This window comes from Bacillus mycoides (assembly GCF_001757995.1).
Taxonomy (GTDB): Bacteria; Bacillota; Bacilli; order Bacillales; family Bacillaceae_G; genus Bacillus_A; species Bacillus_A mycoides_B.
In genome coordinates this window covers 1-53249 of sequence record NZ_LXLV01000024.1, presented here as the reverse complement: position 1 = coordinate 53249, position 53249 = coordinate 1, and the positions used below count along the sequence as shown (strand labels likewise).

General features: G+C 34.2%; 61 protein-coding genes and 2 pseudogenes. 17 read left to right on the top strand and 46 right to left on the bottom strand.

Annotated features, from left to right (window positions below; translation table 11 throughout):
* Positions 1-155: 155 nt before the first annotated feature.
* From BWGOE10_RS09745 to spoIIP, 5 genes are all read right to left on the bottom strand, one after another.
* Complete coding sequence (locus BWGOE10_RS09745) at positions 156-1631, bottom strand: amidase family protein (RefSeq protein WP_070142075.1); 1476 nt, start codon at positions 1629-1631, stop codon at positions 156-158.
* A gap of 187 nt (positions 1632-1818) precedes the next feature.
* On the bottom strand, positions 1819-2265 hold the full coding sequence (locus BWGOE10_RS09740; protein ID WP_070142073.1) for an NUDIX hydrolase: 447 nt from the start codon (positions 2263-2265) through the stop codon (positions 1819-1821).
* 23 nt (positions 2266-2288) lie between these two features.
* On the bottom strand, positions 2289-3029 hold the full coding sequence (locus BWGOE10_RS09735) for a D-alanyl-D-alanine carboxypeptidase family protein (protein ID WP_070142071.1): 741 nt from the start codon (positions 3027-3029) through the stop codon (positions 2289-2291).
* 11 nt (positions 3030-3040) lie between these two features.
* On the bottom strand, positions 3041-3538 hold the full coding sequence (locus BWGOE10_RS09730) for a GNAT family N-acetyltransferase (RefSeq protein WP_070142069.1): 498 nt from the start codon (positions 3536-3538) through the stop codon (positions 3041-3043).
* 257 nt (positions 3539-3795) lie between these two features.
* Positions 3796-4950, bottom strand: coding sequence for a stage II sporulation protein SpoIIP (gene spoIIP / locus BWGOE10_RS09725; protein ID WP_070142067.1), 1155 nt, complete (start codon positions 4948-4950; stop codon positions 3796-3798).
* A gap of 89 nt (positions 4951-5039) precedes the next feature.
* On the opposite strand from spoIIP, the gene BWGOE10_RS09720 reads away from it, so the two are divergent.
* Both BWGOE10_RS09720 and BWGOE10_RS33330 read left to right on the top strand, forming a co-directional pair.
* The gene (locus BWGOE10_RS09720; RefSeq protein WP_070142065.1) at positions 5040-5345 is read left to right on the top strand and encodes a hypothetical protein; all 306 of its coding nucleotides are present in this window, start codon (positions 5040-5042) and stop codon (positions 5343-5345) included.
* Positions 5346-5349: 4 nt separating this feature from the next.
* The gene (locus BWGOE10_RS33330) at positions 5350-5655 is read left to right on the top strand and encodes a permease (RefSeq protein ID WP_081338102.1); all 306 of its coding nucleotides are present in this window, start codon (positions 5350-5352) and stop codon (positions 5653-5655) included.
* Here the strand turns inward: BWGOE10_RS33330 and BWGOE10_RS09715 are convergent.
* The 4 genes from BWGOE10_RS09715 to cbpA form a co-directional block, all read right to left on the bottom strand.
* Entirely contained in the window at positions 5628-6194 is a 567-nt protein-coding gene (locus tag BWGOE10_RS09715; protein ID WP_070142063.1) for a DUF1572 domain-containing protein, read from the bottom strand. The two genes, BWGOE10_RS33330 and BWGOE10_RS09715, sit on opposite strands and share 28 nt — an antisense overlap.
* Complete coding sequence (gene csaA, locus BWGOE10_RS09710) at positions 6175-6504, bottom strand: chaperone CsaA (protein ID WP_070142061.1); 330 nt, start codon at positions 6502-6504, stop codon at positions 6175-6177. Before csaA ends, BWGOE10_RS09715 begins: the two co-directional genes overlap by 20 nt.
* Positions 6505-6571: 67 nt before the next feature.
* Positions 6572-7909, bottom strand: a complete 1338-nt coding sequence (gene brnQ4, locus BWGOE10_RS09705) for a branched-chain amino acid transport system II carrier protein BrnQ4 (RefSeq protein ID WP_098786340.1) — start codon at positions 7907-7909, stop codon at positions 6572-6574.
* A 443-nt stretch (positions 7910-8352) separates the two neighbouring features.
* Positions 8353-9000: a cyclic di-AMP binding protein CbpA gene (gene cbpA / locus BWGOE10_RS09700; protein ID WP_070142057.1), complete on the bottom strand. Its 648-nt coding sequence runs from the start codon at positions 8998-9000 to the stop codon at positions 8353-8355.
* 257 nt (positions 9001-9257) lie between these two features.
* Here cbpA and BWGOE10_RS09695 point away from each other — a divergent pair, with 257 nt between their 5' ends.
* The 3 genes from BWGOE10_RS09695 (at position 9258) to BWGOE10_RS09685 (ending at position 12146) form a co-directional block, all read left to right on the top strand.
* Positions 9258-10145 (top strand): hypothetical protein, encoded by an 888-nt coding sequence (locus tag BWGOE10_RS09695; protein ID WP_070142055.1) that lies wholly within the window; start codon positions 9258-9260, stop codon positions 10143-10145.
* Positions 10146-10354: 209 nt separating this feature from the next.
* A complete protein-coding gene (locus tag BWGOE10_RS09690) occupies positions 10355-11662 on the top strand; it encodes a hemolysin family protein (RefSeq protein WP_070142053.1) in 1308 nt (435 codons plus the stop codon).
* Between the two features lies 1 nt (position 11663).
* On the top strand, positions 11664-12146 hold the full coding sequence (locus tag BWGOE10_RS09685; RefSeq protein ID WP_070142051.1) for a DUF456 domain-containing protein: 483 nt from the start codon (positions 11664-11666) through the stop codon (positions 12144-12146).
* Positions 12147-12170: 24 nt separating this feature from the next.
* Here the strand turns inward: BWGOE10_RS09685 and BWGOE10_RS09680 are convergent, their stop codons facing one another.
* The 4 genes from BWGOE10_RS09680 to cls form a co-directional block, all read right to left on the bottom strand.
* Entirely contained in the window at positions 12171-12791 is a 621-nt protein-coding gene (locus tag BWGOE10_RS09680) for an NAD(P)-dependent oxidoreductase (protein ID WP_070142049.1), read from the bottom strand.
* A 256-nt stretch (positions 12792-13047) separates the two neighbouring features.
* Entirely contained in the window at positions 13048-13227 is a 180-nt protein-coding gene (locus BWGOE10_RS09675; RefSeq protein ID WP_001045959.1) for a hypothetical protein, read from the bottom strand.
* A 187-nt stretch (positions 13228-13414) separates the two neighbouring features.
* The gene (locus tag BWGOE10_RS09670; RefSeq protein ID WP_070142047.1) at positions 13415-13873 is read right to left on the bottom strand and encodes a spore coat protein; all 459 of its coding nucleotides are present in this window, start codon (positions 13871-13873) and stop codon (positions 13415-13417) included.
* A 34-nt stretch (positions 13874-13907) separates the two neighbouring features.
* The gene (gene cls / locus BWGOE10_RS09665) at positions 13908-15092 is read right to left on the bottom strand and encodes a cardiolipin synthase (protein WP_070142045.1); all 1185 of its coding nucleotides are present in this window, start codon (positions 15090-15092) and stop codon (positions 13908-13910) included.
* Positions 15093-15251: 159 nt separating this feature from the next.
* Here cls and BWGOE10_RS29735 point away from each other — a divergent pair, with 159 nt between their 5' ends.
* The gene (locus tag BWGOE10_RS29735) at positions 15252-15338 is read left to right on the top strand and encodes a YjcZ family sporulation protein (protein ID WP_000505094.1); all 87 of its coding nucleotides are present in this window, start codon (positions 15252-15254) and stop codon (positions 15336-15338) included.
* 133 nt (positions 15339-15471) lie between these two features.
* Here the strand turns inward: BWGOE10_RS29735 and BWGOE10_RS09660 are convergent, their stop codons facing one another.
* The 8 genes from BWGOE10_RS09660 to cotH form a co-directional block, all read right to left on the bottom strand.
* Positions 15472-15978, bottom strand: coding sequence for an acyl-CoA thioesterase (locus tag BWGOE10_RS09660; protein ID WP_070142043.1), 507 nt, complete (start codon positions 15976-15978; stop codon positions 15472-15474).
* A gap of 119 nt (positions 15979-16097) precedes the next feature.
* A complete protein-coding gene (locus tag BWGOE10_RS09655; RefSeq protein ID WP_070142040.1) occupies positions 16098-16967 on the bottom strand; it encodes a TIGR03943 family putative permease subunit in 870 nt (289 codons plus the stop codon).
* A gap of 3 nt (positions 16968-16970) precedes the next feature.
* Positions 16971-17867 (bottom strand): permease, encoded by an 897-nt coding sequence (locus BWGOE10_RS09650; protein ID WP_000418719.1) that lies wholly within the window; start codon positions 17865-17867, stop codon positions 16971-16973.
* A gap of 199 nt (positions 17868-18066) precedes the next feature.
* Entirely contained in the window at positions 18067-19008 is a 942-nt protein-coding gene (locus BWGOE10_RS09645) for a magnesium transporter CorA family protein (RefSeq protein WP_000932386.1), read from the bottom strand.
* 186 nt (positions 19009-19194) lie between these two features.
* Positions 19195-20574 (bottom strand): polysaccharide biosynthesis protein, encoded by a 1380-nt coding sequence (locus tag BWGOE10_RS09640; protein WP_070142038.1) that lies wholly within the window; start codon positions 20572-20574, stop codon positions 19195-19197.
* A 97-nt stretch (positions 20575-20671) separates the two neighbouring features.
* Positions 20672-21274 carry a DedA family protein gene (locus BWGOE10_RS09635; RefSeq protein WP_070142037.1) on the bottom strand — a complete coding sequence of 201 codons (603 nt, stop codon included), beginning with the start codon at positions 21272-21274 and terminating at the stop codon, positions 20672-20674.
* Between the two features lie 194 nt (positions 21275-21468).
* On the bottom strand, positions 21469-22086 hold the full coding sequence (locus BWGOE10_RS09630) for an NUDIX hydrolase N-terminal domain-containing protein (RefSeq protein WP_070142035.1): 618 nt from the start codon (positions 22084-22086) through the stop codon (positions 21469-21471).
* 101 nt (positions 22087-22187) lie between these two features.
* A complete protein-coding gene (gene cotH, locus BWGOE10_RS09625; RefSeq protein WP_070142033.1) occupies positions 22188-23264 on the bottom strand; it encodes a spore coat protein CotH in 1077 nt (358 codons plus the stop codon).
* Between the two features lie 181 nt (positions 23265-23445).
* On the opposite strand from cotH, the gene BWGOE10_RS09620 reads away from it, so the two are divergent.
* The gene (locus BWGOE10_RS09620) at positions 23446-23973 is read left to right on the top strand and encodes a CotG/ExsB N-terminal domain-containing protein (protein ID WP_081338101.1); all 528 of its coding nucleotides are present in this window, start codon (positions 23446-23448) and stop codon (positions 23971-23973) included.
* 45 nt (positions 23974-24018) lie between these two features.
* On the opposite strand, the gene BWGOE10_RS09615 is transcribed toward BWGOE10_RS09620, so the two are convergent.
* The 6 genes and pseudogenes from BWGOE10_RS09615 to BWGOE10_RS09590 form a co-directional block, all read right to left on the bottom strand.
* Positions 24019-24630 carry a phosphoserine phosphatase 1 gene (locus BWGOE10_RS09615; RefSeq protein WP_070142029.1) on the bottom strand — a complete coding sequence of 204 codons (612 nt, stop codon included), beginning with the start codon at positions 24628-24630 and terminating at the stop codon, positions 24019-24021.
* 14 nt (positions 24631-24644) lie between these two features.
* Positions 24645-25190: a short-chain dehydrogenase gene (locus tag BWGOE10_RS09610; RefSeq protein ID WP_070142027.1), complete on the bottom strand. Its 546-nt coding sequence runs from the start codon at positions 25188-25190 to the stop codon at positions 24645-24647.
* Positions 25191-25202: 12 nt separating this feature from the next.
* Entirely contained in the window at positions 25203-25619 is a 417-nt protein-coding gene (fosB, locus tag BWGOE10_RS09605; RefSeq protein WP_070142025.1) for a FosBx1 family fosfomycin resistance bacillithiol transferase, read from the bottom strand.
* A 61-nt stretch (positions 25620-25680) separates the two neighbouring features.
* Positions 25681-27339 carry a peptide ABC transporter substrate-binding protein gene (locus BWGOE10_RS09600; protein WP_070142023.1) on the bottom strand — a complete coding sequence of 553 codons (1659 nt, stop codon included), beginning with the start codon at positions 27337-27339 and terminating at the stop codon, positions 25681-25683.
* A gap of 71 nt (positions 27340-27410) precedes the next feature.
* A pseudogene (locus BWGOE10_RS09595) lies at positions 27411-28410 on the bottom strand (DUF2628 domain-containing protein).
* A 25-nt stretch (positions 28411-28435) separates the two neighbouring features.
* Positions 28436-28888, bottom strand: coding sequence for a methylated-DNA--[protein]-cysteine S-methyltransferase (locus BWGOE10_RS09590; RefSeq protein ID WP_070142018.1), 453 nt, complete (start codon positions 28886-28888; stop codon positions 28436-28438).
* 133 nt (positions 28889-29021) lie between these two features.
* Here BWGOE10_RS09590 and namA point away from each other — a divergent pair, with 133 nt between their 5' ends.
* Positions 29022-30059, top strand: a complete 1038-nt coding sequence (namA, locus tag BWGOE10_RS09585) for an NADPH dehydrogenase NamA (RefSeq protein WP_070142016.1) — start codon at positions 29022-29024, stop codon at positions 30057-30059.
* Positions 30060-30088: 29 nt separating this feature from the next.
* Here namA and BWGOE10_RS09580 read toward each other — a convergent pair whose 3' ends face one another.
* A complete protein-coding gene (locus BWGOE10_RS09580; protein ID WP_070142014.1) occupies positions 30089-30748 on the bottom strand; it encodes an oxidoreductase in 660 nt (219 codons plus the stop codon).
* Between the two features lie 116 nt (positions 30749-30864).
* Complete coding sequence (locus tag BWGOE10_RS09575) at positions 30865-31089, bottom strand: hypothetical protein (protein WP_070142012.1); 225 nt, start codon at positions 31087-31089, stop codon at positions 30865-30867.
* 197 nt (positions 31090-31286) lie between these two features.
* Here BWGOE10_RS09575 and BWGOE10_RS09570 point away from each other — a divergent pair, with 197 nt between their 5' ends.
* Together BWGOE10_RS09570 and BWGOE10_RS09565 are read left to right on the top strand one after the other, a co-directional pair.
* A complete protein-coding gene (locus BWGOE10_RS09570) occupies positions 31287-32237 on the top strand; it encodes a metal ABC transporter substrate-binding protein (protein WP_070142010.1) in 951 nt (316 codons plus the stop codon).
* A gap of 133 nt (positions 32238-32370) precedes the next feature.
* Positions 32371-32841, top strand: coding sequence for a GNAT family N-acetyltransferase (locus BWGOE10_RS09565; RefSeq protein WP_070142008.1), 471 nt, complete (start codon positions 32371-32373; stop codon positions 32839-32841).
* 14 nt (positions 32842-32855) lie between these two features.
* On the opposite strand, the gene BWGOE10_RS09560 is transcribed toward BWGOE10_RS09565, so the two are convergent.
* The 3 genes from BWGOE10_RS09560 to BWGOE10_RS09550 all read right to left on the bottom strand — a co-directional run bounded on the left by BWGOE10_RS09560 (position 32856) and on the right by BWGOE10_RS09550 (position 35203).
* Positions 32856-33602 carry a VOC family protein gene (locus tag BWGOE10_RS09560; protein ID WP_070142007.1) on the bottom strand — a complete coding sequence of 249 codons (747 nt, stop codon included), beginning with the start codon at positions 33600-33602 and terminating at the stop codon, positions 32856-32858.
* An 18-nt stretch (positions 33603-33620) separates the two neighbouring features.
* A complete protein-coding gene (locus tag BWGOE10_RS09555) occupies positions 33621-34145 on the bottom strand; it encodes a PadR family transcriptional regulator (protein ID WP_070142005.1) in 525 nt (174 codons plus the stop codon).
* A gap of 107 nt (positions 34146-34252) precedes the next feature.
* On the bottom strand, positions 34253-35203 hold the full coding sequence (locus BWGOE10_RS09550; RefSeq protein ID WP_070142003.1) for a CobW family GTP-binding protein: 951 nt from the start codon (positions 35201-35203) through the stop codon (positions 34253-34255).
* Positions 35204-35368: 165 nt separating this feature from the next.
* On the opposite strand from BWGOE10_RS09550, the gene BWGOE10_RS09545 reads away from it, so the two are divergent.
* The gene (locus BWGOE10_RS09545) at positions 35369-36271 is read left to right on the top strand and encodes an aldo/keto reductase (RefSeq protein ID WP_070142001.1); all 903 of its coding nucleotides are present in this window, start codon (positions 35369-35371) and stop codon (positions 36269-36271) included.
* A gap of 24 nt (positions 36272-36295) precedes the next feature.
* On the opposite strand, the gene BWGOE10_RS09540 is transcribed toward BWGOE10_RS09545, so the two are convergent.
* A complete protein-coding gene (locus tag BWGOE10_RS09540) occupies positions 36296-36880 on the bottom strand; it encodes a GNAT family N-acetyltransferase (protein WP_070141999.1) in 585 nt (194 codons plus the stop codon).
* Positions 36881-36964: 84 nt separating this feature from the next.
* Positions 36965-38428, bottom strand: coding sequence for a flavin monoamine oxidase family protein (locus tag BWGOE10_RS09535; protein WP_070141997.1), 1464 nt, complete (start codon positions 38426-38428; stop codon positions 36965-36967).
* 177 nt (positions 38429-38605) lie between these two features.
* Here BWGOE10_RS09535 and BWGOE10_RS09530 point away from each other — a divergent pair, with 177 nt between their 5' ends.
* Together BWGOE10_RS09530 and BWGOE10_RS09525 are read left to right on the top strand one after the other, a co-directional pair.
* Entirely contained in the window at positions 38606-38797 is a 192-nt protein-coding gene (locus tag BWGOE10_RS09530; RefSeq protein ID WP_070141995.1) for a DUF3896 family protein, read from the top strand.
* A gap of 104 nt (positions 38798-38901) precedes the next feature.
* Positions 38902-39903 carry an LLM class flavin-dependent oxidoreductase gene (locus tag BWGOE10_RS09525; RefSeq protein ID WP_070141993.1) on the top strand — a complete coding sequence of 334 codons (1002 nt, stop codon included), beginning with the start codon at positions 38902-38904 and terminating at the stop codon, positions 39901-39903.
* Positions 39904-39955: 52 nt separating this feature from the next.
* Here the strand turns inward: BWGOE10_RS09525 and BWGOE10_RS09520 are convergent, their stop codons facing one another.
* From BWGOE10_RS09520 to BWGOE10_RS09510, 3 genes are all read right to left on the bottom strand, one after another.
* Positions 39956-40897 carry an alpha/beta hydrolase gene (locus tag BWGOE10_RS09520; RefSeq protein ID WP_070141992.1) on the bottom strand — a complete coding sequence of 314 codons (942 nt, stop codon included), beginning with the start codon at positions 40895-40897 and terminating at the stop codon, positions 39956-39958.
* Positions 40898-41152: 255 nt separating this feature from the next.
* Complete coding sequence (locus tag BWGOE10_RS09515; RefSeq protein WP_070141990.1) at positions 41153-41617, bottom strand: DUF3939 domain-containing protein; 465 nt, start codon at positions 41615-41617, stop codon at positions 41153-41155.
* A gap of 108 nt (positions 41618-41725) precedes the next feature.
* A complete protein-coding gene (locus BWGOE10_RS09510) occupies positions 41726-42169 on the bottom strand; it encodes a Dps family protein (protein ID WP_002118526.1) in 444 nt (147 codons plus the stop codon).
* 235 nt (positions 42170-42404) lie between these two features.
* On the opposite strand from BWGOE10_RS09510, the gene BWGOE10_RS09505 reads away from it, so the two are divergent.
* On the top strand, positions 42405-43445 hold the full coding sequence (locus BWGOE10_RS09505; protein WP_070141988.1) for a hypothetical protein: 1041 nt from the start codon (positions 42405-42407) through the stop codon (positions 43443-43445).
* 34 nt (positions 43446-43479) lie between these two features.
* Here BWGOE10_RS09505 and BWGOE10_RS09500 read toward each other — a convergent pair whose 3' ends face one another.
* The 5 genes from BWGOE10_RS09500 to BWGOE10_RS09480 form a co-directional block, all read right to left on the bottom strand.
* Positions 43480-43848, bottom strand: coding sequence for a DUF3979 family protein (locus tag BWGOE10_RS09500; protein ID WP_070141987.1), 369 nt, complete (start codon positions 43846-43848; stop codon positions 43480-43482).
* Between the two features lie 260 nt (positions 43849-44108).
* On the bottom strand, positions 44109-44414 hold the full coding sequence (locus BWGOE10_RS09495; RefSeq protein ID WP_070141985.1) for a hypothetical protein: 306 nt from the start codon (positions 44412-44414) through the stop codon (positions 44109-44111).
* Positions 44415-44579: 165 nt separating this feature from the next.
* Positions 44580-46562: a methyl-accepting chemotaxis protein gene (locus tag BWGOE10_RS09490; RefSeq protein WP_070141983.1), complete on the bottom strand. Its 1983-nt coding sequence runs from the start codon at positions 46560-46562 to the stop codon at positions 44580-44582.
* 211 nt (positions 46563-46773) lie between these two features.
* Entirely contained in the window at positions 46774-47823 is a 1050-nt protein-coding gene (gene rsgA, locus BWGOE10_RS09485; protein ID WP_070141981.1) for a ribosome small subunit-dependent GTPase A, read from the bottom strand.
* 182 nt (positions 47824-48005) lie between these two features.
* Positions 48006-48533 (bottom strand): DinB family protein, encoded by a 528-nt coding sequence (locus BWGOE10_RS09480; protein WP_070141979.1) that lies wholly within the window; start codon positions 48531-48533, stop codon positions 48006-48008.
* A gap of 196 nt (positions 48534-48729) precedes the next feature.
* Between BWGOE10_RS09480 and BWGOE10_RS09475 the strand changes: the two genes are divergently transcribed.
* Positions 48730-49077, top strand: a complete 348-nt coding sequence (locus BWGOE10_RS09475) for a DUF4257 domain-containing protein (RefSeq protein ID WP_070141977.1) — start codon at positions 48730-48732, stop codon at positions 49075-49077.
* An 84-nt stretch (positions 49078-49161) separates the two neighbouring features.
* Positions 49162-49386: a hypothetical protein gene (locus BWGOE10_RS09470; RefSeq protein WP_070141975.1), complete on the top strand. Its 225-nt coding sequence runs from the start codon at positions 49162-49164 to the stop codon at positions 49384-49386.
* A gap of 38 nt (positions 49387-49424) precedes the next feature.
* Here BWGOE10_RS09470 and BWGOE10_RS09465 read toward each other — a convergent pair.
* Both BWGOE10_RS09465 and BWGOE10_RS09460 read right to left on the bottom strand, forming a co-directional pair.
* A pseudogene (locus BWGOE10_RS09465) lies at positions 49425-50599 on the bottom strand (MFS transporter).
* Between the two features lie 47 nt (positions 50600-50646).
* Entirely contained in the window at positions 50647-51582 is a 936-nt protein-coding gene (locus tag BWGOE10_RS09460; RefSeq protein ID WP_070141973.1) for an aldo/keto reductase, read from the bottom strand.
* A gap of 107 nt (positions 51583-51689) precedes the next feature.
* Here BWGOE10_RS09460 and BWGOE10_RS09455 point away from each other — a divergent pair, with 107 nt between their 5' ends.
* Positions 51690-51998, top strand: a complete 309-nt coding sequence (locus BWGOE10_RS09455) for an ArsR/SmtB family transcription factor (protein ID WP_070141971.1) — start codon at positions 51690-51692, stop codon at positions 51996-51998.
* Between the two features lie 39 nt (positions 51999-52037).
* On the opposite strand, the gene BWGOE10_RS09450 is transcribed toward BWGOE10_RS09455, so the two are convergent.
* Together BWGOE10_RS09450 and BWGOE10_RS33960 are read right to left on the bottom strand one after the other, a co-directional pair.
* Entirely contained in the window at positions 52038-52988 is a 951-nt protein-coding gene (locus tag BWGOE10_RS09450) for a serine protease (protein ID WP_070141969.1), read from the bottom strand.
* A gap of 172 nt (positions 52989-53160) precedes the next feature.
* On the bottom strand, positions 53161-53244 hold the full coding sequence (locus BWGOE10_RS33960) for a hypothetical protein (protein WP_354267861.1): 84 nt from the start codon (positions 53242-53244) through the stop codon (positions 53161-53163).
* Positions 53245-53249 lie beyond the last annotated feature (5 nt).

The window sequence follows — 53249 nt, the reverse complement described above, 5'->3', positions numbered from 1 at the left end:
ATCTCATCTGAATAAGTTTGAAATTTATCCCCTTTTTTAACCATAATAAAATCCCCTCCAAGTAAAAGTGTAACATCCATGTGTATTCATGGTCTTTTTACACTGTCTACCTTAAGGGGATAATATCAGTTCACCTGTCCTTTTGTATTCTCTATTCATGATAAGTTTGGTATCTTTCTATGTTTTGTCGCCTGTTCAAAAGCGTATGCTAGTTTAATTAATGTCCCTTCACTAAAAGCAGTACTCGAAAGAGTAATCCCAAAAGGCCTCCCGCTTTTCATATATCCAGCCGGTATTGCTATAGAAGGATAACCAGCTTTTGCACATATAGTAGACCCTATATAGGAAGGGAACAGTATCGCGTCAAGATTATATTTTTCCAATGCAAAATCAATACCCTGTTCTTGTGAAAAATATATATCTTCTAATCTGGCATTTAAATATTCAGGATTTCTTAACGTATTAGGAAAATCTTTTCTTCTTTCTAATTTATTTTGTCCATATTTTAATGCCTTTTCTGCTATATTTTCATTAAACTCCATTAACTCCAACATAGAATGTATTGGAATAGTAGAAGGTAATTTAGAAAGATAGTTATCTAAGCTATGCTTCAGTTCATAAAGTGGAACTCCCCAACTCCATTCCCTATGAAAAGACGGAATATCAATATCTTCTACTGCTATCGCTCCCTCATTACGTAATACTTGAATCGTTTCCTTAAACAATTTTTCATCGTACTCACCATTTTCGTAATAATCTTTTGGTGCATTGCTAAATACACCTATCTTCGCTCCATTTAAACCATTAGCATCAAGGTAAGATGTATAATCCTGATATGCCATATCTTCACTTTTATGAGTAGCTACATCTTTCTCATCCACTCCCGTTAAGCTCCCTAATAGAATAGCAGCATCTGTTACCGTTCTAGCAAACGGACCGGCTGTATCTTGAGAATATGTGAACGGAATAATGCCTCTACGGCTAATTAAACCAACAGTCGGTTTAATACCTACTACAGAGTTTTGAACAGCCGGACTCAAAATAGAAGCATCCGTTTCTGTTCCAACAGATAATACTGAAAAATTAGCAGCAACTGCTATGGCAGACCCTGTACTCGATCCACCAACAAACATATCATCCTTTCCTGTACCGTAAGGATTAATCGTTTGACCGCCTCTAGCGCTATATCCAGCCCACATTTCAAAAGACATTCCGTTTGCTAATTCTGTCATGTTTGCTTTCCCTATTATAATCGCACCTGCTTCTCGGAGCTTTTTAACAAGAAATGCATCTTCACTACTTATATTTTGTTCTAGAGCAATCGTACCTGCACTTGTATGCATTGAGTCATTCGTTTCAATATTGTCCTTTAGCAACACAGGTATACCATGCAATGGTCCCCTTACACCTTTTGTCTTTCTTTCATAATCTAACGCTTCTGCAATAAAAATAGCATCTGGATTTATTTCTAAAATAGAATTGATTTTCGGGCCATCTTGGTCATACTTTGCGATTCTATGAAGATAATACATGACTAATTCTTTTGAAGTTAACTTCCCCTCCTCCATTGCAGTTTGTATATCATGAATTGTTAATTCTTTTTGCAATAATGTATTAAACTGGATTTCCATTTTCATTCTCCTTTTATAAGCCCTTTTATATATGACGTATATCTATTACTTTTTCATTTTCTCCGCTCCTCGCATTAACAACTACTATCCCTATACAGGAATTCAACTCACCTATTTAAAAACCTTTAATTTCCAGAGAAATAAAAAGAGTCTGAAACGAATTCAATATCGCCTCAGACCCTTTTTATTATTTTACATATACCTCTTCTAGCAAATGTAAAAACTCTCCTTGTTTACCTGCTAATTCAGGGCATTTGTTAATATCAACCCACTCATAACAAAATACTAAACCTTTGTCTTCCTCACCAGCACTTACTATATGTTCCCACGTATCTTTCACATCTGTTAATAATGAAATGTGGAAAAAATGACGTTTTTGATATTCCTTTTTTTCTTTCATATAAATAATGTAACCAGAAAGGAAGCGCTCGATACAAAAATGGCGTAGCCCTGATTCTTCTTGTACTTCGCGTAAAATTGCTGCCTCTAACGTCTCTCCTTCATCTACTGTCCCACCTGGCACTTGGATACCAGCCTCTCGTATATCACGATGTTTAAAAACGAGTAGTTGCATAACCCCTTCTTTTTCTCTCGTAATATATGCATGTACCTTTTTCTTATATAACATCGTCATCTTAGCCCTCTCCCCTCAATTCATTACTGCGTTACTTCTTCAATCGTCAGTTGGTTTTCATATAAATATGTAGCTTGCGGATTCCCAACATACCGTACATGCCACGGTTCATAACGATAACCGGTAATCCCTTCTTTCTCTTTCGTATATCGAATAACAAAACCAAACTTATGGGCATTTTCAGAAAGCCACTTTCCTTCTTTCGTCTCCCCAAAAACAGTTTCTAGCTGAAATTTAGCAGATTGAGATGTAATATCCATAGCTAGTCCTGTTTGATGTTCACTCGTACCGGGGACTGCACTAGACATCGCTGTCTTTGCTTCTCCATCTTGTCTTTTATACATTGTATTTAATGCTTTTTGTCGATCAAAAGATCTAAATCCAGAGACTGCAAAAAGGAAAATCCGCTCATTATCGGCTTGCTGAAACATTTCCTCAAGTGCCATCGCTGCCTCTTTCCTCATTTTTTTCTTCTCTTGATCACCTTCACTAGAGTAACGTACTTTCGGAATAACTAAATCCGGTGGTCTATACCCATCTGGTAACCGCCTATTTTTATTCACAAGTACAAGCATCGAATTTGGATTACTAATGACTGCGATATCCCCATCCATATTAGCAATCGTTTCTTTTGCTTTCGGGAATATATTGTTTACATTCACTTCCCGCGCCTCTTGATCCTTGTACATCTTATAATTTATTCCTGCTACTCCAACAATCAGTATCATTGCTACGATACCAAGTAGTGCCCATCTTTTTTTCATATAACGACCTCTTATTTTAATAATTTGGCCATTTCATACTCATCGACACCTTTTCCATCGATGATAAGCGCAGATTTTTTGACACCTTCTTGTTCAAATCCAATTTTGCTATATAGTGCCTGAGCTCTTGTATTGTGGGCCATTACCGTTAATTCTAAACGCCATACATCATGTAATCTTGCCCACTTCTCTACTTCTTTAAACAAACTCGTTCCAATACCTCGGCCACTATACTCTTGCAATATACCAATTACAATGCCTGCCACATGTCTCTTTCTTTGAATATTATTTCCATTAACTAAAATAAACCCTACTATTCTCTCTTCTTCAACTGCTACAAATATTGTCGCATATTCATTTTCTATAAAACGGTGGACCATCTTTTCTTGTTGCTCTACTGTAGTTTTTCGTTCTCCTGGTTCGTATAACATAAATTTCGTTTCTTCATCTAATTGCTTACTTAAATGCAAAAATGATGCTGCATCTTCTACTCTAATCTCTCGTATCACCTTGATCCCCTACCCATTCTGTTAGTTAAAAATTTTCCTTGTAAAAAGATTTTCTCCACTATTCCGAAAATTCCTCTTTAAATTCCTTACTATAAATAGACAAATTTCGATATCGATATAATAATAGGGAATTTTGTCTATAATGTGACATGTCTTTCTACCTATAGATTATGAATAAAAAAAACCGTAAGCTTCTCGCTTACGTTTTCCCGTATTAACGGGTATCCTGTTTGATGGGGGCTAATTAAATTCCCACTTTATCCATTCACTTTTTCCGCTTGCCAAAAATACCCTCCAAATGCTTTAGCAAGAACATCAATCGATCTATTTAATTCTTCCTCTGTATTATCTACGCCACCAACTTCAATTAAAATCGCCTGTCCTGATAAGTCTTGATTATAAACTCCATTTCCTGTTTGGAACCCTTTTTGAATTACACCACGGCTCACTCCTGGATATTTCTTATTAATTTCCTCATGAAGAGCTGTTGCTAATTGTAAGTTCTTTTCATAATTTTTATTTCCTTTCCCAATTACAAAAGCAAGCTTTGCATATGATTTATCTCCAATTGTTTTTGTCGTGACATTTTTCCGTGCACTATCACGGTGCAAATCGAAAAAATATTGGAGTTCTTTATTACCAGCCATCGCTTCTTGTACAATTTCTCGTGATAGTTTATAAGAACTATTACTGTTTAATCCTTTACTTATTAATTTTTGACCAACATCAGTTTTATCGTTAGTAGCACCAATTCCTTCACTTTCTAACTGTTCACGCAATCGATCGCCAACTATTGAAATATTCGTTACAGAACTCGTTGCTTTATTTGGATTTGGATCATTCGTTAAGTTGAGTAACGGCAAATAAGATTCCCAGCTATGTGAATGATAAATCAATGCAACTTGTCTTTTTCCCGTCGTTTGAGATGGTTGTTTCTTCTCTTTATTCGGATCAGGCTTAGGAACTTGTCCAGCTTCTCCAGTCCGTTCCTTCACTACTTCTTCAAGAGGAACACTCGATTCTATCGGTAAGTTGGAGTAATTTGTTCCTTCACCTGCTATAACGATTTCTGTATCATACTTTCCAAATCCCGGAAGCTCCTTTCCGACAAAACTACGTACATCATCAAAACGAATATTCGTAGCCATCGAAAAGAGGAATGAAGAAATAGAAAAGTCTTGATTCAAATTCCGGTACTCCTGTGTAAAATAATGATTCTCTTTCCCAATAACGTACATGTAACCATTCATTGATAACTCATTTAACCAATTATATAAATACGTTGACTTCGTCTCTTTCATGGAAGTTACCATTACACTAATAAGAAAAAAAGTCGCTAATACCGTAGTAATAACAAATAAAATTAACTTGCGTACACTTGTTAATTTCACATAAAAAAAGCCTCGATTCATACTATCACCCTCTCTATTTCAAGTTATGTACAAGCTCTAGAGAATAGACCGCTTAAATTTCGGCTATATTGTTAATGAGGTGAAATGAATTGAAGCTACTAATAGGAGCATTACCAATCGCTTTATCAATTACTTTTTATTTACTTGCTTTACATCCTAAAATTCGTATTGTGCTACATATTTTCGCATACTTAGCACTGTATGTACTCGGGACAATTATTTCTATTAATATATATGATGTTTTAATACAAAATTTAGTTTTCATGACAAGCATTCATGGGATTTTACTAAATCCACTTTTTCTACTTGCAGGAGCGTATATAGGGATATACACTTTGTACTTAATTTTGTCTCAAATTATTATGAAACTAATGAATTCTAAAAATGGAGTGTAACGAAATCCAGCCACCATTCATCTGTCATACATGTAAAAAAAGAATAGCGAGAAAGAAAGATCTTATTACCTCTACATGGCATTTCCGCTTTTATTTATTTCACAACACTTGTTTCAAAAATCAGCAATTATTTGTCTCACGTTTTATTCCTATAAATACACTCTTTGGTTTCTTTCTTATTATATATGGGCTTATTGTAGGTAGCATTCTAATGTTCACAGAGCCATCTATCGTTTGGCTTATTTTTTTGCTTCCTATCTTATATCGATTTTTTTCATATTATTACGTTGAACGTTTTTTCTGTAAATAACTAGTAGACTGACCTCTAGGAATGCTTAAACACTCCCATTCATTTTCTTTTAACATTTTACCAATGTAAATAATTTGTCCAATATGTAAAGCATAGTGAGAAATTTGCCTTTCGATTGCTTGCATTACAGTGTGTTCTTCTCCGCGAATGTATACTTTCTGCGAAACCTTCTCTGGCGTTAAATTATCCAAAGTTTCAAAAACATAATCCCATCCTTCTTGCCACGCAGTAAGAGCTTCTTGTTTTGAATTGTAGCCGCCTTCAAATTCACCATCTCGGTTACGATCTGTTTTTTCACCATCAGACGTTAAAAAATTCGTCCACCTTGAACACATATTTCCATGTAAATGCTTAATAATAATCGCAATACTATTTGTCTCTTCATGAGAAGACCACATTATCTGTTCATAAGATAATTGAGAAAGTACTCGTTCTCCTTGTTTTTGTGTTGCTTTGAAATTCGAAATTGCACATTGTAAATATTCTCGTCCGATATCCAAATTAACACCTACCTTCACACTAACTAATTTTCGTTCCATTCGGTAGTTCCATATTAGGCTGAAGTAAAACAACATCGCCAGCTTCAGGAACTCCGCCAAGTACAAGCACTTCCGATTTAAATCCTGCCACACGCTTTGGTGGAAAATTCACAACAGCAACCACTTGTTGACCGATTAAATCTTCTGGGCTGTACCTTTTCGTAATTTGAGCACTAGATTGCTTAACCCCTAACTCTCCAAAATCAATTTCTAACTTAATTGCAGGAACCCTTGCTTCTTTAAATTCCTCCGCCTTTCTTACCGTCCCAATTCGCAAATCCAAATTTAAAAACCCTTCAAAACTAGCCATTTTATCAATCCTCCCAATTACTACTTAGACAAAACATAAAAATCCCCTTCAAAAAAAAGAAAGGCGCCTAGGCACCTTTCTTTTGTAACTCACTTGATTCATTTGATGTATAGAAGAAGAAACCGAGAACCCCGCCAATACATGCTGGGATTAACCATCCTATTCCTTCTTTATATAATGGTAACATTTGTAGTACATTTGAAATTGCATCAATTTTGATATTCGCACTTTCTAAACCATTAAATAAGCTAATTGACAAGGCACCTAATATTGCTCCAATATAAATTGTATTACGCTTTCCAATCCATTTATGGAAATACGAAAGTACAATTAATACAATTGCAACTGGATAAATGATCATTAACACTGGTAAAGTTACTGCGATTAATTGTGTCAATCCTAAGTTAGATACAATTAAACTAAACACACATACCATCGTTACAATCGTTCTATGCGAAAGTTTTGGGAATAAGTTTGTAAAGAAGCCCGCACAGGCAGATGTTAATCCAACAGAAGTTGTTAAACAAGCGAGTATAATAACAAGACCTAATAAAATTTTACCACTTGTTCCATATAACTCATTTACAACATTCGTTAAAATAAGACCACCGTTCTCCGACACACCAAGCGATGTACTTGTAGAACCGAGATAAGCAAGTGATAAATATATTAACGTTAGGCCCAATACAGCAATAATACCTGATACGACTGTTATTTTTGCAATTTGTCCACTCTCTTTTATCCCTTTAGAGCGAATAACTTGTACAACAACAATTCCAAATACAAGAGCACTAATTGCATCCATCGTTAAATACCCTTGAATAAACCCACCAAAGAAAGCATTTTCTTTATAAGCAGCTAACGGCGTTGCCGGTGTTCCAATCGGATCAATAATTGCCTTTCCAACGATAACAGCCACAATTAATACTAATAATGGTGTAAGAAACTTTCCAAACCAATCAACTAATTTAGACGGATTTAATGATAAATACCACGTTATTCCGAAGAAAACTATAGTGAAAAGAAATAGCATGTACCATTCTGAAACCATTGCTTCTGATAAAAACGGCTTCATCCCCATTTCAAACGAAACAGCCCCCGTACGCGGGATTGCAAAGAATGGTCCAATTGCTAAATAACTAATGAGTGGAAAAACAAACGCAAATATAGGGTGAACTCTTGAAGATAGCGCTTTCAAGTCCCCCTCTACAAACGCGACAGCTGTGACAGCTAATAGGGGTAAACCGACTCCCGTTACAAGGAATCCAATTGTAGCAATCCAAACATTTTCTCCTGCTTGTTGACCTAAAACTGGTGGAAAAATTAAATTTCCTGCTCCTAAAAATAATGCAAATAACATTAAACCAATTGCTAGCGTATCACCTGGCCTTAATCGTCCCTTCATTTCTTTAAATTGCATAGCACTTTTTCATTGTTTTTCTCTATTCTCACAATATGCTATGCATCCTCCTCTCTGTTCATGATCATAAAAGATGCCCCTTACAAAGCAATGTCTTTCTCCATAATTTCTCCATTCCCCTTTTAATTACTCCAAATGATAATTTTTGATTTTTTTGAATATTTAAGTCATTAGAGTGTTATAACGCGGAGTTTAGTTGTCAGACCTCTTTGCTTTTATCACACATATAGTAACATATTTAGTTGAAAAATAAAAACATATTTTTAAATAGAATTTTTTGAAAATCAAAATTATCCACATATACTCCCTTTATTTATTCTATTACACAAATGTTTTTAGAAATTTACGATTTATACATTTTATTATATTTGAATATCTTTATGCAAAAGAAAGTAAAAGCCACCAAAAAATAAGATGGCTTTTACTTGTTAGTCTATCGTTTCAACTTCACGTGGATTATTCATCTCTTCAACATACACAACTCTAAATCCATGATCTTCTAAATCCTTTAGCAATGTTTCTAATTCACTATCTTCAAACTCTTCTCCTAATGTAAACATAATTCTGCGTACTAATAAAGCATCATTATCAAAAGTCATTAAACTTTGAATACCAGTGTATTTCTTTAGCACTGTCGATAATTTTTGAATGGCCCCATTATAATCTTGTGTGCCAATCATGACAGAATATTTACTAGAATGGACTCCCCATGCATCTTCTAATAGTTCAAAAACTTTTTTATGAGTTAAAATACCAAGGAAGACCCCTTTTTCATCAACTACTGATAAATAAGGTAGCTTTTTAATTGTAAAAAATACTTTAAAGAAGGAAGAGTCTTCTCTCACGTACCCATCTTTATCGTTCAATAATTGTAATACATTATCTTCAAGTGAACCTTTATATTCTAAAATATCTACTTTGTATACATTCCCTAAAAATCCCTCTTTTTTTTCATCTAAAACTGGTACACAACGATACCCCGTTTTATTTAAGTGCTCTAGCGCTTCCCCTACTGTAATTGAGCCGGAGCAAAATAAAACTTCCCTTTTCGGCACATAATTCCCTTTAATCCTCATAAATAGCCTCCTTATGTTAAAATACTTTCTGTGCCATAACTATATTATATTTTCAGAAAAAAATAAATAATTTATTTTATTTTTCTGAAAATTATTCATTTTCTTGTCATAATTTATTCATTAATCATTCACTTGTATGATCTTCAGTATCGAACATTCTCTCTGAATTACTGCAAGAAAAATATATTGTAACTTACTCCGAAAAAAGCTAAAATAAGAATAAGAATTTTCTGAATATTCTAAGAGTAGGTGATTGTATGTCCTTATTGCGCTCACATATATGTAAATTTATCATTGGTGTTCTTATTATTCTTGTCATAAGTCCTATTCCAGCATTATTTCTTACACATAGTAACTCTTACTTAACTAGTTTTATAAGCATTTTTCATAACTTCGCACAACTTTCTTCCATTTCAATTCCAAGAATTGATTGGATGCATGAACCTATCCTTTTCTCGGCAAATCAGATTATTCATGCACAAAATATGATACATACTTCAAGCCATTCTTCACCACTATTCCCCTACATATGGGAAATATATTTTTTATCGATTGTTCGTTTCACATTCACTCTTGCAATCGGTTTCTTTTTAAGTTTAGGAATCGGACATCTATTTTTAAAAGCACCCAATCCAGTAAGAAAGTGTACTTCTTTATTGCGCTGGATACCGTATTCTATTGGCACTGTAATATTACAATGTTCAGTCTTATTACTACTTCTCTACATCGCGAAATTCATAAAGTTTCCTTTCTACTCATCTTTTATCATCGTGTGTAGCACTTCTATGATTATCGTTATGCAAGCAATAAAAAAATGGCTTCCTTTCTTAAATAACACAAATGAATATGAAATAAAAAATTCAGCTTTCCTTGTTGATACGTTATTTATGGCGCTTACTTCCAATCATAAATCTATTTTAAGTTCCATTATTCTTTCATTCGTTTTTATGGAATGTGTTTTTCATGCAAATGGACTATTACAATTTATCGTTCAATTTGGGGGAAATGCACCTATAGTTGTTACAATTGGTTTATTACTACTTTATATTCCGTATAGTGTCTTGTCTTTTCTCCAAACTTTATGGACAACAAACTACTCTAAACAGAAAACGTATACTTTAACTAGAAGTATTTCGAAACCATAACATAGAATAACCGTCTACTTAAATTAAATGTAGACGGTTATTCCTATTATATAGAGGACAAAATAACAGCAAATTTAAAAAATACTATTAAAACCTACCATTATTTACCCATTTTCTTTGACTAATCTTTTCATTTGGATTTATTATAAAAGTATAACATAATTGCAGGAGGTGACATCTTTATTCCAAATTAGGAATAGAGAACACACTTGGACATATTAAATATTTTTCTCATCTTTATACTTATCCTTATTTCTGGCTTTTTCGTTGCATCAGAATTCGCTGTTGTAAAAGTACGAAAAAGTCGAATTGATCAACTTGCCAATGAAGGTAATAAGCAGGCGTTAGCTGCAAGAAGCGTTGTATCTAACTTAGATGTTTATTTATCTGCTTGTCAGCTTGGTATTACTATCACTTCTCTAGGACTTGGTTGGCTTGGTGAACCAACTGTAGAACATTTACTACGACCACTATTTGAAAAAATCAACATTACTGGAGCAATAGCTAACACGTTATCCTTTATTATTGCATTTAGTGTTATTACTTTTTTCCATGTTGTATTAGGAGAATTAGTTCCTAAGTCTTTCGCAATTCAAAAAGCAGAAGCAATTACATTAAAATTTGCAAAACCGCTTATTTTGTTTGATAAAATTATGTATCCATTCATTTGGGTGCTTAATAGTTCAGCTGTGTTTTTCACAAAGTTATTCGGTTTAGAACCTGCAAAAGAAAACGAACTTGCCCATTCTGAAGAAGAACTACGGCTCATTTTAGGTGAAAGTTATAAAAGCGGCGAAATTAATCAAACCGAATATAAATATGTAAATAACATTTTTGAATTTGATGATCGTGTTGCGAAAGAAATCATGGTTCCTCGTACCGAGATGATTTGCTTATCTACTGAAAATACGTTAGAAGAAAATATGGATATCGTCGCAACTGAAAAGTATACACGTTATCCTATTATTGAAAAAGATAAAGACGACATAATTGGGATGATAAATACGAAAGAAATATTTCACGATCAAACAAAAAGAATTTATAAACCACTTGAATCGTACATACACCCAGTTTTAACTGTTTTTGAAACAGTTCCCATTCGTAAAACGTTAATACATCTTCAAAAAAACCGTGTTCAAATGGCGATTATAATGGACGAATATGGTGGCACCGCTGGACTTTTAACAATGGAGGATATTCTTGAAGAAATTATTGGTGAAATTCAAGACGAATTTGATGCAGATGAATCACCAATGATTGAAAAACGCACACCTAAACTTACTGTATTAGATGGAAAAGTACTTATTTCTGAAGTAAATGATATGTTTGGTTTGCATATTGATGATAGTGATTTAGATACAATTGGGGGCTGGCTTCTCTCCCAAGCTATTGACTTAAATATTGATGCTGGCTATTCAGTTGAATATGATGGTTTTCAATTTAAGGCATTGGAACTAGACGGACATCAAATTAAAAAGATTGCTGTACATAAATTAGATTCTATAAAGGAGGTATAAAGTGACTGTATTATTAACAATTAGTATCATCGCTTGTTTCATTGTTTCATTTCTTGCCTTTATATACCCCATTATTCCTGGCATTCTTGCAGTATGGGCTGGCTATTTCATTTATCATTTTGGTATAAATGGCGGAGAATTAACAACATCTTTTTGGATTATTCAAGTTATTTTTACACTTTTCATTTTCGGTGCTGATTTTATAGCAAATGGATATTTCTTAAAAAAATACGGAAGTTCTAAGTGGGGTGAACGTGTCGGCATGATTTCTATCATTGTCGGATCGTTCTTCTTCCCGCCATTTGGTCTTATTATCATACCGTTCTTATCGGTATTTATAACAGAATTAATGCATAAAAAGGCGCCAAAAGACGCCTTTTTAGTCGGAATTGCAACTGTAGTCGGTTTTTTAAGTAGTACAATAGCGAAAGCAATTCTCCAAATCATTATGATTATTTTCTTTGTATGCTATATCATTTTTTAGCCATCCCTATTTTGGGGTGGTTTTTTAATATGAAATACCTACTCGACTTTGCTCATATTTGCTTTTATTACGTAATCTCCATGTAAAATGAGCTGTATCACCCACTGTGATTTTAGATCCATCTGCTGGCAATATATCTTTTTCCGTTCGATATAAACCAGTTTCATCACCATCTATTAAATGCGTTGGACAAACAACAGTCCAGCAAAGTTTACTATTTTCTAGCGCTACATAGGCAGCTAAATGATCTTCCGCTGCTGTTGTTATTTTTCTTTTCGATTCATTTGATTGGAAACGATATATACTTGGATTTGTTCGTGCTTGTAAAATGCCGGCAGTTCCTATTGTAACTATCTTCTTTATGCCCTCTTTTTCCATACATTTTATAATAATCGGTAAACTCTTTGCTAACGTTCCATTCCCATCTGTTCCAAGAGTACTAATTACAATATCGCACCCTTTCACTGCTTCCTTTATGTCATTTTCATTTAATACATTTCCCTCTATAATATGTAACCTTTCATGCTCTATTTCCACTTTACTCAAATCACGAACTAATACTGCCACTTCATATGAATCATGTAATGCTAACTTCAAAATGTGTGAACCTACTCTACCTGTCGCTCCTAATATACATACTTTCATATACTATCCCCCTCTTCCATTCTTTCTCTCTATTTTTCCGCAAAACTTACAAATATACAACAAAAAAGCTCCCTCGTATATGTGAGGAAGCTCTGTTATCCATTTATCCCGCTATTTGCGGGCAGTAAACTCCCACCTCAAAATTCGGTGAATGTGGGGAAGTTAGGTGGAAGATAACTACCCGTAAATGCCCGATTGGTGTGGGCTAATAATCAGTGGGGGATGGACAAAACCCCCCACTGATTAAAGTTTCACTTTATTTCTTTTCTTTTGAATCAGAAGACTTCTCTGTTCCGCTTGTTTCTTTATCTTTTTTTTCATCTTGCTGCGAAGTTGTGTCATCTTCTTTCTTTTTATCCTCACCTTTACTACAACCTACCATTAATAAAGAACTTGCAAGTGCCATAGCAGTTAATGACTTAACCCATTTGTTCATTTGCGTTTCCTCCCTTTGATAGAATATGTACAACCCTATATTACTCTTTATTTTTAAAGGGAAGATTTAAAAATAGTAAAGATACGGTAAACTTTTGTAAATTTTCTGATAAAACAATCAATCTTTAATCCGCCCCCTCTAATTAGACATAAAAAAACTAAGGCGTCTTTCAGTCCACCTTAGCTTTTCACGCGAATTTTTCATTTTCATATACATGTTTAATTTTATATTCCTTCTTCACAACATATTGCCAAACATTATATGCGTAACGATTCATTTTCACAAAACAATTTTCCAGAAAAGAACGAAACTCCGGGTTCGCAACTTCTACTGCCACTTGAGCAAACTTTAATGCTAATCGCTTTAAATGTGTAATATAACAAATAGCAATCCCAATATCCCCTGTATATTCATTATCTGTTTCCCTATCCATTTCAGTAAATTCCGGCCACATTTGTTTACAAGTTATATGCTGTACATTTTCTCCTTCTTGAAAATTTACTTGTTCATTATATGCTTGTAACATATACGGCAAATGATGCTGTAATATATCCTTTAATTCTTCATCTCGAACCTTGCCCGTATACTCTCCAACTTTATATATAAGCGTGTAACTATATGTCAGCAATTCTTTCATACAATCCATTAAAGCGCCTCCCTTCCTATTTTCCATCTATATACTATAAATATGATGCGATAACATTCGCTATTCTTGCTAGAAACCAATCCCAGCGACTAATTTTCTCAAAGTCTGCTTCAGAAAATCGTTTAGATTTATGAAAGTCCTCCTCTAGTCGGCTCCATACTTCTGCTACTACTTTCTTATCATAAATAAAGCAGTTAGATTCAGTATTTAAATAAAAACTTCTATTATCAAAGTTTGCTGTACCAACGTCAACAATTTCATCATCAATAATTGTTACTTTCCCGTGAAAAAATCCATTTCGATATTGATAGATTTCTGCCCCTGCCATAAGCATTTCTTTTAAATGTGGATAAGCTGCTTGTTTCAGCATTACAGCATCACTCTTAAACGGGACGAGAATTTTCACACGAACACCTCGATTTAATGCATCTTTTAACCCCTGCATCATTTCTTTACTCGGTACAAAATATGGTGTAGCGATTATTAAGGAATGTTTTGCCTTCTTTAATAGTCCCCCATATTCCTGCCATAAACCTTTTCCATTCGAAAATACGTATTGATATTTTACATTTCCTTGTACAGGTAAACCATGATGTATAGGGAACTTTTCTCCCGTATCTTCCTGCCAATCTTCCGCAAATTTCCGTTCCATATCAGCAGCTCCATCCCCTTCGATGCGTACATGATAATCACGCCACGGACCAAATTTAGGATCCTGTCCAAGATACTCCTTGCCGATATTAAAACCACCGATGTACGATACTTTCCCATCTATAGTAACAATGCGTCTGTGATTGCGTTGATGCAAAGAAAAAAATAAATTTTTAAATTTGGGTTTTTTACTGAATGTAAACTTCACGCCTTTTTCTTTTAATTGACTGATTATCTTTTTCTTAAGCTTATATCCACCTATCCGGTCTACTGACAATTTCACATCTACACCACTAGATGCTTTTTTCTCTAATAACCGTAAGAACTCTAGACTTACTTCATCTTTACCTACAATATAAAAATGAATATATATGTACTTTTCTGCGCGATTTATATCATTAAATAAATTCCTATATAACTCATCACCGTTCGTATATAGTTGAACATCCCCTGATCGAATTTTTTCTAATTCATAACCGCTAACCATTTTTTTCCCCATTTCCATATCGATGTTCATCCATATGAATACACCTATCAAGCAAAGTATTACAATAAAAAAGTGCTTCATGGATAAGTTCCTTTCTCCACATACTGTTATTCCTATATCTTTCCTTTTTTAAAACATTATCATACAAAAAATATGTCACTACATGATATACGTCCATATCAAACAAGAGCTCATTTGCATATTGTATGTTGTATCTTAAAATAAAAGGAGGAAATAACAATGGGCTTCGCACATGGTAATGGATTTGCGCTACTAGTTGTATTATTTATCCTCTTAATTATCGTCGGTGCTGCTTGCTTCTGCTAAGCAGTTATTGTAATACGATATGGGGATGAAAAAACTATAAAAGCGGACACCTATTTTTAGGTGTCCGCTTTTCATTTTAAAACTTTTTTCGCCTATTGCTGAAATATTAAACGAAAAGAAAAAGTATTTATCATCAAAAAGTTAGCAGTTTAGCTACTTTCTTACTCTCTGCCTTACGAATATGGCGCTGTTCTGCACGTAACACAGCAATTCGATGCAATTCTTTCTCCTCTTCTGTCTCAGGGATAACACGCGGTACAGGGACTGGATTATTCTCCTTGCTAAGCGCAACAAAAGTAACGAATGAAGTTGCTGCTATACGTTTTTCACCTGAAATTAAATCTTCTGCTACTACTTTCACAAATATCTCCATAGAAGTTCTTCCCGTCCAAATCACGAAAGATTCATAACTAACACAATCTGAAGAACGTACTGGATGTAAGAAATCTACCCAATCCATAGACGCTGTGACACATTCCATTCTCGAGTGTCTCGTTGCTGAAATTGAAGCAACCATATCCATCTCCGCCAATATCTTTCCACCAAATAGCGTGTTATGATCATTTAAATCCGTTGGAAATACTCGACTCGTTTTAAAAACTCTTGATTCATTAGCTGTTTTACCCTTTACTTCAGCCATTGTTATCACCCCTTTAATTATATATCCCTAATATCCAAACATTTACTATATCTCATAAACTACACGTTTAATATTAACAATTTTTAGAACTTTTAGTCCACAAAAAAGAACCGATTTTATCAATCGGCTCCTCTAAATACATATTGTTCTTTCGGCTGTTCAACTTTATTCCATTTCGTTACTTCTAACACTGGAATATTCGCATGAAATGGCTGATAAAATTCAGTTGAAATTTCTCCCTCTACCTGAATCCAATCATCATTTTTCCACTCTACACCTTCTGGTTTTTTAACTAACATACCATATACACCCGAATCCGCAACACAATGTATAATACCGAAACGGAATAAGAAATATTGTTCCTTTTTAGAAGAATCATCTCGGAAAACAAATCCTTTATAAGACAGGGTTTTACCAGTAAATTCACCAGGATAATTATAAATTGTCTCCATACCCTTTAAGAAATCTTCATCTTTTAAAGTGATATTGTCTTTCGTAACAAACTCTTTCTTCCCTTTTTCCATTACACCACGATATCCTTCTTTCCCGTAATAAATACTCGTATCCGGTCTTAAGAATTGTCTTGTCATAAATGGATCTTTACTTTCCGCTTGTGCAACAGGAAAGTGAAACCCCTTCGCCTTAACAATGTCCGAATCTAATGTTGCAATCGGGAAAAATAATCCAGAAATAATCGGAAAACAGAACAGAGTATAAGATAACGTTCGTTTCCACCATGTATTTTCATCTTTCGAATGATCATGCCCGCAATGACTATGATCACAACTACAATCATGTTTCTCTTTTTCCTTTTGGTGCTCTTTTTGGAAAACGATAATAATTTGTACAATCGTTAAGAAACCTAAAATAATAGCTGCAGTTTTTGATAAATAGGCGTACTTCATATTTATATACTTCGTAATGTTACCGGAAATATGAAGCTGTCCAATTAAAATTGTAAAACCTAATAATATATATGCTCGAAACATAACCTACCACCCCATCGCATAAATGAGTAGTGAGCTTGCATAAACAACAAGTGTAACTGTAACCGTCACAACAATTACAAATTTTGTTTTAAATGTCGCAAGCATCATAAACATATTCTTAATATCCACCATCGGTCCATATACGAGGAACGCGACAAGTGACGCTGTTGAAAATGTACTTTGGAACGAAGAAGCGATAAATGCATCTGCCTCTGAACAAAGTGATAAAATAAAAGCAAGTCCCATCATTACAGCTGATGAAGAAAACGGACCTTGTCCAATAGCAAGCAATGTTGAAGTTTGTACAAACGTTTGAACTGCAGCAGCAATTAACGCTCCTAACACTAAATATTTTCCCATTGAGAAAAATTCCTCAACAGCATGTGTACATACATCCCACATTTTTGTACGTAATGGACGCTTATGGTTCACTTCTGGGAAGTGATCATCTCTTAATTGATGTTCTTTAAACATAAATGATAATATAATTCCAACGATAATTGCTACGATAATCGCTACAATAGAACGATACCATACCATGTGCATACTACTTCCAAAAGCAACATATGTTGCAAATAATACAACTGGATTAATAATCGGTCCAGTTAACATAAATGCAATTCCTGCATAGGGTGGAACCCCTTTTCCGATTAATCGCCTTACAATCGGAACAATTCCACATTCACATCCAGGAAACATCATACCTAAAAAAGTAGCTAATAAAACAGACAGAAATCGGTTTTTAGGCATCCATTTTGCCACCATATCTTCTGTCACAAACATTTGAATGAATCCTGAAATAAATACACCAATTAGCACAAAAGGAAGTGCTTCGATTAATATTGAGATAAAGATTGTATTCATTTGCAGGAATGCTTTTGGTAATTGAAACAATTCCATGATGTATTTCCTCCAACTTTTCATTAACAATATGTAATTTTAACCCTATTTTATTAATTGAACAAGGGTTATACGGAATTCATAACCTTCATACACATTACATTTCACACGTTATATTCTATTCCAAAATTGAGATTTCATAGCAAAAAAAGCTGCTCTAGCGCAGTTTTATAACTATGCTAGAGCAGCTTTCCTATCATTAAAAGTAACGTTTCTTCCAAAAAACAAATGCTAAAGTGAAAGATAATGTTACACATATTATAAGTACAATTACAAAACCATGTGCTTCCCCTTCAAACGGAACCTTTACATTCATTCCAAAGAAACTAGAAACCATCGTTGGTAATGATAAAATGATGGTTATAGAAGTCAACAGTTTCATAACACTATTTAAATTGTTAGAAATAACCGAACTAAATGTATTCATCATTCCACTTAAAATGTGACTATATATTTCCGCCATTTCAATAGCCTGCTTATTTTCAATTAATACATCTTCTAGTAAATCTTGATCGTCTTCATACATTTTCAAAAATGTACTATTTCGCATTAATTTTTGAATTACAATTTTATTAGCCTTTAATGATGTTGTAAAGTAGACTAAACTTTTTTCAAGGCCGAGCAATGTGAAAATTTCTTTATTTTTCATCGACTTATTTAATTGGTGCTCTAAATCGATTGTTTTTCGATTAATCTGCTTTAAGTATCTTAAATAATAAGTAGAAATTGTATATAAGAGCTGAAGTGCGAAGCGCGTCTTTTTAAACGTGTAAAATTCTTTAATACGTTGATTAATAAAGCGTTCAAAAATTGGATTTTCTTCTAAGCAAATAGTAACAAAACAATCTGGCATTACAATCATACCTATTGGAATCGTGTCATAAATTGAATTTCCTTCTTCATCATGTCTGACTGTCGGAATATCCACGATAATTAAAGTATTATTGTCTTCCTTTTCAATACGAGAGCGTTCTTCATCATCCAAAGGATCTTTAATGAAATCTAAGTCTACATTTAAAGTTTGTACTAGATACTGAATTTCTTCTTCTGTTGGATGAAGTACATTAATCCAGCAGCCCTTTTGCATTTCCTCAATCTCTTGTAGTTTTCCGTTTCGGTCTGTTAAATAAATATTTAACATACTATCACCCCGATTCTTTTTACATGTGGGAATCTACCTCACTTAAACAACAGTTTTTGAACCGCTATTTTCAGCATATGAAACAAACGATTAAATTTCAATAGAAAAATTATTTTGAAAACGTTTTTTTAAGAAAAATCTTGTAAACATAGAAAAAGACAGAGTGTTCTCTGCCTTTAAAAAAGCTTATGTTGCCTTTATAACATATTTAGAAAGCATCCACAAGTTAAAGCCGACCGAAATCGTATAGCCAGCGTATGTTGAAATAATAAAACTTACATAATCAAAATACGGTAACAATACAATATTTAAAACTATCTTCACAGTTATTCCGATTACTAATCCTAGCACTGTTTTCTGTTGTTGATTAATTCCTTGTAACATGGCAGCGGTTACTGTAAATAGTGAGAATAGTATACAAGCAGGAGCATAGTACTGCAAAATAATACTGCCCATCTCTGGATCATTTCCAGCACCAAATAAAAGAGTATACACTGGTTTTGCTAAAACCATCATTCCAATCGCCGCCGGTACGGTAATTCCTACCACTAATAAATTTGTCCTTGTAAAGTGTTTATACAGTAGCTTCTCATTTCCCGCTGTATAAGCTTTCGTCATCTCAGGTACAAGGGACATACTAAAAGCCGTTGCAACAGAAACCGGGATAAGTACAACCATCTGAACAAGACCAATTATCGCATTAATCTTTTCAGCTTCTCCTTGCATATATCCTACTTGTATAAGTAGCTTATTAATTGTAAATGTATCAATCGTCTGATATAACGGAATCGCTAATCCAACTACAACGAAAGGAATAGAATATGTAAACAGTTCTTTATACAACGAAAAAAAAGTTTTCGTCGTTTGTGGTATACTGGCAATCTCTTTTTTCTTTAAATGTTTTCTCCTTCTTATATAATACGCACTTAAAACACTTAATCCACCTAGTGCTCCCATAAATGCTCCAAACGTTGAAATACCAACTGCCAACGAAACAGAAGCTTTTATAACATATAAAACGACAAAGCTTCCTATCAAAATCGTTAAAACACGAAAAAACTGTTCGACAACAACACTTAATGCCGACGGTCCCATCGATTGGAATCCTTGAAAGAATCCCCTCAATAAACTCATTACTGGTACAAGTATTAACGCAAAACTTACAATTTGAATATTATGCGTGACAGCTGTCACACTATTCCCCGACTGATCGGTTCCATCGATTACAAGTTTAGCTAAATGCGGCGCTAACATATATAACGTAAAACACGAGATAACCCCCATTAAAAGCATAAAAACAATACCACTCTTTAATACTCTCTTAACAGTATGGTAATCATTGAGTTGATCATATTTTGAAACCATTTTTGAAACGGCAAGTGGCAATCCCATCGTTGCAATACTAAGCATAATTGTATAAGGACGGTATGCATACGTATATAATACGTACCCACTCGTACCTACCATTGCTGTAAATGGTATAACATATATGAACCCTAACATTTTAGATATCATCGTTGCCATCGTTAAAAATATCGTTCCACGTAAAAACGGCGATCCTTTCATCACATTCCCCCGCTACGCTTTATTATTACACGTTATGGACAACTCCTTTTTTTTAGAACCAAAACAATTAAAAAAAGCCAATGAAAAATCATTGACTTTAATGAGTTGTTTTTCTTTTTTTCAAAAGCTTTAAACCGAAGTAAAGAGCAATAAAGAAAACCGCACCTATAATTATGTAATGTGTGTAATCAGATGCATACTCTTTAATATGTCTCCAATTTCCACCAAGCTTTTCTCCCAAGTATATAAAAAGAATTGACCATGGAATAATCGCTACTACTGTATACAGTGTAAAGAGCTTTAACGGCATCTTAGCTAATCCTGCTGGAATAGAGATTGCATGACGTACAACTGGAATAAAACGTGCAGAAAATATTACTCCAGCTCCATAACGTTTAAACCAATTTTCTGCTATGTCTAAATGATGTTTATTTATAAGCAGATACTTCCCGTATTTCTCGACAACCGGACGCCCTCCGTAGTATCCAAGCCAGTATAAAAAGATTTGTGCTAAAGTACCACCAATTGTTCCGGCGATAACAGCACCGACAAAACTAATTTTTTCTTCTGCCACTAAAAATCCAGCATACGAAAGTACAATCTCACTTGGGATAATTTCAATCATTAAACCTAGCGCTACTCCGAAGTATCCTAGACTTGCAAAGAATTGCAATAACTGATCTATTATATTCGCTAACATATTCTTTTCTATCTCCTTTTTTCTTCACATACCATCCCATTATCACATAAAGATTGCCATCTGCCAATATACTCATGTGAATCTCTTCACCTAACTCATAGACTTTAAAGAGGACTACACTATACTCTTTTTTGTTACAAGAATATGTACAACCTTTCATCAATATACCCTAAAAGGATACTTGATTAATAAAATTAATCAAGTATCCTTTCCTTATTTCGATCTTTCATAAACGCAAACATTTCTTTAATCTGCCATTCTGTATTTCTAGCGATTGATAAATCAGGTATTTCATTTTCACTAAAAAAATCTATATCTTCTGTTTCAATACTTAATTTCTTTTCTCCGCCAACAATCTCACAACCTATAAAAACCTTATATATATGGGTTGCTGATGGGGATGGTTGGTGTTTTTCTTTATCGAATATAGCTAGTAGCCTAAAATGATCTACTTTATAACCTGTCTCTTCTAATACTTCTTTTGCCGCGACTTCTGTTGGTGTATAACCAATATCAGCCCATCCACCTGGCAATGCCCATTTCCCATCACTTTTTTCTTTCACAAATAATAATTTTTCATTCTGAAAAATAACTGCCCGTATATCAACTTTAGGTGTTTGATAGCCTGTCTCACTTGCAAATAAATTCTCTACTACTTCCCAATCTGTTTTTGTGTAATGTGACATCATTGAAACTGAAATGTCTCGTAATTGCTGGAAACGCTCTAGATCATACACATCTTTGGAGTACGTTAAACCTGCTTGTGCTATTGATTGTATTTGTTTTACCCAATCAATCCATTTAACCGTCATATTTACACAACTCCATTCTACTAAATATTATTTCGCTTTTTTATTTCTCCATCTTTATTATACAAAAAAAGAGATTGATAATGTTTCAATCTCCTTCAAAATCATCCCAATTCATGAAGATGTTCTTGTATATAGTTTCTTCTTTTATTTATATATTGAAAAATCATCTCAGCCTCTTGATTAAAAACTTCTATTTTCTCTTTCATATATGGATCCTGAAGTAAATATGGACGAATGGATTCGCACATGTCTTCTACTTTCGGTTTTATAAAGGATTCTGTAAATTGTAATTCTAAAATTTCTTCTAATATATTTCGATATTGCTTTCTAAAAGCAGGTATATCTAACAATCTTGCACTTAACGTATTGTATCCTTTAATGCGAATGTACTCATGATTAAGCGGTCTCCCTTGTACATCCCGCCCCCAAGTCGCATCGTAATCCCACGGGATGACTTCAAATAAATTTGTTTCATCGTTATGATACAGTGCATAGTTATGAACAAAACCATCAAAGTTTTGAGTCAAAATAACTCCAGCTAGCCAACGTAAATATTTATCAACATGAAGGTATTTTCCAATCTCTTTTTCATAATCATCCCTCGATAGTGTATTTGCTTGAAAAACGAATTCACTTAGTTGCTCTTCACTATTTTCATTCGAACATTTAAATTCATACCCTGCAAAAAGCTCAGTTTTAACATCTTTATCTCTCTCGCTCATTAGAGAAAAATTTGCGTCATCATCTATCGCATAATAAATAGAACCACTCGGCAACCCTCTACTTTTTAAAAAGTTTTCATCAACCGATTCTAACTGTAAATATACTCCTTGGATTTGACCATTTATTTTTATAAATACATGCTGTGACTTCGGTGAAAGTACCCCAATATCATTAAAAAAGTCTAATGATAATTTGTTACGAATAAGGGATGGATCCATAAATTCAGAGTTTAAATGAAATTCCTTCACCCCTAGAAATTTTTTCGGTTTATAAAACTGAACATGATATGACTTTTTCTCAAACTCACGAATATGAGCACCCCGATAAACGATATCAATATCATACTTCTTTTTTCCATATGTTAACTTTGCTGGTACTGGACTATCTGACCAAATATCTTTTTTCAATTCCACTAAGTACATTGGATGAATAAAAAATTCATATGAAGGTAGCATATATTCTCATCCCTTCTCTGTTCTCTTCATTCAATGTATGCGCCTTGTCTTGTCCATACATCCGCTATCATCTATTTATATAAAATTACACTCTTGTCTTGTTCAGAAAGAAACCTAATCTCATATCATGTTAAGGAAAAAGAATACTTGTTCAATTTAATACACGATAAGGAGGATTTCTATGAAACGTGACATTAGAAAAGCTGTTGAAGAAATCAAAAGTACTGGGATGGAGGATTTCTTATACCAAGATCCAAGTACTTTTGAGTGCGATGATGATAAATTCTCTCATCATAAATGTACAACAAGGCGTAAATGTACAACAAGGCGTAAATGTACAACAGGGCGTAAATGTACAACAGGGCGTAAATGTACAACAGGGCGTAAATGTACAAAAGGGCGTAAATGTACAACAGGGTGTAAATGTACAACAGGGTGTAAATGTACAACAGGGTGTAAATGTACAAAAGGGCGTAAATGTACAACAGGGCGTAAATGTACAACAGGGCGTAAATGTACAACAGGGCGTAAATGTACAACAGGGTGTAAATGTACAAAAGGGCGTAAATGTACAACAGGGTGTAAATGTACAAAAGGGCGTAAATGTACAACAGGGCGTAAATGTACAACAGGGCGTAAATGTACAAGAACAAGATGTACTCGCGTGAAAAAATTCGATCACTTCTGGTTTAAAAAACGTAATTGCTAGTTTTTTATGCCACAAAAAAGGCCGCTACTGCGACCTTTTTTACGTTTACTGAAAATGACTTATATCTGCAAATTGTTTTACTTTACCAAGATCTTCATCAAATTCAATCACACTAAGACTCGCGCTATGCATAAATGGCTCTCCCCATACATGTTCAATTTCAACACCTGCAAAATGCCCTACAAGTAATTTCGCGGCTGCAGCATGAGAGACAATTAAAATATTTTCACCTTTATGCTTTTCTAAAAGAAAGTGTATCCCTTCAATTACTCTTTTATGAACGGCCACAAAGTTTTCCCCTGATGTTGACTGAAAAAGATGTGGTTCATTCCAAAATAAATGTACTTCTTCTGGATATTGCATTTCCAAATCAGCAATTGTTTGCCCTTCCCATGTCCCCATATTTATTTCATAGAAACGTTCATCTGCTATAATTGGAATATCGCGTTCTCCTTTAATCAATTCAGCAGTATGAAGCGTTCTTTCGCTTGGACTACTATATATGGCATGGAGTGGTAAATCCTTCATACGCTCCCCTAATTGTTTCGCTTGTATCATACCATTCTCTGTTAATGCTGAATTTTTTCGCCCTTGCATCCGCTTTGCTACATTCCATTCTGTCTCACCGTGCCTTGTTACATATACCATTGTCTTCATTTTCTATTTCCCCCTTACCATTTTGGCCGCAATTCCCACGGCTCTACTCTACCTACAATCCATTCCGTGCATTTACTTTCAATTCCTTTTATAACTCCGTCAGCTATCTCTTCATGAGTAAGCCACCTTGCATATGTATCTTCTAAATTAAACCCTAATATAACTCTATAATAACTACATAATGCCCCGCCTATTTTTTGTGACTTCGTACGTGATGCACTACTACCTAATATATGAAATAAACTGTACTTTTCCGACGACAATTCTACCTCATTACAAATGAGTCGTAATGCATGCTTAGCACTCGAATGTACCCACGCGACAACTAATGTAATTGGACCATTTTGTTCAATTGTATTTGTAATAGATTGCTTTACATCATCGTCATTTTGATAATCTAAAGAAAGGCACGTAATATTTTTCGGTACAGAACTCCCTTGCTTAACATTTTCCAATTTCATACTATCTCGTCCAATAATAGAAACATGAAACCCTTGATCACAAAGCCACATAGAAACTTTCTTTAGCATCCCTGTTCCACCAATTACAAGTGCATGCAAATCCTTCCCCCCCTAGTAAAATGTCATATGAGGTTTCTCTTCCCTATAATAATTTAGACGATCTTGTAACGTCCCTGAATGAAATTCAAATTTATGACCATCTGGATCTAGAAAATATATAGATTCACAATCTCTCACATCGCGTTCTCTGCCCTTTAAAATATGAACTTCATTTTCTTCTAACCGCTTTAACAAACAATTAAAGTCTTCTTTTTCCACAGAAAATGCTAAGTGTGTATAAGATTGATGAATTTCATTTCTTTGAATATCTACCTCTTCATTAAGTGCTACCCATACTCCGCACATATTAAAATATGCAAGTTTTCTCCCTTTAACTAATAATTCCCCTTCTAGTACTTTTTCGTAAAACATAATAGATTTTTCTAAATCTGAAACTGAAAAACAAAGATGATTGATTCCCCTTAACAACTATAGTTCCCCCTTATACAAAAAAAGATGAGCGAAGATTCACTCATCTTTTATTATACTATTATTTTGTAATATATGCCCATTTATAACTGAAGTCCCCACCAAACGTATGGTTGGCGATGCCTTTTACATTCGGCTGCTCTAAATAAGCTGTACTTTGCTGATACGCAGGTGAGATTGCAACATCTTCACCAATCAAGATTTTTTCAGCTTCTGCAAGTGCTTTCCAGCGTGCAGCGTCATCTTTTAATAGTTCTCCTTTTGATTTCGCTACTAAATCATCATATTTCGGGTTAGAATAGGCCATTTCATTAAATGTGCTTTCTGTAACGAACATATCGATGTATGTCATTGGATCTGGATAGTCTGGGCTCCATGCAGATAACGAGAATTCATATTGTAACTTTTTCTCTAACTCTAGCTTTTGTTTGTATGGTTGTTGTTTTAAATTCACCTTTATACCCGGTAAATTTTTCTCTAACTCTTCTTTAATAAAGTCGCCTACTTTTTTACGGCTACCGTTATCATCATTTAAGAATTCCACTGTTATTGTATCTTGACCAAGTTCTTTCTTCGCTTCTTCCCATAATTTTTTTGCTTTCGTCACATTATCTTTACTATCACGGAAATTTTTATTTACAGAACGGAAGTCTTTTCCATCTGGTCCTGTCGTAAACTTTTCAGGTACTAAGAAATATGCTGGTAATGAGCCATCATTTAGAATAACATTTGCAATTCCCTTTTTATCATATGCTAAATCAATTGCTTCACGAACTTTTTGATTTTTAAATGTTGCATTTTGTTGATTAAATCGTAAGAAATACATACGTGGATCTAGCTTCGTTTTAAATTCATTTGGCTTACTCTTTTTATATTTATCAACAAATTCAGAGCTTAAAATAACCCGATCCGCTTGACCACTGTCATATAAATTAACTCCTGTGCTCGTTTCTTTCACAACACTTACATTAATTTCTTCTAGCTTAACAGTATCTTTATCCCAATAATTAGGGTTTTTCTTTAACTGATAACTTTGTTCATGTTTCCATGCACTCATTGTAAATGGTCCATTGTACAATAGTTTATCTGCTTCTAATGCGTATTTATCTCCTTGTTCTTTCACATATTTTTCATTTAAAGGGAAAAATGTTGGGAACGAAGTAAGCTCTAGGAAATACGGCGCTGGTTGTTCTAATTCTACCACTAACGTTTTATCATCTTTTGCTTTAACTCCTAATTGATCTAAAGGTAATTCTCCCTTATTTACTTTCTGTGCATTTTTCACATCAAATAAAATAAATGCATACTCAGCAGCTGTTGCTTTATCTAATGCACGTTGCCAAGCATATACAAAGTCTTGTGCTCGAACTGGCTCACCATTAGACCACTTTGCATCTCGTAATTCAAATGTATATGTTGTTTTATTTTCACTAATCTTCACATCTTTTGCCATACCTGGCGTTGGCTTATTATCCTTATCTAAACGATATAATCCTTCCATTGCATTTACAAAGGCACGGAAAGAAACAGAATCCGTTGATTTTGATGTATCCATTGAAGGAATTTCTGCTGTTTCTAGTAAATTTAATACTTGCTTATCCGCTACTCCCTTACCCGCTTCTTTCTTCGTTGTAGATGCCTTCTCCCCATTTCCGCAACCTGCAACTAACACACTAGTCGATAATGCAAATGCAGCAATCGTTGTTATCTTTCTCTTCATTCTTCCTTCCCCCAATCTATATGTATAAATGAAAGCCTGTATAATATATACTATTATACAAAAGATTCTGATTATTTTAAATATTTATTTTTATAAAACGAAAAGAAGGGGATAGAAATTGCTTTCCAACCCCTTCTTTTTTAGCGCATTTACTTGTAATCCATCCTCTAAGTCAAACGGATTTTGCACTTTAAATATCCCTTCAATCATCTTCAAAAATTCTTCTTCATTTTTTGCTTCACCATTAATCGTAAGTGAGTATGGCTCAATTTCACTCAATTTATAATCAACAATAAATTGAATTGTAACTTTTTGTCTTGGCATCCCTGGACTGTATCCTTGAAATTCTACTAATTCCATACCTTCCGATCCACGATAATATATCCACCCTGAATTTTGAAAATAGCTTTCAAACGATTCACCAATCGAAAAGAACGGATATTCATAAAGCGAACTTGTACGTACTTTTTGTATAATATCTCGATCAGTCGGAAAAAAGAAATGACTGAAAAAAATACTAGCAACTGCTAAAATAGTAACGATTGTTGCTCCCATTTTACTCGTTCCACCACTATCACGGATGAGATAATTCTCAACCGATTCATCTTTAATTCCCCGTGCTTTTATACGATATATGCGCCTTTCTGCAAATTGATAATATAATCCATTTGCAAAAATCCCCATCCCAAATAGAATGAAAATGAGTAATAAAAACGTGAGAGGCACCATATTAATAATTGGCAATGCTACGTTGAACCCCATATAATAAGAAAATGCATCACATGCTACTAATACCAGTATAAATAAAGCAGCAGGTAAGTAATACTTACGATATCCAAGCCAACCTACATTGAAAATAGCAGCCAAACCATTCCAGCTCCACCTAGCAATTCGCTTATTCTCAAGCTCCCATTTTCTTTTGTAATATGGATATTTTCTCCCTACATATACTTCTAATTCTTTGTCTATTAGCGAGCTTTCTTCACCTTGTTCATTATGCAAGTTTCGTTGACAATTTGCACAATTCAGCTGATCATTAATACAAGGTCGCCCACAATTTATACATTTCAAAACAATCCCTCTTTCCATCCATACTTCATTTTAAAATGCCTTCATGCTTCAATAACCACTCTTTCCTCCATAAACCACCCGCATACCCAACAAGTTTTCCACTCTTTCCTATTACACGATGACATGGAACGATAATTGAAATTGGATTCCGGCTATTTGCCCCTCCTATCGCCCGTACAGCTTTCGTATTCCCAACCTTCTCTGCAATATCTAAATATGAAGCACTTACGCCATATGGTACAGTGTAAAGTGCATCCCATACATTCTTTTGAAATGTTGTTCCTTCAGCAGACAGTGGTACAGTAAACTCTTTTCTTTTCCCTTTAAAATATTCATCCAGCTCATTTATACATTGATCTATCATTCCATTTGTATTTTCTTCTTGTCTTTCATCAACAAATATAACAGACGTAATTCCTTCTTCGTTCGCTGTAATTTCTAACAAACCTAATTCACTATCATAATAAGCCTGGTACATATGTCATCCTCCAATTCATTACATATTATTTATTGTAACACGAATAGACGAAATTTTTCGTATAAGCGTTTTATTAGAGAAACAAAAAAGAGAATGATACAATGTAAGAAAATTCAATCAAGGGGGGTATTTGATGGATTTCCAACTTTTTTCACCTTATACAATTAAGGACGTTACGCTAAAAAACCGTATCGTTATGTCGCCTATGTGCATGTATTCATCAGAAAACGCGGATGGCCAAGTAACTAATTTTCATCTCGTCCATTACGGAACCAGGGCTGCTGGTCAAGTAGGTTTAGTTATGATTGAAGCAACAGCTGTGTTATCTGAAGGACGAATTTCTAACAAAGACCTAGGCATTTGGGATGATAATCTAATTGAAGGCTTACATAAAACGACAACATTTATACATGATAACGGTGCAAAAGCAGCTATTCAACTCGCTCACGCCGGAAGAAAGGCTGAATTAGAAACAGATGCTTTCGCTCCTTCAGCAATTCCGTTTAACGATAGAATGAAAATACCAGTAGAAATGAATAAACAGCAAATTAAAGAAACTGTTTCTGCTTTTCAAAAAGCAGCTTTACGCTCTAAACAAGCGGGGTTTGACGTGATTGAATTACATGGTGCTCACGGTTATCTTATTAATGAATTTCTTTCTCCACTTTCCAATAAGCGGACTGATGAATACGGGGGATCACCTGAAAATCGCTATCGTTTCTTACGAGAAATCATCGATGCTGTAAACGAAGTTTGGGCTGGACCATTATTTGTTCGTATTTCAGCAAATGATTATCATCCTGACGGGTTAACGGTTCAAGATTATGTGCAGTATACAGGATGGATGAAAGAACAAGGGATAGATTTAATCGATTGTAGTTCTGGTGCTGTTGTACCCGCACATATTGATGTGTATCCTGGTTACCAAGTACAATATGCTAAACATATTAAGGAGCATGTTAACATCGCAACTGGTGCGGTAGGATTAATTACAACCGGATCACAAGCAGAGCAAATTTTAAATAATAAAGAAGCAAATTTAATTTTTATCGGACGCGAGTTACTTCGTAATCCCTACTTCCCAAGAATAGCCGCCAATGAACTTGGCTTTGAATTAAAAGAACCATATCAGTACCGACGAGCACCCGGGAAAATTAAAACTAATAAATAAAACCGAGAAGTTATTCTTCCCGGTTTTACTTATTTTATCTCTATAATATCGTTTGAATTATAAATATGAATACCAGATTCTTCACGCAGCGCTGTTATATACATTCCTTTCGCCACATCTTTAGCTGAAATTGGTTTATACTTTTTAAAAGCCCCTTTAAATACAAACGGAAGAATACGAGATAATTTCTCAGCCATTCTTTCCCCAAAACGATATTCTTGTCGATTTCCAACTAATAATGACGGCCTGAAAATATGTATGCCACCAATAACTAGCTTTTTCAGCTCCTCTTCCATTTTCCCCTTCACTTGCGAGTAAAAGAAAAATGATTTAGGTTTTGCTCCCATTGATGAAATAACAAGAAAATTTTGCACGCCTTGTTTTTCAGCTAAGCAGGCAGCTCGCAATGTATATTCATAATCTACTTTTTTAAAATTCGCCTTCGACTTCGCTTTTTTTATCGTTGTTCCTAAGCAACTAAACACATCATCTACTGCAAAAAATTCTTTATATTCCTCTAATACTGAAAAATCCACCTGTTTCTGTTGCAATTTCTCATGCTGTAATTGCAATGGTTCCCTTACAAAAATAGTAACCGAATCGTAGTAATCTGAGTCAAGTAATAGTCGCGTTATTTCTTGTCCAACTAACCCACTTGCGCCAAGTACTAACGCTGTTCGCTTATTCATATATGTGTATACCTCTTTATTTACTATTCTCTCCTATAGCTAATCGTCGCTAACAGGAGTTTCCGTTCTCCCATTTTACCATAAGTAAAGCACTATGCGTATGCATAGTGCTTTACTTACTCTTTTTTCTTTTCTTTTTCTTCCGCTGGCAATTTTGTAATTGTTGTAGCATCCCCTAAATTACTTATTAGTTTTCTTAAAAAAATTAAAACAAAAGATAATGGCAAAACAACCGCAAGTATTAATAAGATAGCTTCCATGAAGTAACCCAAGCGCTCATCCCCTTTTTTCTGCTCCCTCCCAATATATGAAAGTAACATTGTCACATATGCACCAATCATAAAAATTAATACCTTTCTTTTTGACAGATTTATTACAAAATCAAATCGTAATGATTATTATTTATTGCAACTTTCATAAAGATGTATTATACTAGGTTCGCAAACTAAAACGTAATTATTCCGTTTTGTATTAAAACGATATTTTCTTCTTATATTTGGAGAAAATATAATTGTAAAAAAGAAAAGAGGAGAATTATATGCCTAAAAAATTAGCTCTATTTTCATTTATACTTATTTTCACACTCATCTTTGCTGGATGTTCTAACAACAAAGATGGTGCAGCGAAAAAAGATGGGAAACTTTCTGTTTATACAACCATTTTCCCACTCGCTGACTTTGCAAAAAAAATCGGTGGTGATTATGTAAATGTAGAAACAATTTACCCACCTGGTGCGGATTCTCATACATTTGAACCGAGTCAAAAGCAGACTGTACAAGTTGCGAAAGCCGATTTATTTGTTTATAACGGCGCAGAATTAGAACCATTTGCCGAAAAAATGGAAAAATCATTAAAAAAAGAAAACGTAAAAATTGTAAATGCATCTAAAGATATCGAACTTCGTGCTTCATCTGAAGAAGAGCAGCACGATCATGGAGACGGTCATAAAGAAGATGAACATCATCACGATAAAGACCCACACGTTTGGATAGATCCTACTCTTGCGATGAAACAAGCAGAAAAAATTAAAAATGCACTTGTAGAATTACAGCCTGAACATAAAAAAGAGTTCGAAAAAAACTTTGCAGCACTACAAACAAAATTTACTGATTTAGATGATCAATTTAAAGCAGTTGTTGCAAATGCAAAAACGAAAGAAATATTAGTTTCACATGCAGCTTATGGCTACTGGGAACAACGCTACGGTCTAAAACAAATTCCAATCGCTGGAATTTCAGCATCTGATGAACCATCTCAAAAACAGCTTGCTGACATTACAAAAACAGTAAAAGAACACGGTTTAAAATATATTTTATTTGAAACATTCTCTACTCCAAAAGTAGCATCCGTTATTCAAAAAGAAACTGGTACAAAAATTTTACGCTTAAATCACCTTGCTACTATTTCTGAAGATGATGCAAAAAACAATAAAGATTACTTCACTTTAATGGAAGAAAACGTGAATACATTGAAAGAAGCTACTAACTAATCTACTTTTTAAAAGAAGCTGAATAAACCATTCAGCTTCTTTTGTTTGTTTCCGCTTGACTTGACTAAAATAACAAGTAAAATTATCCATATTAGCTTTTAAGCTATATTAATTTAGAAGGTGAGTTGGAATTATGACTCTTCACATTTGTGAAGTAACAGTAAAAAATTGGCGTTCAGTAGCTGCTTTAAACGTCACAAAAGACCAGCAGCAATTTATTGAAAGCAATGCGTTTTCTTTAGCAGAATCATTATATGAAGGGAACGGAACGTCAGTAGGTTTATATGATGGAGAAACACTTGTAGGATACGCAATGTATGGATGGTATTCGGAAAAATATAAAAGCGTATGGCTAGATCGCTTTATGATTGACCAACAATATCAAGGAAAAGGATATGCAAAACGTTTCCTTCGCTTACTCATTCAATTCTTACAAGAAAAATTTGAATGTAAAATAATTTATTTAAGTTTACATCCAGACAACAAACACGCAATGGGACTATATGAATCATTTGGTTTTCGCTTAAATGGCGATATTGATGATGAAGGCCCAGTTGTAGGTGTAGTCATGGAATTAATTTTAGATGAAAATACCAGCCTGTGAAAACAGGCTTTTTATTATACATTTATCAATGTTGTGTTTTCTATTTTTAGTTTCTTCCCCTTATGTGTTTCGTTGTTGCAATCTAGTAGTATCTCAATGAAATGCTCATTCGATTGAATTAGATGAATCACTTGATTTTTCAAACGGATAATTATGTCTTTTTCCTCATTTGTAACATCTGAAAATAGACACCCAATAATCTTCCGATCTTCATTTGTTACTTCTCCATACAATTTCACCGCAACAATTCCCGTGACACCCTCTTCCACACTATTTGGGTACATATATTTCTCCATATATTCTCTGCTCTTTTGATCTTTCATTTGTTGTAGAAAGAATTGAAACGGCATCCCCTTCATTGGCTGTATGTATGCATTTTTCCATGGCATAGTTTTCTTAAATAAATTGAAAAACCACTTGAATTGTAATGGTTCTGGTTTTGTAATTTCAATTCCACCTTCTATCACTTTTTCATACACTTTATCTATATTTTCAACATCAATTGCCAGTCCAATTAATCCTCTATGCCCCTCATTATATTTCCGAGCCCAGTCTTGTACCCAGCCACCCCCATCTTTCATTTTTACCCTTACTAATTCTAAATATTCTTTTCCAATCCATATGTTAGATACTTTAAATCCTTTCGTTCCCTTTCCCCATTTCGGAACATATGGTAGCCCGATAGAATGTACATTTTTAATAACTTCCTTATTTTCTTGTATTTCTTTATTCACATTTACAACAAGATGATCGATTTTCATATTCATCCCACCATATTTTTAGTTTTTTAATAGCTTTTCTAATCTATGGATTAATCGAAGTTGCATCTCACATTGTTCATACATATTTTCGAAAATTAGTTTCACATACTCTGGCACATTTTCTTTTAATTTTTCTCCTTCTCTCATTTCTTTATAAGTGGATTGTATTTCACTTTTCTGTTCTTCTAAAGCCTCTATAATCTCTTCACTCATATTCCCTTCTTCTGAAAGGAAAGTTAACGCTGTATATAGATGTTTCGGAAACACAACTGAAGTTTTTTGAAACGACTCCTTTAGTAACCTTTTAAATTCTTGACTTCCCTTTTCTGTAATACAATATATCGTTTTCGACCGTTTACCGGTCATTTCAATTGCTTTAACTTGAATGAAATTTTCATTTTCCATTTTTTTTAATGCGTGATAAATAGAAGCTGGGAAAACTTCCGCCCATTTATTACTTTGCACCATATTTAGCGCCTGCTGTATTTCATAACCAGATAGCGACTCCCTTTTAGTAAGCAATCCAAGAATCATTAAACGCACCTTTTCTCCCCCTACCCCAACAAAATACTAAACATTTAGTATTTTCATATTATTTTAATACAAATTCCAATTTTAGTAAACAAAAAAAGCCTGCAATATACGCAGACTTATTTCACACACTCCCCAAAATGTTCTTGGAACCATTCTTTATTAATATCTTTTCCGATGAAAACTACTTCGCTTACTCGCTCTTCGCCCTCTTGCCACTCTCTATCGTACGAAGCAGCAAATAATGTATGTACACCTTGGAAAACGATACGTTTGTCTACTCCATCAATAGATAAAATTCCTTTGTAGCGATATAAATACTCCCCTAGCTCTTGAACGACAGCTGACATCCACTCATTCAGTTTTTGCAAATCTAACGGACGTTCTTCACGTAGTACAAACGATTTTACACCTTCTAAATGATTATGCTCTTTATGAGGGTAAATTTGTAACGTATCTTTCGTTTTAAACGTTTGAATTTGTAGTAACGATGGTATATCTACTTCACAGTTAGTCGCCTCGATTAACTTTACAGTCGGGTTAATTCCTTGAAGTTCATGCAAGAGATTTTCTTTCTCACTTTCTTCAATTAAATCTAATTTATTAACTAACACAACATCAGCAAAGGCAATTTGTTCTTTTGCTTCTAGTCCTTTTTCAAAATGTTTATGTATATGGTAACTATCTACCACCGTTACAACACCGTTAATTTGGTATGCAGATTGAATTACTGGATCTAAAAAGAATGTTTGAATAATCGGCCCTGGATTTGCAAGACCCGTTGTTTCAATTACTAAACCATCAAAGTCCATTTTCCCTTCTGCCTTTACGTCTAGTAATTGTTTTAAAGCAACGAGTAAATCTTCACGCACAGTACAGCATAAACAACCGTTTGTCATTTCCATAATTTCTTCTTCAACGTTCATAATTAATTGATTATCGATACCAATTTGCCCTATTTCATTTACAATCACTGCTAATTTCTGCCCGTGATCCTCTGATAAAATTCGATTTAATAATGTTGTTTTCCCTGATCCAAGAAAACCCGTTAATATTGTTACTGGAATCATTTCTTACCTCTCCTTATAGCTCTATGTTTCTACATTATAGCATATAGAAAAAATCGTTTTTGTAGCAAAACATATTTATTGTTTGTACAACCGGGTAGCTATATAATAATATGTAGCAAGAAAGCCTTTTCAAAAATATTTTCATTCATCAAGGGGGTACTTATAATGGAACGAGTTCAAATGGCCGAAACACTAGAATTTTCTCGTATTATTCAAGGGTTTTGGCGTTTAGCAGACTGGAATATGACGAAACAAGAATTACTTTCTTTTATTGAATCTTGTATGGATATGGGGATTACTACTTTTGATCACGCTGATATTTATGGCGGATATACGTGTGAAGGATTGTTTGGAGAAGCTTTACAACTCAAGCCTTCCTTACGCGAAAACATGCAAATTGTCACAAAATGTGGAATCGCTCCCCCATCACCGAAATTTCCAGAACGATATGTCGCTCACTATAATACGAGTGCTGAACATATCATAAAAAGCGCGGAGGATTCATTACAAAACTTACATACAGATTATATTGATGTATTGCTCATCCATCGCCCAGATCCATTTATGGATCCAACTGAAGTGGCAGAAGCGTTCTCACGCTTAAAGCAAGAAGGCAAAGTTCATCACTTCGGTGTATCTAACTTTTTACCTTCACAGTTTAATATGTTAAGTTCGTATTTAGATTTCCCGCTCATTACAAATCAAATTGAAGTATCTGCGATGCAAATGGAGCACTTTGAAAAAGGTACGATTGATTTATGCCAAGAAAAACGAATCAATCCAATGATTTGGTCACCTCTTGCTGGTGGTGAAATCTTTACTGGTCAATCAGAACGTGCCATACGTGTACGTGAAACTTTACAAAAAGTTGCTACTGAACTAGGTGTTACTAGCATCGATACTGTTATGTATGCATGGTTACTTGCTCATCCAGCTAACATGATACCAATCGTTGGCTCTGGTAAATTAGATCGTGTAAAAACAGCCGCTCTTGCTACAAAAGTTAACTTAGACCGCCAACAATGGTTTACAATTTTCGAAAGCTCTAATGGACATCCTGTACCATAATACACAAAAAGAAGAGCTGTTTCTTTACAGCTCTTCTTTTTCATATGTATTTCTCGTCATTGCGAATACACACATATCTCTTAATCCATTTCCATCTACCGCAACACTCGCACTTTCTAAAGTACCCTCTAATTTAAAGCCTAATTTCTCAGGTATCGCCCTACTCTTCTTATTTAGAGAATCGCATCGAATTTCTACGCGGTTTGCTTTCAGTTCAGCGAAAGCATAATCCGTTATACCTTTTGCAGCCTCTACCATATAGCCCTTTCCACTAAACCTTGAATCAATCCAATACCCGATTTCAAATTGAGGTATATCCCAATTAATACGATGTAATCCGGCAGATGCAATAAATTCACCTGTTTCTTTCAAAAAAACTAGTAATCTCAAATCCTCACGCTGCAAAAATTGAATATGCGATTTTCTAATACTCTCTTCTACTTCTTCCTTTGTTTGCTCTTTTTGTGCAAAGACCATCCAAGGCTTTAATTCTTTCATCGAAGCTTGAATTGCTTCATATACAACTTTACCATCACCTGGTTTTGGCATTCTAATTAAAAGCCTTTCAGTATAAAATTCAGAAGGAAAATCGAATAACAATGGATTCAAAGTAAACACTCCCCATAATTCTTTTATATTTAATAATATCCATCTCAAGATATATAGTAAAGTTTTTTCTGAATTTTACACTTTTTACTCATTCACCTCTACTGCCACACGAACTCCGGATTCAATCGCACCTTGAATCCATCCGTGATACAGCGTTGTATGATCTCCGGCAAAGTATATTCTCCCCTCAGGTTTCACAATGACTGGCTGTAATTCAGATTCTTGACCAGCTTGAAAAAGAGCAAATCCTCCAAGTGCATATGGATCTAATGTCCAACTTTTTGATATTCCAGACATGAACTCATCATATACTTGACCACCTAATATTGTTGCTAAATTTTGTAGTGTGTAATAGATACGATCCCCCTTTGATAACCCATCCCATAACAACGCATCATAAGACCATGTATAGCTTCCTAACATCATAGCAGGTCCTTTCTCTCCGATTCCATGGCTTGGATAATACGCATAACGTATAGGAAGATCTGTTATAATTCTCCCACCTAATTGCCCTTGTTCCTCCCAAAAACGACTTTTAAATTGAATTCCTATTTTTGTAGCTGGCATATAATGCAATTCGCGAATTGTTTTCCACTTCGCATGAGATATCGAATCAAATGGATCTACTTCTACAAATCGCATTGTTGAAAAAGGAATTGTAACAATAACTAAATCCCCTGTAATACTACTATATTCAAAAGTTTCCTCGTTCCGGTAATAGGCTGTTACACTATTGGCTTGTTGATGAAGCTTCATTAATTTTTGATTATATATAATATTTTCTTCTAGTTGTGGTAAAAAAGACTTTGGTAATCTATCATTCCCACCTATTATTTCGCAAAATCCGCTCTCCTCTTGCATAATATATAAAAAACGTAACGTCTCAACGAATGACCTTTCTAAAAAACCTTCTAAATCTAATAAAACACCAATCATCTCAATCGTTACTGGCGAAAAATACGTATTATATTGATAAGGATGATATTTTAAAAATTGACCTGTAGAATATCTCCCAAAATCCTTTACTACAATATCCCAATTTTTATCTGGGTTCTTTTTTATAAAATTTATAATGGGCTGTACCGCTAACATTAATAGTTCCTCAGACGTTTTCCCAACTTCATTCATTTCCACAGGATATCTTAAAATACTTGGATCTTTTTCGTATTGTTTTAATGTCGTTTTCCGACCATTTACGTAGATAATATCTGTCTCATTCCTATTAATAAAAGGGCTCACCTGCAGCCCAAACTTTCTTATATATGCCATCGTTAATGTATGCGAATACGGAATTCTCATTGCTCCAACATCTAAATATAATCCGGTATCTTCCATTCTAACTGTCTCTATACGGCCACCTACCCGGCTGTTTGCTTCAAAAATCTTCACTTGATGTCCCGCAGCCTTTAATAAAGATGCCGAAACTAATCCAGCCATACCAGCCCCTACTACAATAATTTGTTTCGGGCGTGTCGTCTTCTTCAATCCTTTATCTATAACTTTTAACGTTTCATCCATCTCATTGTTAAACATTATATCTTTCTGCACAATTCCACCCCTTACTTCATAAAATGGGCATTAGTGGTTTAGTGCATTTTATTCATAAATCCCCTTAAACATAACACCATAGCAATTGAAACATTCACTAAAAGTACATAAGGTATAACTCTCACATCTCTTCATGCTTTGTATAATATAGCAACTGCAAAGAAGGAGTGGTTGAAAATGAAACATACTTATGATTACCACGCTACAAAAAAGTATTTAGAATTAAAGAAAGAACAACTATGTAAAAAACTTAGTAGTATGCAATTATCAGAAAACGAACGTGATCAAATAAAACTTGAGATTGATAACTACGACTATATTTTAACCTTAGTCGAAATGAATCATTATGAACGGGGATTTTCTCGTTAAAAGCGGATATAAGATTATCCGCTTTTGATTTTGAGCATTTCATTACGCATTTTTCGTAAGTAAATATATAATAGGATGTACATTAAGATTGAGAGGTATATTCTATGATCAAATTAAGTGTATTAGACCAATCACCTATTTCAGATGGTAGCACAGCAGCCCAAGCTTTTTCACATACAGTTACGCTTGCACAAAAAGTTGAAAAACTCGGATTCACACGTTTTTGGGTATCCGAGCACCATAATTCAGTTAGCTTAGCTGGTTCAAGTCCAGAAATACTCATTTCACATATTGCGGCGAAAACTGATCGTATTAGAGTTGGTTCTGGTGGTGTTATGCTGCCACATTATAGTCCATATAAAGTTGCCGAGAATTTCCGCGTTTTAGAAGCACTTTATAGGGGCCGCATCGACCTTGGTGTCGGGAGAGCACCTGGTGGTATGCCTATAGCAACTCGCGCACTTCAAGAAGGTAAAATGGTCTCACTTGATCAATATCCAGAACAAATTGCAGATGTTGCTATGTACTTACATGATCAAGTACCAGAAAACCATCATTATGCAAATTTAAAGGCTACTCCAGTTATCCCAACATCTCCTGAAATGTGGATGCTTGGTTCTAGCGGAGAAAGTGCAATGATTGCTGCAAAGCAAGGCGCTTCTTTTGCATTTGCACAATTCATTAACGGATACGGTGGCCCTGAAGTAATGAGGGCTTATCAAGAACAATTCCAATCTTCCTATTTAGGTGATAAACCAAAATCAATCGTATCTATTTTTGTTATTTGCGGAGAAACAAACGAAGAAGCGGAGAAGATAGCATCAAGCCTTGATTTATCGATTTTACTATTAGAACAAGGAAAACGGACTACTGGTACTCCTTCTATCGAAACTGCTCAAAATTATTCGTATAGTGCTTATGATCTATTCCGCATAAAAGAAAATCGTCAACGTATGATCGTCGGTGATCCGTCTTCTGTGAAAGAAAAAATATTAAACTTAAGCAAAGCGTATAATACTGACGAATTTATGATTGTCACGATTACTCATCAATTTGAACATAAATTAAACTCTTATCGCCTATTGGCAGACGCTTTTAATTTATAATAACGAAAAGGAGATGCATCACATATGATGCATCTCCTTTTCTTACTACCAATCAATTGTTTTTTCTTCCTATATATTCAATAGCTTCTTTTAATAACTCATCAAAATTATGAGGATAATCATGATTTAAGTTAGGCACAGCTTTATACTTATGTTCTATATTTTTATCCTTTAATAACTTTACAAATTGCTGTGTACATTCGAAACAATCTTCATCTTGATCCCCACATATTATATATCCTTTTATGCTTTTATCATGTAATATTCCAATCATTTCTTCCCATTCTTCCATTTCCGGGAGCCACGGTGCCACAAAAATAAAACCGTTCACTTCTATTTCACCTTGTAACATGGACTGTAACGCTACTCTTGCCCCAGCAGAAAAGCCACCAATAATAATATTTCCAAATGTTTTATTCACTTTAATCTTATTGTAATGTCCTTTTAACTCTTCTCTTCCTCTTTCGATATTATCCCAAACATATCCATCTGAAAATTGAATTTGGGAAGATTGAGGCAATGCCAGCATAAAACCTTGTTTCATTACAGAGTTCCAATATGGTTCTATTATTTGTATATTTTCTTGATCCCCATGCAGTGTTATTAGTAGATTTTCATTTTGTTTGCTGTATGTATATTTCACGTCTGCTTGTTCCGATTTCTTTGCTAATTCTTCTCTTTCTTTACATAATTGAACCATTCTATGAAACTCTTCAAATTTATGTAGTGGTTTTAAATCATCATCGGAAATTAAATACTCACTTCCGTACCAAAATCCATTTTCTATAATGGCTTCCTTCATTAAATACAACGCTTCTTCTTCAAGTCCTGCAGCACTTGCTAACGCATATTTAAAATTATATATTTGCGCTTCATTACCCATTACACCTTTAGCATTTTTCATTATATAAGAATACGCTTCAAAACTTCCTTTATTTGCATAACAATGTAACGTTTCATTTAATAACTTAATATAAGTCATATTATTTTCCATATAGGAATTCCCCCGTAACCTTTTATAATAATTGCTTCTCCAATCTTCCTATCATTCTAGGGTCACGGTATAAATAGTTAAATTCTACAATTCAACTTAACAATACCTGATCCTCAGAATGATATTTAATAATTAATGTATGTATACGCATAATACACCACTCCTTCCTATCCACTAGTTGTAGTATAAAGTTAAATAGACTGAAAAATCAATATTTTAATAAAAAAAAAGACAACAATAATATTATTGTTGTTCTCATAACATCTGCCCACTATTCTTTTTTTTCTTATCTGGTTTACTTGAAACTAAATAATGCTTTTCTGAAATATATAAGTTTCTTTTTAATATACGATTTAAATATGGTCCTAGCTTCACTCCGCATATGAGGCGATCTTCGCTATCTTCAACAATTGGGAACATTTCTTTTTCTGTTACATATTGATCTACGGCCTTTTGTACGATATCAATTTCTTTAACTAGGTTTAAATTTTCTTCTGTATGTTCAAATACTTCAAGCGTTTCCTTCGTTATCAGAAAAAAATTTGTTGGAAATGCAGGTAAATATGGCTTTAACAAATCATAATTTACTGTGTAATCATCGTTTACTAAAACTGTATAAACGATATTAGCGTTCGTTTCTAGAAACTTAGCCATCGCTTGCTCTAATTCGTCTTTCGTAATTGCCCTATCTTCTTTTCCAGTTCTGAAAAAGCGAAACATCGTATCGCCTCCTTTTTACTATATTATAGCATAAAAGAAAACTGAAAAATTATAAAAAACTCTATTGAAAGAATTTTTCGATAGAGTTTTTCTTTAATCAATTTATGTTTATTTTAAGAATGCACTTAACATCCATACATGTTGTTCTAATGTCGTATGAATTGCTAATAACATATCAGCTGACGTTTCATCACCAGCTTCATCAGCTACTTCCATACCTTCTTTTAGTTCTTGAATAAGTGCAGAAAAATCGTTTACTAAAGTTTGTACCATTTCTTCTGCAGACTCTTTGCTTGTCCCTTCGATTACAGTTGAAGTTGCTAAATACTCTTTCATTGTCGCTAACGGCTTTCCTTCTAACGCTAAAATACGTTCTGCTAACTCATCAATGTACGTTCCTGCTTCATTATAAAACTCTTCAAATTTCTCGTGTAATGTAAAGAAGTGCGGTCCTGTTACATACCAATGATAATTATGCAATTTGACATATAATACATTCCAGTTTGCTACCTGCTTGTTTAATACTTCAACAACATTTGTTTTCGTACTCATACAATCCACTCCTCTTATCATGTTACTATCTTTTAATAACCTCACTTCATTTTACCATACATTTCCTATTCTTCCGAATGAACAGCTTATATGTAACAAGGTTTTAACAACCTTAATATTTCCCTAATATCATATACTTCATGTATTCTTTCAACTACTTCATATGTCTAATTGTCCAAGCTCACACATATGCATAATAGTAAGTCAAGCTCATCATAGAAGAAAGAGGGATAACATGGACAATCAACAATGGCAAGTAGCAAAGAAAGTCGCTGCTACTTATATCGGAACGGTCGTTGGAGCTGGATTTGCTACTGGGCGAGAAATTGTTGAATTTTTTACAGTTAACGGATTGTACGGGACCATTGGCATATGTATAAGTGGATTTTTTTTTATTTGGCTCGGTACAAAGATGATGTTACTTTCATCACAAATCGGGGCATTTTCAGCTCAAGAATTTAACAAATATTTATTTGGGGATGTATTTGGAAATGTCGTAAATACTTTATTATTACTCGTATTATTTGGCGTAACCAGCGTTATGTTATCAGGAGCCGGGGCGGTATTTGAAGAACAACTCCGTCTCCCGAGACAACTTGGTATTTTCATCACAGTCATCGCCTGCCTCATTATTGGGAGCCGGGGGTTACAAGGTGTTTTTGAAGTGAATACACTTGTCGTACCTATTATGATGATTTTTATTATCGGACTTGCTATTACAACCTTTATTCATGGTACAATTCCTATTATTGAAACTGTTCCTACAGAAAGTTGGAATATGAAATGGATTACTAGCCCTATTACATATGTCGCATTAAATCTTTCTCTCGCCCAAAGTGTTCTCGTCCCATTGGCCAGTGAAGTAAAAGATCGAAAAGCTATTTTATGGGGTGGCATTTTAGGAGGCGCGGGGCTTTGCTTTATTTTATTATGTAGCCATTTAGCAATATTATCAGTTGATCAATTTTATCAATATAACATCCCAATGGCTGAAGTTGTAAGAAGGTTTAATGCAACTTTCCATTTTTTCTTTGTTCTTATCATTTTTGGTGAAGTATTCACAACATTAGTTGGGAATATATTCGGAATGACAAAACAAATGCAATCCATTACCGGATGGAAAAGTAATAACATTATTTACTTCATATTACTAATTAGTTATTGCTTTAGTTTCATCGGATATAGTGAATTACTTCATATTCTATACCCTATTATCGGTTGGGTAAGCATCATTTTACTACCGATTATTGCCTTTAAACAACTTCAAAAAACATGAAAAAACATCCGTATATACGGATGTTTTTTCATGTTCATTCACAGTCTTCACATACTTCCCAGTACGGCCCCATTTCTACTGCAAGGTATGGCTTTAATTGCAAACGAATCATTCGACTTGGCATGCGTTCTAATACGAATTGAATGCCTTCTTCCTCTTCATCTAACTCAACTTTTGAAATAGCAATTCTTTGCATAGTAGTAATAGGGCTTCCATCTTTATATAAAGTGATTTTCACCTCATCATACTCATTAAAATACAATTCAACATTCATTTTCTTTTTTAACATTTCATCAACAATTTCATAATTATCATTCTGTTCCTGGATTATATATTTCCAGCCGCCTCTATCCAATTCTATCGGAGCAGCTTGGAATAATGTCATCAAATCCTCGTATAGCATAAGATAACCCCTCTCTTACTAAAAAACGATGAGTATTTTATATACCCTTTATCTCTATCACTATCCATGTTTATTGTACCATATATCACGAATCTTACCGCATTCATTTGCTTTATAAACACATACAAAACATATAGTATTTTCAGTTCATTCTCTATTCACTAGTACGTCCCCCTTACTGATAACTTATCACTTCCCTTATTTCTTTTACACTACTTAAAAAATCCCACAAAAAAGAAGAGTAATTTATATCACTCTCCTCATAAGCCTTTTCCTGTAGCTGCTAATGCTAATACTATAATTAAACTTGCAAATAATAGTGATACAATTAAACTAAAAATCGGTAATATTTTCTTTTCATTCTTCTTAGATAATAACCTTAAACTAAAAATGATATTTAATGGGACAAATATCAAATAAAAATATTTAACGATTTGTAATGAACTATTTGAAAGTGCTTTAAATACAAACACTTCAATTAAAAAAACAACAAAGAATAAAATACTTAACCAAAACGAGACATAACTAAGCCAAGAATGTCTTTTCGTTCCCCAATACACTCCCATATTGATCTCCTTTAAACGTAGTCTATATTGTATTAATTATACACCCGCTTAACAAATTCCTCTATTTTTCGACAAACATTAAATACATTGAACCTCTAATCCGTTTATCAGCTAAAAAGGCTGTCTCTAATAGCACTCATGCTATTTTGAGACAGCCTCCTCTTTTTATACTTTAAATCTTTCAATTAATACTTGTAACTCTTCAGCCATTTGAGATAATGAACCAGCCGCAGAACCAATTTCCTCCATGGAAGCTAGCTGTTCCTCAGCTGATGCTGCAACACTTTGTGTACTCGTCGCATTATTTTGTGCCGTCATAGCAATTTGACCAACCGAAATAGATACTTCATTTGCACCTTTTGACATTCCATTAGCTGTTTCAACCATCGTTTTAATTTGATCAGCAATTTCATTTGTAGATTGTAAAATCTCAGCAAAATTTTGTTTCGTTTCATTTGCGATAACAAGTCCAGATTGCACTTCTTCATTTACATTATTCATAGATTTTACTGTCTTGCTCATATCGTCTTGTATTTCACAAATTAATTTACTAATTTCACTTGATGATACACTAGATTGTTCTGCTAATTTTCGTACTTCATCAGCAACGATTGCAAAGCCTCTTCCATGCTCACCAGCTCTTGCAGCCTCAATTGCTGCATTTAAAGCTAGAAGATTTGTCTGATCTGCAATATTTTGAATGACTTCTAAAATATCACCAATTTGCTTTGATTTGTTATTCAATAACTGAATAACAGCATCTGACTGTGAAACAGATTCCACAATAGATTGCATTTGATTTACTGTTTTTCCAACTAGCTTTCCGCCATCCTCTGCTTTTTCGCGAGTGTGAGCAGAAGCAGTATTAATAGATGATGAGCTATTTGCTACATGCTGAATCCCTTCTGTTACATCAAACAGTAACATAGCACCATTTTCTACGCTTGCTGTTTGCGTCGTTGCACCACTTGATATTTCATCTATCGCTGATGTAATTTGTTCAGTCGCTTCACTCGCTTGTCTCACACTTGCTGTTAACTCTTCAGATGCAGCTGCAACATGCCCTGCTGAAGTATTAATTCTTCCAATTAATGTACGTAATGAATGAGTCATCTCATTAAAGCCTTTAGCAAGTTGTCCAATTTCATCATTTGAATGTATTTGAATCGTTTGAGTTAAGTCCCCTTCGCTTATTTCTTTAGAAGTGACAACTAATTGTTTTAAAGGTTTGGTAATAGAAAGTGTCACGAAATAAATAAGCGCTCCGCCTACAACTAATGAAATAAACATTACAATTAACATATTATAAAATACAGGTTGAGCAGCTTCAACTACTTCATTTGAGTACATCGTCCCCGCAATTTTCCAACCTGTTTTTAAGTTTGTGGCGAATACCATTTTCTTTTCACTACCACCATAAGTGTATGAAAAAGTGCCATGGTTATCTTCGTATATTTTCTTGGCCCAAGAATCATCTGCCTTATCACCCGAATTTTCTTGAGGGTGAGCAATTACTTTTTGTTTTCCATCTAAAATGAACGCATAGCCTTTTTTACCAATATTGATTAACTTTGTGGTTTTTAATAAATTATCTAAACTTAAATCTACCGCGACAACACCATTTTTATCTTCAGTTTGTTTTGCGATTGTTACGACAATATGTCCATTCCCTTGTGCCTTATATGGTTCAGTGACAACAATTCCACCTTGCTTACTCACTGCATCTTTATACCAAGAACGCGCTGTTGGATCATAATCTGCTGCCATTTGTATATTTGGTTCTTGTACAAATTTTTTATCGTTTCCGGCAACATACACTTGTTCTACATCTTTGTTCAAACTAATATATTGGGATAATGTTTTTCTTAATTCATCCTGATTATCCCCTTGATACATGTCACTATGAATCACTCGTGCAAAATTATTTACATCGTTGAATTTTGCTTCAATCATTTGATTGATTAAATTATCTAATATTTTTATGTTATCCTGAGCGCTACTCATAATTTGTGATTCAAAATTCTTTTTAGCTGTTTGATACGACATGCCCCCAATAATAGAGACTGCCGCAATTAATATAACAAAAAATGAAATTAATAGCTTTTTTGCTACTTTCATATCTCTAAACCAACTTACTAGTTTACGCATTATAAACCTCCTGCATTTCAATATTAAGCTTTAAAGATTAAATAGAGCTAATTTTGAATATATCCCATTCCTTAGTTTCTATTTTTATAACTTGTTTTGATGAACACTTTGTAAAGTTTAAACAAATAAATTCCCTTTATCTATATATATGAATAATATTATTATAAAATTTACAAATACAAAAAACCAAAAGAACAAGCCCTTTGGTTTTTTACATTTTTTTATGTTGTTTAGAAATCTTTTTCCATCTATCTCGTTCTGCTCTTGCCAGAGTAATGTTTTGTTTTCTCATCACATATGCTAATTCTCTTTGCAGCTTTTTATAGCTTAGCAAGCGCTCTACGGGTATAATTCCGTTATCTATAGCACTTCGCACTGCACATCCTGGTTCACCGTCATGTTTACAATCTCGAAATCGGCAAGTATTTGCAAGATCTTCAATATCAGAAAATGTAGTTTGAATTGCCGCGCTTCCTTCCCAAAGCTGAAGTTCCCTCATACCAGGAGTATCAATTACTAAACCGCCACTCGGTAATTGGAACAATTCACGGTGAGTTGTCGTATGTCTTCCTTTACTATCTTCTTCACGTATATCTCCGGTTTTTGCTACATCTGTTCCTATTAATGCATTTAACAAAGTAGATTTCCCTGCACCTGAAGATCCAACTAAAGCAACTGTTTTTCCTGGTGAAACAAATTGTTGCAATGATTCTATTCCGACGTACACTAAGCTATCAACAACAAATATCGGAACACCGATTGCTACTGCTTCAGTTTCTGCAATTTTCTGTTCCACATCTTCACATAAACTACTCTTCGTTAAAACAATAATAGGCATTGCACCACTCTCATAAGCCAATAGTAAATAACGCTCCATCCTTCTTACGTTGAAATCATGATTAAGAGCATTCACTAAAAATAGATAATCTACATTTGCTGCAATAATTTGTTCTTCAGTTCTGTTACCAGCTTCTTGTCTTGAAAAAGAACTTCTTCTCGGAAAAATACGGTGAATAATTGCCTTTTTCTCATTTTCTATTTTCTTTATATACACCCAATCACCAACTGCCGGATAATCCCCTTTCGTTAACGCTTCATGACGAAACTTTCCAGACAGTTCCGCTACATATTCACCATCATTACAAATAATCCGATATATATGCTTATGCTCAAGTAAAATACGGCCTACTTCATAGTTCTCTACAGCTTGTTCCTCAAAAAAAGAATCCCACCCGAACGATTCTAAAATATTTTGATTCAAATTGATATCCTCCCTAGTTTGAACTTAGTGGAAGGATTGTGCGCTCACTTATAGAGAATCGCCCTTTCCGTCCACCTTTGTATTTGGTTTATTATTCATATAAGTCAATTTCGCCATAACACATCACTCCGTTCTAAATTTAATTACTCTCATTATATGGAATATCTCATTAAAAAGCTACCTTATTTAATGTAATTTTCAAACAACTTATTTTTTAGCATTTTAATTTGGCCACGATGACTAATTTCATCTTCTAGCACATGAAACCAAAGGTAGTGCTGATTATACGCTACGCCATTAGGCCACTTTCTTTCTGACATTAGCCATTCGTCATCCTGTTCACTCAAACACTTTAGTGTTTCTTCTCGTACTTTTTGCAACAGTTGTACATAATGCTGTATTTCATGACCACGAATCGTTCTCCCCGCTTCTCCTAAATACAGTGCATCTTCCCACACTTCTAATTCTTCTTTTGTGAAGTCACGATTTTGAAATGAAATAAGCTGATGGACTTTTTCTATAGCTGCTATATGCTTTAATAAAGCTCCAATTGAATTTCCACCACTTGGCATAATTAAATCTAATTGCTCAACTGATAGATTTTCTATTTCCTGTAATGTTACCGCCCTCGTATGCTCCAGCATACTTACTAATTCACCTATATTTTTTGTATAACCATCTACACTTCTTACTCGATAATCTATATTCATATCACGCACCCCTTTCTGCATTCATATTATTGTAAAAGTTGTTCATATAATAGACTGAAATATATCGAAATTTTCTGTTATAATTAAATTGAATAAGGAATATACCCAAACAAACTTTCTCAATATGCTTATATGAAATATTAAAAGGAATCAATATGAAAAAATCGAATCTTATTCACTAAAAGGAGTGGATTCGATGGAAATGTATCAATGGCTAACTGCTGTTCTAGTTGGTGGCATTACTGGCTTCGTTTCCCATCTGATCAATAACCAAGGCAAGTTATTGCTTCCACGCCGTTTAAAAACGTTTTTCCACTTTGGGTTTTTAACCGATATATTGACCGGTTGCCTAGCTGCACTTCTTGGACTCGTTTTATTCGATGTCACCACAATAAAAGAAATTATAAAAGTATCTATTGTAACTGCCATTTCAGGTCAAACATTTTTACTTCATCAAGCTTTAGGTGGTGAACAGGCTAAAAACACGCAAATTGGGAAAGCTGATGAGAAAATTCAAGAAATTGACAAACTATTACGACGTTAATCTATACTTTCTTTAAAAATTATTGTTATAATGAAAAATAAATATTTTCTATTGCGTCGTTTGTCAGAAGAAAGGGTGTTTCGTATGACAAAAAAGAAAATAGAAGATTTCTTAACAAACTCCGAAAAAGAGGAACTGCTAGAAAACTATAAATGTTTACGAGAAGCCCGCACAAAAAGCGAAGCTAACCATTTTGGTGAAGCAGTAGACCATCTATTAAATAAAGTAAAAAAGCGAATTATTGAAGAAGCAGGAATACATGATGAAAATGCAGCAACTATTCAATCAAAACGAAAAGCACTGTTTTAGACTTATCCCTAAAACAGTGCTTTTCGTTTGCAATACTTTTATGATGCAAGTCCTTTTTTATTTTCTTCAGTAAGCTTTTCACTTTTTCTAAAAAAGAATAACGCAATAATATACAGTAGCGCTGTAAAACATCCTACTAAAACAAAACTATGAGACGTAGCAAATAACACTCCAGCTACTGCCGCTCCAATCATTTGCCCAATGTACATAGAAGCATTAGCAAGAGCAGCTCCTGTTCCTCTTGCTACACTAGACATGTTTTGTAAGCGTCCCATCATCAATACAAACAAAATTCCTGTCACAAAAAATAAAATAAAGAAGAATAATTCAACAAATATAATTTTATTTAAATGAGGAAGTATTACATATAGCACTGCTGTAAATATAATTCCACCATAAAAAGAAATGTTATAACCGATTTTGTTTACAATTCTAGGACCAAAAATATTACCGGTTAAATTTCCTAATCCCAATATAAGCATAGCTGTTCCTACTTCATTAACCTGTAAACCGAATTGAACTGAAAGCCATACACCAAAGAATGAGAATGCTGCGAAATTACCGGTCTGAAAAATAAAATATGCAAAATAAGAGAGTGAAACCTTTGATTCTCTAAGTAATTGTTTATAGCGCTGTAAGATTGATTGTTTATTATCCTCTGTTTGAGCAGGCTTTATTTCTGGTATAAAAACACCAATAGAAATAACAAGTAATGCTGACAGGATGCCAATGACAAAGAATGGTGTTGTATAATGTATCGTTGCTAAATAGGCCCCAATTGGCAGTCCAAGAATTTGAGCGACTGATAATCCCGCTGTTGCAATCCCAATTGCTTTCACAATTTGCTTCTTCTCTATAAGTAGTGGAATAGATGCCCACACTTGCGGAGATACAAACGCTGCACTTACACCTGCTAAAAATCGAAAAATCAGCATTCATAAAAAACTAGGTGCAATTCCGCACAAAAACGTACTAATTGCGAAAAAAATCATACCTAGTATCATTACTTTTTTCTGTTTAATCCATCTGATATAGGACCAGCGATTAGCGCAAATCCAGCGTATCCTAAAGCATATGAACTCACCATCCATCCTGACAACTCAGTTGAAACATGATACACCTGTTGTAAAGTTGGCAAAAGTGGTGAAATTAAAAATGTATCCGTACCAATCATAAACATTATCATAAAGAATACAGCTAGTACTCTGTTCATTTATGTCATCTCCTTATAGAGGAAAAGAGGGTGTTCCCCCTTTCCTATTAATCCTCTAATATAGACTCAATTTTTTTCATAACCTTCTCATTTAATGAAATATCTACTGTATTTACACTTTCTCTTATTTGCTCTGCACGCTTTCCACCAGGAATAACAGCATCAACTCCTTGTTTATTTAATAGCCATGCTAACGCTAAATGAGATAGTGCTATATTTTTTTCTTTAGCTAAACCTTTTAGCATTTCAACTTTCTTAAAGTTTTTCTTATATGTATTTTCCTCAAATAGATTTACACTTTGGCGCCAATCACCTTCATTCAATTTAAAATCTTCTGTATATTTACCACCTAATATTCCAAAAGCAAGAGGTCCATACGGAATAAATGAAATATCTGCTTCAATACAATACGGCAATAGTTCTTCCCCAGCAGTACGATCCAACATATTGTATGGCGATTGTACAATATCAATATGACCATGTTGATTCGCTTCTTTTAATTGTTCTATGTTTACGTTTGATATTCCAATTGAACGGATTTTCCCTTCTTCTTTTAGACGAGTAAGCTCTCCGATTGAATCTATGTAACTTGTTTCAGAATTTGTAAAGTGTAAATAATATAAATCAATATAGTCAGTCTGTAATCTTCTTAAGCTATTTTCTACAGCATTTCTTAAATAACTTGGTTCATTGTTAATATAAATTTCTCCATTTAATAACGGCTGAATTCCACCCTTTGTAGCAAGTACAAACTCGTGGCGTTTTTCTTTCAATACCTCACCTACTAATTCTTCTGATCTACCAAAACCATATGAATCTGCTGTATCAAAAAATGTAATTCCTTGTTGAATAGCTTCTTCTATTAACCGTTTTCCTTCTTCCTCATTTACGTCAGTGTATAAATTATGTCCCCCTACTGCATTTGTTCCTAACCCCAACTTAGAAATATTTAGTCCTGCCTTTTGCAATTTCGTATACTTCATTTTTTCTCCCCCTATATTTCTATTGTTCGATTATAATCGAACAATAGAAATATAGCACTTTATATGTTATAGTGCAACTATAAGAACTTATACAAGTAGGTGAAATAATGCGTACACTATACCACCCGAATCGAGAAGAAATTCAATTCTCTTCAGTCTTATATGCACTTAGCGATCAAATTCGTTTACAAATTGTAAATATGTTACTAGAGAAAAACGAACAATCTTGTGGTGCATTAGACATTCCAATTGCAAAATCAACTTTATCCCACCATTTCAAAGTTTTGCGTGAATCAGGTGTGATGTTTACACGCCTTGAAGGGACACAGCGTTTTATTTCAATTCGTGAAGAAGACTTAAATGCTAGATTCCCCGGTTTATTAGATGTTGTATTAAACGTGACAGAACCATACTAAAAAACATCTCATATGAATATGAGATGTTTTTAGTAGTTCCTATTCTTTTAGCAAATCTATTAATCCGTTACCTTCAGATGTACGTTCATACCCTAAAGGTACAGTCCTTTTTATAAGTTGTGCATATATTTCTGGCTCTGATAACTTTCTGCCATATTCTCTCTCGCATTGCTTAATGATTAGTGCGAGAGTCCCAGCTACATGCGGCGTCGCCATTGAAGTACCACTTAATACCGCATATTTCCCTTCTGGATACGTAGATAGTATTTCATCACCTGGCGCTACTAAATCGATTTCTTGATTCGAATTACTAAAGCATGAAATTTTCCGCTCTAAATTAACAGCACCTACTTCAATTACTTCAGAATAAGCACCTGGAAAGTCTAATTCTTCAGTATCATCGTTACAATCTCCATCATTTCCTGCAGCGCACACGACAAGTACGTCTTGTTTTACCGCATTTTGAATAGCTTCATGTAATTCTGGTACATCTTGCGGACCACCAAGTGACATTGAAATAATTCTTACTTTCTCTTTATTCGGTCCTCTCCAATTTACAGCATAATGAATGGCCTCAATAATTTGCTCATAGCTTCCAGAACCATCTCCAGCTAATACTTTTAAAACTAACATTTTAGCAAGTGGTGCGACTCCTAAAACACCGACACCATTTTCAGTCGCTGCGATTGTCCCCGCTACATGAGTACCATGCCCATTATTATCAAGATAAATTTTCGGATCACCTTCATAATCTTTTGTGAAATTTCTCCCACCAATAATACGATCTTTTAAATCTACATGACTTACATCACAACCAGTATCTAAAACGGCAACGACAATATCTTTCCCTTTCGCACTCTTTTCCCATACTTGCGGAGCATGAATCAGTTGTACACCTGGTGGAATTTCATTTACTTGCTCAACCACTTTATTTACAGTAAACGGAATTAATTTAATGCCTTTTTGTTTATTCGCTGTACTACTATTCATCGTAATCCCTCCTGAAAATGTATTATTTTCATTTCAGACCACTATTGAATACGTTTAGATTTAACATTCGTTTTATTAGTTCCATTTCCCTTCCTCTCAAATGTTTCTCAATAAACAAAATAAAAGGACCCATTATGGTCTTATCCCTGTCAAGTAGACAATATTAAAAAGACTAAGCAGCCATCGAGATTCGATATTCTATCGGAGCTCGGTGGTTGAGTCGTTTTTGGAACCGTTTATAGTTATAAAAATAAATATACT

Coding starts and splice junctions, on each gene's coding strand:
- BWGOE10_RS09745 (WP_070142075.1), bottom strand. CDS start 1,631: ATGGAAATCCAGTTTAATACATTATTGCAAAAAGAATTAACAATTCAT.
- BWGOE10_RS09740 (WP_070142073.1), bottom strand. CDS start 2,265: ATGACGATGTTATATAAGAAAAAGGTACATGCATATATTACGAGAGAA.
- BWGOE10_RS09735 (WP_070142071.1), bottom strand. CDS start 3,029: ATGAAAAAAAGATGGGCACTACTTGGTATCGTAGCAATGATACTGATT.
- spoIIP (WP_070142067.1), bottom strand. CDS start 4,950: ATGAATCGAGGCTTTTTTTATGTGAAATTAACAAGTGTACGCAAGTTA.
- BWGOE10_RS09715 (WP_070142063.1), bottom strand. CDS start 6,194: ATGGAACGAAAATTAGTTAGTGTGAAGGTAGGTGTTAATTTGGATATC.
- csaA (WP_070142061.1), bottom strand. CDS start 6,504: ATGGCTAGTTTTGAAGGGTTTTTAAATTTGGATTTGCGAATTGGGACG.
- brnQ4 (WP_098786340.1), bottom strand. CDS start 7,909: ATGAAGGGACGATTAAGGCCAGGTGATACGCTAGCAATTGGTTTAATG.
- cbpA (WP_070142057.1), bottom strand. CDS start 9,000: ATGAGGATTAAAGGGAATTATGTGCCGAAAAGGGAAGTTTTATTTTGC.
- BWGOE10_RS09695 (WP_070142055.1), top strand. CDS start 9,258: ATGTCCTTATTGCGCTCACATATATGTAAATTTATCATTGGTGTTCTT.
- BWGOE10_RS09680 (WP_070142049.1), bottom strand. CDS start 12,791: ATGAAAGTATGTATATTAGGAGCGACAGGTAGAGTAGGTTCACACATT.
- BWGOE10_RS09675 (WP_001045959.1), bottom strand. CDS start 13,227: ATGAACAAATGGGTTAAGTCATTAACTGCTATGGCACTTGCAAGTTCT.
- BWGOE10_RS09670 (WP_070142047.1), bottom strand. CDS start 13,873: ATGGATTGTATGAAAGAATTGCTGACATATAGTTACACGCTTATATAT.
- cls (WP_070142045.1), bottom strand. CDS start 15,092: ATGAAGCACTTTTTTATTGTAATACTTTGCTTGATAGGTGTATTCATA.
- BWGOE10_RS29735 (WP_000505094.1), top strand. CDS start 15,252: ATGGGCTTCGCACATGGTAATGGATTTGCGCTACTAGTTGTATTATTT.
- BWGOE10_RS09660 (WP_070142043.1), bottom strand. CDS start 15,978: ATGGCTGAAGTAAAGGGTAAAACAGCTAATGAATCAAGAGTTTTTAAA.
- BWGOE10_RS09655 (WP_070142040.1), bottom strand. CDS start 16,967: ATGTTTCGAGCATATATATTATTAGGTTTTACAATTTTAATTGGACAG.
- BWGOE10_RS09650 (WP_000418719.1), bottom strand. CDS start 17,867: ATGGAATTGTTTCAATTACCAAAAGCATTCCTGCAAATGAATACAATC.
- BWGOE10_RS09645 (WP_000932386.1), bottom strand. CDS start 19,008: ATGTTAAATATTTATTTAACAGACCGAAACGGAAAACTACAAGAGATT.
- BWGOE10_RS09640 (WP_070142038.1), bottom strand. CDS start 20,574: ATGAAAGGATCGCCGTTTTTACGTGGAACGATATTTTTAACGATGGCA.
- BWGOE10_RS09635 (WP_070142037.1), bottom strand. CDS start 21,274: ATGTTAGCGAATATAATAGATCAGTTATTGCAATTCTTTGCAAGTCTA.
- BWGOE10_RS09630 (WP_070142035.1), bottom strand. CDS start 22,086: ATGACGGTTAAATGGATTGATTGGGTAAAACAAATACAATCAATAGCA.
- cotH (WP_070142033.1), bottom strand. CDS start 23,264: ATGCTACCTTCATATGAATTTTTTATTCATCCAATGTACTTAGTGGAA.
- BWGOE10_RS09620 (WP_081338101.1), top strand. CDS start 23,446: ATGAAACGTGACATTAGAAAAGCTGTTGAAGAAATCAAAAGTACTGGG.
- BWGOE10_RS09615 (WP_070142029.1), bottom strand. CDS start 24,630: ATGAAGACAATGGTATATGTAACAAGGCACGGTGAGACAGAATGGAAT.
- BWGOE10_RS09600 (WP_070142023.1), bottom strand. CDS start 27,339: ATGAAGAGAAAGATAACAACGATTGCTGCATTTGCATTATCGACTAGT.
- BWGOE10_RS09590 (WP_070142018.1), bottom strand. CDS start 28,888: ATGTACCAGGCTTATTATGATAGTGAATTAGGTTTGTTAGAAATTACA.
- namA (WP_070142016.1), top strand. CDS start 29,022: ATGGATTTCCAACTTTTTTCACCTTATACAATTAAGGACGTTACGCTA.
- BWGOE10_RS09580 (WP_070142014.1), bottom strand. CDS start 30,748: ATGAATAAGCGAACAGCGTTAGTACTTGGCGCAAGTGGGTTAGTTGGA.
- BWGOE10_RS09575 (WP_070142012.1), bottom strand. CDS start 31,089: ATGATTGGTGCATATGTGACAATGTTACTTTCATATATTGGGAGGGAG.
- BWGOE10_RS09570 (WP_070142010.1), top strand. CDS start 31,287: ATGCCTAAAAAATTAGCTCTATTTTCATTTATACTTATTTTCACACTC.
- BWGOE10_RS09565 (WP_070142008.1), top strand. CDS start 32,371: ATGACTCTTCACATTTGTGAAGTAACAGTAAAAAATTGGCGTTCAGTA.
- BWGOE10_RS09560 (WP_070142007.1), bottom strand. CDS start 33,602: ATGAAAATCGATCATCTTGTTGTAAATGTGAATAAAGAAATACAAGAA.
- BWGOE10_RS09550 (WP_070142003.1), bottom strand. CDS start 35,203: ATGATTCCAGTAACAATATTAACGGGTTTTCTTGGATCAGGGAAAACA.
- BWGOE10_RS09545 (WP_070142001.1), top strand. CDS start 35,369: ATGGAACGAGTTCAAATGGCCGAAACACTAGAATTTTCTCGTATTATT.
- BWGOE10_RS09530 (WP_070141995.1), top strand. CDS start 38,606: ATGAAACATACTTATGATTACCACGCTACAAAAAAGTATTTAGAATTA.
- BWGOE10_RS09525 (WP_070141993.1), top strand. CDS start 38,902: ATGATCAAATTAAGTGTATTAGACCAATCACCTATTTCAGATGGTAGC.
- BWGOE10_RS09520 (WP_070141992.1), bottom strand. CDS start 40,897: ATGGAAAATAATATGACTTATATTAAGTTATTAAATGAAACGTTACAT.
- BWGOE10_RS09515 (WP_070141990.1), bottom strand. CDS start 41,617: ATGTTTCGCTTTTTCAGAACTGGAAAAGAAGATAGGGCAATTACGAAA.
- BWGOE10_RS09510 (WP_002118526.1), bottom strand. CDS start 42,169: ATGAGTACGAAAACAAATGTTGTTGAAGTATTAAACAAGCAGGTAGCA.
- BWGOE10_RS09505 (WP_070141988.1), top strand. CDS start 42,405: ATGGACAATCAACAATGGCAAGTAGCAAAGAAAGTCGCTGCTACTTAT.
- BWGOE10_RS09500 (WP_070141987.1), bottom strand. CDS start 43,848: ATGCTATACGAGGATTTGATGACATTATTCCAAGCTGCTCCGATAGAA.
- BWGOE10_RS09495 (WP_070141985.1), bottom strand. CDS start 44,414: ATGGGAGTGTATTGGGGAACGAAAAGACATTCTTGGCTTAGTTATGTC.
- BWGOE10_RS09490 (WP_070141983.1), bottom strand. CDS start 46,562: ATGCGTAAACTAGTAAGTTGGTTTAGAGATATGAAAGTAGCAAAAAAG.
- BWGOE10_RS09480 (WP_070141979.1), bottom strand. CDS start 48,533: ATGAATATAGATTATCGAGTAAGAAGTGTAGATGGTTATACAAAAAAT.
- BWGOE10_RS09475 (WP_070141977.1), top strand. CDS start 48,730: ATGGAAATGTATCAATGGCTAACTGCTGTTCTAGTTGGTGGCATTACT.
- BWGOE10_RS09470 (WP_070141975.1), top strand. CDS start 49,162: ATGACAAAAAAGAAAATAGAAGATTTCTTAACAAACTCCGAAAAAGAG.
- BWGOE10_RS09460 (WP_070141973.1), bottom strand. CDS start 51,582: ATGAAGTATACGAAATTGCAAAAGGCAGGACTAAATATTTCTAAGTTG.
- BWGOE10_RS09455 (WP_070141971.1), top strand. CDS start 51,690: ATGCGTACACTATACCACCCGAATCGAGAAGAAATTCAATTCTCTTCA.
- BWGOE10_RS09450 (WP_070141969.1), bottom strand. CDS start 52,988: ATGAATAGTAGTACAGCGAATAAACAAAAAGGCATTAAATTAATTCCG.